At 37.0% G+C, this 56782-nt stretch carries 64 protein-coding genes (1 of these 64 cut by a window edge); 35 read left to right on the forward strand and 29 right to left on the reverse strand.

What is annotated here, in order from left to right; translation table 11 throughout:
• From AC4FQ5_RS17220 to AC4FQ5_RS17255, 8 genes are all read left to right on the forward strand, one after another.
• Window positions 1–211, forward strand: a 211-nt coding sequence (locus tag AC4FQ5_RS17220; protein ID WP_491145299.1) for a hypothetical protein, incomplete at its 5' end; no start/stop codon positions are given.
• 127 nt (window positions 212–338) lie between these two features.
• A complete protein-coding gene (locus AC4FQ5_RS17225) occupies window positions 339–602 on the forward strand; it encodes a hypothetical protein (protein WP_491145301.1) in 264 nt (87 codons plus the stop codon).
• Between the two features lie 113 nt (window positions 603–715).
• Entirely contained in the window at window positions 716–1519 is an 804-nt protein-coding gene (locus tag AC4FQ5_RS17230; RefSeq protein WP_491145303.1) for an SDR family NAD(P)-dependent oxidoreductase, read from the forward strand.
• Window position 1520: 1 nt separating this feature from the next.
• On the forward strand, window positions 1521–1931 hold the full coding sequence (locus AC4FQ5_RS17235; protein WP_491145305.1) for a DUF6766 family protein: 411 nt from the start codon (window positions 1521–1523) through the stop codon (window positions 1929–1931).
• Between the two features lie 121 nt (window positions 1932–2052).
• Window positions 2053–2214, forward strand: coding sequence for a DUF6766 family protein (locus tag AC4FQ5_RS17240; RefSeq protein ID WP_491145307.1), 162 nt, complete (start codon window positions 2053–2055; stop codon window positions 2212–2214).
• 30 nt (window positions 2215–2244) lie between these two features.
• A complete protein-coding gene (locus AC4FQ5_RS17245; RefSeq protein WP_491145308.1) occupies window positions 2245–4380 on the forward strand; it encodes a catalase in 2136 nt (711 codons plus the stop codon).
• Between the two features lie 356 nt (window positions 4381–4736).
• Window positions 4737–5270, forward strand: coding sequence for a zinc-binding dehydrogenase (locus AC4FQ5_RS17250; protein WP_491145310.1), 534 nt, complete (start codon window positions 4737–4739; stop codon window positions 5268–5270).
• A gap of 41 nt (window positions 5271–5311) precedes the next feature.
• Window positions 5312–5566: a hypothetical protein gene (locus tag AC4FQ5_RS17255; protein ID WP_491145312.1), complete on the forward strand. Its 255-nt coding sequence runs from the start codon at window positions 5312–5314 to the stop codon at window positions 5564–5566.
• Window positions 5567–5883: 317 nt separating this feature from the next.
• On the opposite strand, the gene AC4FQ5_RS17260 is transcribed toward AC4FQ5_RS17255, so the two are convergent.
• The 4 genes from AC4FQ5_RS17260 to AC4FQ5_RS17275 form a co-directional block, all read right to left on the reverse strand.
• Window positions 5884–6042 carry a hypothetical protein gene (locus AC4FQ5_RS17260; protein WP_491145313.1) on the reverse strand — a complete coding sequence of 53 codons (159 nt, stop codon included), beginning with the start codon at window positions 6040–6042 and terminating at the stop codon, window positions 5884–5886.
• 712 nt (window positions 6043–6754) lie between these two features.
• A complete protein-coding gene (locus tag AC4FQ5_RS17265; RefSeq protein ID WP_491145315.1) occupies window positions 6755–7021 on the reverse strand; it encodes a hypothetical protein in 267 nt (88 codons plus the stop codon).
• A gap of 395 nt (window positions 7022–7416) precedes the next feature.
• Window positions 7417–8028: a DNA-3-methyladenine glycosylase gene (locus AC4FQ5_RS17270; RefSeq protein ID WP_491145317.1), complete on the reverse strand. Its 612-nt coding sequence runs from the start codon at window positions 8026–8028 to the stop codon at window positions 7417–7419.
• Window positions 8029–8114: 86 nt separating this feature from the next.
• Window positions 8115–8960: a transporter gene (locus tag AC4FQ5_RS17275; RefSeq protein WP_491145318.1), complete on the reverse strand. Its 846-nt coding sequence runs from the start codon at window positions 8958–8960 to the stop codon at window positions 8115–8117.
• 120 nt (window positions 8961–9080) lie between these two features.
• Between AC4FQ5_RS17275 and AC4FQ5_RS17280 the strand changes: the two genes are divergently transcribed.
• On the forward strand, window positions 9081–9635 hold the full coding sequence (locus AC4FQ5_RS17280) for a YciE/YciF ferroxidase family protein (RefSeq protein ID WP_491145320.1): 555 nt from the start codon (window positions 9081–9083) through the stop codon (window positions 9633–9635).
• Window positions 9636–9708: 73 nt separating this feature from the next.
• On the opposite strand, the gene AC4FQ5_RS17285 is transcribed toward AC4FQ5_RS17280, so the two are convergent.
• Both AC4FQ5_RS17285 and AC4FQ5_RS17290 read right to left on the reverse strand, forming a co-directional pair.
• Window positions 9709–10302 carry an NAD(P)/FAD-dependent oxidoreductase gene (locus AC4FQ5_RS17285; RefSeq protein ID WP_491145477.1) on the reverse strand — a complete coding sequence of 198 codons (594 nt, stop codon included), beginning with the start codon at window positions 10300–10302 and terminating at the stop codon, window positions 9709–9711.
• A gap of 12 nt (window positions 10303–10314) precedes the next feature.
• Window positions 10315–10614, reverse strand: coding sequence for a hypothetical protein (locus AC4FQ5_RS17290; protein WP_491145322.1), 300 nt, complete (start codon window positions 10612–10614; stop codon window positions 10315–10317).
• Window positions 10615–10863: 249 nt separating this feature from the next.
• Between AC4FQ5_RS17290 and AC4FQ5_RS17295 the strand changes: the two genes are divergently transcribed.
• The 6 genes from AC4FQ5_RS17295 to AC4FQ5_RS17320 all read left to right on the forward strand — a co-directional run bounded on the left by AC4FQ5_RS17295 (window position 10864) and on the right by AC4FQ5_RS17320 (window position 14527).
• The gene (locus AC4FQ5_RS17295) at window positions 10864–11733 is read left to right on the forward strand and encodes a cyanophycinase (protein ID WP_491145324.1); all 870 of its coding nucleotides are present in this window, start codon (window positions 10864–10866) and stop codon (window positions 11731–11733) included.
• 13 nt (window positions 11734–11746) lie between these two features.
• Window positions 11747–12301, forward strand: a complete 555-nt coding sequence (locus tag AC4FQ5_RS17300) for a CinA family protein (RefSeq protein WP_491145326.1) — start codon at window positions 11747–11749, stop codon at window positions 12299–12301.
• A gap of 48 nt (window positions 12302–12349) precedes the next feature.
• Entirely contained in the window at window positions 12350–12619 is a 270-nt protein-coding gene (locus tag AC4FQ5_RS17305; RefSeq protein WP_491145328.1) for an SDR family NAD(P)-dependent oxidoreductase, read from the forward strand.
• Window positions 12619–12831: an SDR family NAD(P)-dependent oxidoreductase gene (locus AC4FQ5_RS17310; RefSeq protein ID WP_491145329.1), complete on the forward strand. Its 213-nt coding sequence runs from the start codon at window positions 12619–12621 to the stop codon at window positions 12829–12831. Before AC4FQ5_RS17305 ends, AC4FQ5_RS17310 begins: the two co-directional genes overlap by 1 nt.
• 139 nt (window positions 12832–12970) lie before the next feature.
• A complete protein-coding gene (locus AC4FQ5_RS17315) occupies window positions 12971–13093 on the forward strand; it encodes an SDR family oxidoreductase (RefSeq protein WP_491145331.1) in 123 nt (40 codons plus the stop codon).
• 834 nt (window positions 13094–13927) lie between these two features.
• The gene (locus tag AC4FQ5_RS17320) at window positions 13928–14527 is read left to right on the forward strand and encodes a Crp/Fnr family transcriptional regulator (protein WP_491145333.1); all 600 of its coding nucleotides are present in this window, start codon (window positions 13928–13930) and stop codon (window positions 14525–14527) included.
• 638 nt (window positions 14528–15165) lie between these two features.
• On the opposite strand, the gene AC4FQ5_RS17325 is transcribed toward AC4FQ5_RS17320, so the two are convergent.
• Entirely contained in the window at window positions 15166–15528 is a 363-nt protein-coding gene (locus AC4FQ5_RS17325; protein ID WP_491145335.1) for a response regulator, read from the reverse strand.
• Window positions 15529–15820: 292 nt separating this feature from the next.
• The gene (locus tag AC4FQ5_RS17330; RefSeq protein ID WP_491145337.1) at window positions 15821–16192 is read right to left on the reverse strand and encodes a winged helix-turn-helix transcriptional regulator; all 372 of its coding nucleotides are present in this window, start codon (window positions 16190–16192) and stop codon (window positions 15821–15823) included.
• 138 nt (window positions 16193–16330) lie between these two features.
• On the opposite strand from AC4FQ5_RS17330, the gene AC4FQ5_RS17335 reads away from it, so the two are divergent.
• Window positions 16331–16675 (forward strand): EthD domain-containing protein, encoded by a 345-nt coding sequence (locus AC4FQ5_RS17335; RefSeq protein WP_491145339.1) that lies wholly within the window; start codon window positions 16331–16333, stop codon window positions 16673–16675.
• A 385-nt stretch (window positions 16676–17060) separates the two neighbouring features.
• Here the strand turns inward: AC4FQ5_RS17335 and AC4FQ5_RS17340 are convergent, their stop codons facing one another.
• The 3 genes from AC4FQ5_RS17340 to AC4FQ5_RS17350 all read right to left on the reverse strand — a co-directional run bounded on the left by AC4FQ5_RS17340 (window position 17061) and on the right by AC4FQ5_RS17350 (window position 19043).
• The gene (locus tag AC4FQ5_RS17340) at window positions 17061–17660 is read right to left on the reverse strand and encodes a Crp/Fnr family transcriptional regulator (RefSeq protein ID WP_491145341.1); all 600 of its coding nucleotides are present in this window, start codon (window positions 17658–17660) and stop codon (window positions 17061–17063) included.
• 185 nt (window positions 17661–17845) lie between these two features.
• Window positions 17846–18007: a hypothetical protein gene (locus AC4FQ5_RS17345; protein ID WP_491145342.1), complete on the reverse strand. Its 162-nt coding sequence runs from the start codon at window positions 18005–18007 to the stop codon at window positions 17846–17848.
• A 13-nt stretch (window positions 18008–18020) separates the two neighbouring features.
• Window positions 18021–19043: an LLM class flavin-dependent oxidoreductase gene (locus AC4FQ5_RS17350; protein WP_491145344.1), complete on the reverse strand. Its 1023-nt coding sequence runs from the start codon at window positions 19041–19043 to the stop codon at window positions 18021–18023.
• Window positions 19044–19057: 14 nt separating this feature from the next.
• Here AC4FQ5_RS17350 and AC4FQ5_RS17355 point away from each other — a divergent pair, with 14 nt between their 5' ends.
• From AC4FQ5_RS17355 to AC4FQ5_RS17395, 9 genes are all read left to right on the forward strand, one after another.
• On the forward strand, window positions 19058–19558 hold the full coding sequence (locus AC4FQ5_RS17355; RefSeq protein WP_491145346.1) for a YciE/YciF ferroxidase family protein: 501 nt from the start codon (window positions 19058–19060) through the stop codon (window positions 19556–19558).
• Window positions 19559–19923: 365 nt separating this feature from the next.
• Complete coding sequence (locus AC4FQ5_RS17360; RefSeq protein ID WP_491145348.1) at window positions 19924–20217, forward strand: hypothetical protein; 294 nt, start codon at window positions 19924–19926, stop codon at window positions 20215–20217.
• A gap of 217 nt (window positions 20218–20434) precedes the next feature.
• Window positions 20435–20833, forward strand: a complete 399-nt coding sequence (locus tag AC4FQ5_RS17365; RefSeq protein ID WP_491145350.1) for a low affinity iron permease family protein — start codon at window positions 20435–20437, stop codon at window positions 20831–20833.
• A 36-nt stretch (window positions 20834–20869) separates the two neighbouring features.
• On the forward strand, window positions 20870–21433 hold the full coding sequence (locus tag AC4FQ5_RS17370; RefSeq protein ID WP_491145352.1) for a CinA family protein: 564 nt from the start codon (window positions 20870–20872) through the stop codon (window positions 21431–21433).
• Window positions 21434–21463: 30 nt separating this feature from the next.
• Window positions 21464–22216, forward strand: coding sequence for an SDR family oxidoreductase (locus AC4FQ5_RS17375; RefSeq protein ID WP_491145354.1), 753 nt, complete (start codon window positions 21464–21466; stop codon window positions 22214–22216).
• A gap of 8 nt (window positions 22217–22224) precedes the next feature.
• A complete protein-coding gene (locus AC4FQ5_RS17380; RefSeq protein WP_491145355.1) occupies window positions 22225–23700 on the forward strand; it encodes an alpha-amylase in 1476 nt (491 codons plus the stop codon).
• A 43-nt stretch (window positions 23701–23743) separates the two neighbouring features.
• Entirely contained in the window at window positions 23744–24400 is a 657-nt protein-coding gene (locus AC4FQ5_RS17385; RefSeq protein WP_491145357.1) for a DUF6766 family protein, read from the forward strand.
• A gap of 4 nt (window positions 24401–24404) precedes the next feature.
• Entirely contained in the window at window positions 24405–25211 is an 807-nt protein-coding gene (locus AC4FQ5_RS17390) for an inorganic diphosphatase (protein WP_491145359.1), read from the forward strand.
• 615 nt (window positions 25212–25826) lie between these two features.
• Window positions 25827–26504: a PAS domain-containing protein gene (locus tag AC4FQ5_RS17395; RefSeq protein WP_491145361.1), complete on the forward strand. Its 678-nt coding sequence runs from the start codon at window positions 25827–25829 to the stop codon at window positions 26502–26504.
• A 793-nt stretch (window positions 26505–27297) separates the two neighbouring features.
• Here AC4FQ5_RS17395 and AC4FQ5_RS17400 read toward each other — a convergent pair.
• From AC4FQ5_RS17400 to AC4FQ5_RS17410, 3 genes are all read right to left on the reverse strand, one after another.
• Window positions 27298–27825: a hypothetical protein gene (locus AC4FQ5_RS17400; protein ID WP_491145362.1), complete on the reverse strand. Its 528-nt coding sequence runs from the start codon at window positions 27823–27825 to the stop codon at window positions 27298–27300.
• Window positions 27826–27835: 10 nt separating this feature from the next.
• On the reverse strand, window positions 27836–28327 hold the full coding sequence (locus tag AC4FQ5_RS17405) for a hypothetical protein (RefSeq protein ID WP_491145364.1): 492 nt from the start codon (window positions 28325–28327) through the stop codon (window positions 27836–27838).
• A 76-nt stretch (window positions 28328–28403) separates the two neighbouring features.
• Window positions 28404–28772 carry a hypothetical protein gene (locus tag AC4FQ5_RS17410; protein ID WP_491145365.1) on the reverse strand — a complete coding sequence of 123 codons (369 nt, stop codon included), beginning with the start codon at window positions 28770–28772 and terminating at the stop codon, window positions 28404–28406.
• Between the two features lie 1018 nt (window positions 28773–29790).
• Between AC4FQ5_RS17410 and AC4FQ5_RS17415 the strand changes: the two genes are divergently transcribed.
• Window positions 29791–30258 carry an SRPBCC family protein gene (locus AC4FQ5_RS17415; protein ID WP_491145367.1) on the forward strand — a complete coding sequence of 156 codons (468 nt, stop codon included), beginning with the start codon at window positions 29791–29793 and terminating at the stop codon, window positions 30256–30258.
• 181 nt (window positions 30259–30439) lie between these two features.
• On the opposite strand, the gene AC4FQ5_RS17420 is transcribed toward AC4FQ5_RS17415, so the two are convergent.
• Together AC4FQ5_RS17420 and AC4FQ5_RS17425 are read right to left on the reverse strand one after the other, a co-directional pair.
• A complete protein-coding gene (locus tag AC4FQ5_RS17420) occupies window positions 30440–32908 on the reverse strand; it encodes a PAS domain S-box protein (protein WP_491145369.1) in 2469 nt (822 codons plus the stop codon).
• Window positions 32909–33250: 342 nt separating this feature from the next.
• A complete protein-coding gene (locus AC4FQ5_RS17425; protein ID WP_491145371.1) occupies window positions 33251–33607 on the reverse strand; it encodes a response regulator in 357 nt (118 codons plus the stop codon).
• A gap of 643 nt (window positions 33608–34250) precedes the next feature.
• Between AC4FQ5_RS17425 and AC4FQ5_RS17430 the strand changes: the two genes are divergently transcribed.
• Entirely contained in the window at window positions 34251–34808 is a 558-nt protein-coding gene (locus AC4FQ5_RS17430) for a conjugal transfer protein TraD (protein WP_491145372.1), read from the forward strand.
• Window positions 34809–35189: 381 nt separating this feature from the next.
• Window positions 35190–35786, forward strand: coding sequence for a Crp/Fnr family transcriptional regulator (locus AC4FQ5_RS17435; RefSeq protein WP_491145374.1), 597 nt, complete (start codon window positions 35190–35192; stop codon window positions 35784–35786).
• 464 nt (window positions 35787–36250) lie between these two features.
• Here the strand turns inward: AC4FQ5_RS17435 and AC4FQ5_RS17440 are convergent, their stop codons facing one another.
• Complete coding sequence (locus AC4FQ5_RS17440; RefSeq protein WP_491145375.1) at window positions 36251–36817, reverse strand: Crp/Fnr family transcriptional regulator; 567 nt, start codon at window positions 36815–36817, stop codon at window positions 36251–36253.
• Between the two features lie 198 nt (window positions 36818–37015).
• Window positions 37016–40186 carry a bifunctional cytochrome P450/NADPH--P450 reductase gene (locus tag AC4FQ5_RS17445; protein ID WP_491145377.1) on the reverse strand — a complete coding sequence of 1057 codons (3171 nt, stop codon included), beginning with the start codon at window positions 40184–40186 and terminating at the stop codon, window positions 37016–37018.
• A gap of 751 nt (window positions 40187–40937) precedes the next feature.
• On the opposite strand from AC4FQ5_RS17445, the gene AC4FQ5_RS17450 reads away from it, so the two are divergent.
• On the forward strand, window positions 40938–41297 hold the full coding sequence (locus AC4FQ5_RS17450; protein WP_491145379.1) for an alpha-ketoglutarate-dependent dioxygenase AlkB: 360 nt from the start codon (window positions 40938–40940) through the stop codon (window positions 41295–41297).
• Entirely contained in the window at window positions 41222–41398 is a 177-nt protein-coding gene (locus tag AC4FQ5_RS17455) for an alpha-ketoglutarate-dependent dioxygenase AlkB (protein ID WP_491145479.1), read from the forward strand. The genes AC4FQ5_RS17450 and AC4FQ5_RS17455 overlap by 76 nt, the downstream gene beginning before the upstream one ends.
• Before the next feature lie 404 nt (window positions 41399–41802).
• Here AC4FQ5_RS17455 and AC4FQ5_RS17460 read toward each other — a convergent pair whose 3' ends face one another.
• From AC4FQ5_RS17460 to AC4FQ5_RS17485, 6 genes are all read right to left on the reverse strand, one after another.
• Entirely contained in the window at window positions 41803–42762 is a 960-nt protein-coding gene (locus AC4FQ5_RS17460) for an alpha/beta hydrolase family protein (protein ID WP_491145380.1), read from the reverse strand.
• Window positions 42763–43012: 250 nt separating this feature from the next.
• Window positions 43013–43927 carry a helix-turn-helix domain-containing protein gene (locus AC4FQ5_RS17465; protein ID WP_491145382.1) on the reverse strand — a complete coding sequence of 305 codons (915 nt, stop codon included), beginning with the start codon at window positions 43925–43927 and terminating at the stop codon, window positions 43013–43015.
• Between the two features lie 43 nt (window positions 43928–43970).
• On the reverse strand, window positions 43971–44141 hold the full coding sequence (locus AC4FQ5_RS17470; RefSeq protein WP_491145383.1) for a hypothetical protein: 171 nt from the start codon (window positions 44139–44141) through the stop codon (window positions 43971–43973).
• 28 nt (window positions 44142–44169) lie between these two features.
• A complete protein-coding gene (locus tag AC4FQ5_RS17475) occupies window positions 44170–44901 on the reverse strand; it encodes a LytR/AlgR family response regulator transcription factor (RefSeq protein WP_491145385.1) in 732 nt (243 codons plus the stop codon).
• A 50-nt stretch (window positions 44902–44951) separates the two neighbouring features.
• On the reverse strand, window positions 44952–45350 hold the full coding sequence (locus tag AC4FQ5_RS17480; RefSeq protein ID WP_491145387.1) for a hypothetical protein: 399 nt from the start codon (window positions 45348–45350) through the stop codon (window positions 44952–44954).
• 82 nt (window positions 45351–45432) lie between these two features.
• Window positions 45433–46479: a sensor histidine kinase gene (locus tag AC4FQ5_RS17485; RefSeq protein ID WP_491145388.1), complete on the reverse strand. Its 1047-nt coding sequence runs from the start codon at window positions 46477–46479 to the stop codon at window positions 45433–45435.
• 338 nt (window positions 46480–46817) lie between these two features.
• Here AC4FQ5_RS17485 and AC4FQ5_RS17490 point away from each other — a divergent pair, with 338 nt between their 5' ends.
• The 4 genes from AC4FQ5_RS17490 (at window position 46818) to eptA (ending at window position 52754) form a co-directional block, all read left to right on the forward strand.
• Complete coding sequence (locus tag AC4FQ5_RS17490) at window positions 46818–49193, forward strand: TonB-dependent receptor (RefSeq protein WP_491145390.1); 2376 nt, start codon at window positions 46818–46820, stop codon at window positions 49191–49193.
• A gap of 32 nt (window positions 49194–49225) precedes the next feature.
• The gene (locus AC4FQ5_RS17495) at window positions 49226–50050 is read left to right on the forward strand and encodes a DUF4249 domain-containing protein (protein ID WP_491145392.1); all 825 of its coding nucleotides are present in this window, start codon (window positions 49226–49228) and stop codon (window positions 50048–50050) included.
• Window positions 50051–50422: 372 nt separating this feature from the next.
• Window positions 50423–51250 carry a phosphatase PAP2 family protein gene (locus tag AC4FQ5_RS17500; RefSeq protein ID WP_491145394.1) on the forward strand — a complete coding sequence of 276 codons (828 nt, stop codon included), beginning with the start codon at window positions 50423–50425 and terminating at the stop codon, window positions 51248–51250.
• Complete coding sequence (gene eptA, locus AC4FQ5_RS17505; protein WP_491145395.1) at window positions 51237–52754, forward strand: phosphoethanolamine--lipid A transferase EptA; 1518 nt, start codon at window positions 51237–51239, stop codon at window positions 52752–52754. Before AC4FQ5_RS17500 ends, eptA begins: the two co-directional genes overlap by 14 nt.
• A 51-nt stretch (window positions 52755–52805) precedes the next feature.
• Here eptA and AC4FQ5_RS17510 read toward each other — a convergent pair whose 3' ends face one another.
• Entirely contained in the window at window positions 52806–53147 is a 342-nt protein-coding gene (locus AC4FQ5_RS17510) for a hypothetical protein (RefSeq protein ID WP_491145397.1), read from the reverse strand.
• Between the two features lie 340 nt (window positions 53148–53487).
• Between AC4FQ5_RS17510 and AC4FQ5_RS17515 the strand changes: the two genes are divergently transcribed.
• Window positions 53488–53703: a hypothetical protein gene (locus AC4FQ5_RS17515; RefSeq protein WP_491145398.1), complete on the forward strand. Its 216-nt coding sequence runs from the start codon at window positions 53488–53490 to the stop codon at window positions 53701–53703.
• 126 nt (window positions 53704–53829) lie between these two features.
• On the opposite strand, the gene AC4FQ5_RS17520 is transcribed toward AC4FQ5_RS17515, so the two are convergent.
• The 4 genes from AC4FQ5_RS17520 to AC4FQ5_RS17535 all read right to left on the reverse strand — a co-directional run.
• Entirely contained in the window at window positions 53830–54681 is an 852-nt protein-coding gene (locus AC4FQ5_RS17520) for a helix-turn-helix domain-containing protein (RefSeq protein WP_491145400.1), read from the reverse strand.
• 92 nt (window positions 54682–54773) lie between these two features.
• Window positions 54774–55889 (reverse strand): alanine racemase, encoded by a 1116-nt coding sequence (locus AC4FQ5_RS17525; protein WP_491145401.1) that lies wholly within the window; start codon window positions 55887–55889, stop codon window positions 54774–54776.
• A gap of 1 nt (window position 55890) precedes the next feature.
• Window positions 55891–56334, reverse strand: coding sequence for a GNAT family N-acetyltransferase (locus AC4FQ5_RS17530; RefSeq protein WP_491145403.1), 444 nt, complete (start codon window positions 56332–56334; stop codon window positions 55891–55893).
• A 14-nt stretch (window positions 56335–56348) separates the two neighbouring features.
• Window positions 56349–56782 carry the 3' portion of a universal stress protein gene (locus tag AC4FQ5_RS17535; protein ID WP_491145404.1) on the reverse strand. It continues 475 nt past the right edge of the window, so only the last 434 of its 909 coding nucleotides appear in the window; the start codon falls outside the window, past its right edge; the stop codon is at window positions 56349–56351.

The following is a 56782-nucleotide window of genomic DNA, read 5'->3' on the forward strand; positions in this document are numbered from 1 at the left end:
AGCATATATTGAAGGTATCGAGATGATGAAAGAAGTTGATCCTTCGGTAAGAATTTTAATTACCGAACCTTTAGTCAACATTGTTTCAAACGACCAGAGTCAAGCAGCAGCAGTTTTATCTGCAGAAAAGAAACATTTTGAGCAATATCAGGTTGATGATATTCTTTCGGAAGAGATTTGTCCTGAACTCCAGGGTAAACCTGAACTATGACAATCGCATATCATTACTTATGACGGATCATAAAATTAAAATAGTTCTGTTTCTATAGATATGACCTAAGTCATAATATACTTTATGATACTGTAATATCTTTGAAATACACCTAAAAAAAATTATTATGAAAAAAGTTATCACAATGGCTATCATTATTTCTCTCGCAATTGTTAGCTGTAAAAAAGAAGCGTCGACAAACCAGTCGAACAATTCTAATGCTGTATCTGCTTCCGACAATAACAGTATGCCTACCAACAATTCTTCAGGAACACCTACTGACAGTCTGAATACAGAATCGCAAAATGCTGCAATACAGAAAACTTCATCTCAGAATTCTTCGGGTAACCTTCCAAGCGATTCTTCAGGTACAGGAGGAGGATCAAAATAAAACCCAACGTATCAAAGCAGTGATGTTAACGAGGGAATGATATGCTTTAAAAGCAAAACCGGCTTTTAAAACATGTCAATTAGCATGTATATAAATTTAATAAACTTAGCAAGATGACAGGAAAGAATAACGAATATGCCCTGGTGACAGGAGCAACCAGCGGAATAGGTTTTGAGCTGGCAAAGCTTTTAGCTAATGATGGATATAACTTAGTGATTGTCGGGCGCAATCAGGAAACCCTTAATAAGGCAGCCGCTGAGTTAAAGTCGTATAGGGTTAAAATTGCCACTTTTAATAAAAATTTATTTTATCAAGATGATGTGTATTCTTTATATGCTGAATTAAAAGTAAACAATATAAGCCCATCTGTTTTAATCAATGATGCGGGTCAGGGGCTCTACGGGAAATTTCTACATACAGATTTGAACCGAGAACTTGATATGATTAATTTAAATATAGCTGCGGTCATTATATTAACAAAATTATTTTTAAAGGACAGGGTCGATAAAGGCTATGGAAAAGTCTTAAATCTGGCTTCGATTGCCAGCACTTCGCCGGGGCCGTGGCATTCTGTTTATCATGGTACAAAAGCTTTTATATTATCATGGTCTGAAGCAATCCGTGAAGAATTAAAGGATTCCGGTATTACCATTACTGCATTACTGCCAGGACCAACAGCAACAGATTTTTTTAACAAGGCATTGATGAATGACAGTAAGATTATGGAAGATTGGGAAAACTTTTCAACGGCAGAGGACGTAGCCAAAGATGGATTTACTGCGATGATGAGAGGGGATGATAAAATAATCTCCGGATTAAAAAATAAATTGACGGTTGCAATGAGCAATCTTACTACAGAAAGTATGGCTGCTCATAGAATGGGAGAAATGCAAAAGCCCCAATCACAAAAAGATTAAAATGAAAGAGCATTCGTTTTATCGAGATGGATTAATTAAGCATTGTCCTGTTTTTATTGATGCTGGTCTGCTGGGCGGTCAGTTCTTTACAGGTTGGCACACCTTCAATTCTGAATTAATGGAAAACGAAAAGCCTGTGATAACCCTGACTGGTTACCTTTCGAGCGGTCATTTTATTCAGGCAACTTTTGAAAATTGGGATAGTGAGTTTCTGCAGATGATGCTGTATATATTGCTTACAGTATCCCTACGACAGAAAGGATCGGGCGAATTCAAATCATTAGAGGGGAAGGAGGATGTAGATCGCAATCCCATGGCGCATAAAGATGCACCGTGGCCTGTAAAGAAAGGTGGTCTTATCTTGATGATCTATAAAAATTCATTATTCATCGCTTTTTTATTCTGTTTGTAGTTAGTTTTGTTTTTCATTTTTACAGAAGCCTGAAGGAATTTAACAGCGAACGACTGATATAAGATATACCCCTCCTTTCTTGGGAAGCATATATTCAGAGTTCTAGATTTTGGTTCGAATCTTGCAAAACTGGCAAAGCGAATTTTTAGCTGTTGCTTCCATCGTCATTCTGTCGATCTGGCTAAGACAAAAAGGTCCACCGGAGTCAAACCTGTGGATATACCGCATCAAGAAAATCCTTAACCAGCATTGCTTGCCGTTAACAATACACAATTTAAAATAAAATATACGATCAACCACTTATATAATTATTATGAAAAATGAACATTTGAACGAAAAAATTGATCAGCTTCAAAATTCGACCACTGACAATTCGGGTGAACTGCTGACCACGAATCAGGGTTTGAAAATCAACAACAATCAGGATTCACTGAAAGCTGGTGAAAGAGGTCCCTCTCTTCTGGAAGATTTTATTCTGAGAGAAAAGATTACCCACTTTGACCATGAAAGAATTCCTGAAAGAGTAGTGCATGCAAGAGGTTCCGGGGCTCATGGTGTTTTTAAACTAAACAAAAGTCTGGCAGAATACACCAAAGCAAAATTTTTAAATAATGTAGACGAAGAAACTCCGGTATTTGTAAGATTTTCTACGGTGGCCGGAAGCAGGGGAAGTACAGATTTAGCACGCGATGTAAGAGGCTTTTCGGTTAAGTTTTATACCCAAGAAGGAATCTATGATCTGGTAGCCAATAACATTCCTGTCTTTTTTATTCAGGATGCGATTAAGTTTCCGGATCTGGTCCATGCTGTAAAACCTGAGCCTGACAATGAAATTCCACAGGCATCATCTGCGCACAATACTTTTTGGGATTTTATTTCATTAATGCCTGAAAGTACGCATATGATCATGTGGCTGATGAGTGACCGTGCAATACCCCGAAGCTACCGTATGATGGAAGGGTTTGGTGTACATTCGTTTAAGTTTGTAAATGAAGAGGGCAAAGTCCATTTTGTAAAATTCCATTTCAAGCCGAAACTGGGTGTTCATTCTGTTGCATGGCCCGAAGCTCAGAAGATCTCAGGAAACGATCCGGATTTCCACAGAAGAGATCTTTGGGAAGCGATCGAAAACGGAGCGTTTCCTGAATGGGACTTTGGAGTACAGTTAATTCCTGAAGAAAATGAGCATGATTTCGATTTTGATTTGTTAGATCCGACGAAATTGGTTCCTGAAGAGTTGGTTCCGGTTGAATTGGTAGGTACATTGACTTTAAACAGAAATCCGGATAACTTTTTTGCCGAAACGGAGCAGGTAGCATTTCACCCGGGTCATATTGTACCGGGAATCGACTTCAGTAACGATCCTCTTTTACAAGGCAGATTATTCTCTTATACTGATACTCAGTTGACAAGATTAGGTTCGCCGAATTTTCATGAAATTCCTATCAACAGATCAATTACTACTGTTCACAACAATCATCGTGACGGTCATATGCGCCAGCAGATTGCAAAAGGAAAAGTGAGCTATGAACCAAATACTATGGGCGGCGGCTGTCCTTTTCAGGCAATGATGAAAGACGGAGGTTTTGCGTCTCAGAAAGAAAGAGTAGAAGGTCACAAAGTAAGAGCAAGAAGTGCAAGTTTTGTAGATCACTACTCGCAGGCAAAGTTATTCTATAACAGTCAGTCAACATTTGAAAAGACACACCTCCAAAATGCGTTGGTATTTGAACTTTCAAAAGTGACGATTCCTGCGATCAGAGAAAGAATGGTTGGTCAGCTAGCTTTTGTTGATAAAGATTTAGCAAACGATGTGGCTTCCCGATTAGGAGTTGAAGTGAAAATCCTTGATCAGCCCAATCAAAGTATTCCTGCGGATGCAGATCCGGCAAGCCTCCAAAGTGCAGAGATTGAACCTCAGACAAAATCTTCTGCAGCATTGAGTATGGCAAATACCATCAAAGATACTATTGAAAGCCGTATCATTGGTTTTATGATGACCAATGGCTTTGATGCTGCATCTACTGATCGTTTGATAGAAAAACTAGAAGGACAGGGAGCAGTTGTTCAGTATATTGCTGATTCGATCGCTCCTGTACAGTCTTCTGATGGACAGGCATATATTCCGGATCATGCATTATCTACAACATCAAGCGTTTGTTTTGACGCATTATATATCTGTGGAGGTGCAAAATCGGCTGAAGGTTTTGTCAAACCCGGAAATAAAAATATGACGGTAGATTTCATTAATGAAGCATTTCGTCATTGTAAAGCAATTTATTTTGGACCTGAAACCGACGTGTTGAAAAATAAGACTGATATAGCATTGATCAAGCATGAAGATCCGGGAGTAATATCCGCTGATGCTGCTGATGCCAATGATTTATTTGTAGACGCCATAGCCAATCACAGAGTCTGGGAATTTGAAAAAGAAAGAAACGGGATGTAAGGATAGAAATTTTCTTCCGCATGATCATGTAACCAAAACAAATATAGATATATGAAGCAGCAGTTTTTCATGCTCCGGGTAAAATCACCTGTGACATAGTAGATGACCCCATCATCAAAGATCCTAATGACATTATTTTTAAAGTAACCTCAACGGCAATATGTGCAGTGCTCTGCATATGTATACCGGAGGTATTCTACAAGCGCGTCCGATGGTCATAGGACATGAATTTATGGGGATTATTGAAGACGTAGGTGCCTAAATATTACCCACCTGAAAGTTGGTGACCGTGTAGTTGTTACTTTCCCCATTGTATGTAGTGGCTGTTATTTTTGTCAGCATGATCTGCTATCAGGTTGCGAGCATTCCAATCCTCAAAACTATGGTCCCGAAGGGAAGGCGGTATTCTCACAGAGAAAGGCGGTGGAATGTTTGGCTACACAGATTTGTATGGTGGTTATGACGGTGGACAGGTGCAGTACGTTCGCGTACCTTATGCAAACTTTGGTCCGCTAAAAGTTCCTGATTCCTTAACGGATGAGCAGGTTTTGTTTTTAACTGATATTTTCCCTACAGGTTATACCGGAGTAATGTGGGCAGATTTGAAAGGGGACGAAACGGTGGCTATTTTCGGTGCTGGCCCTTTCGGGTCAATGGCAGTTAAAAGTGTGATTTTACATAATGCTAAAAAAGTTATTGTGATCGATACTCAACAGTATCGGTTAGATCAGATTTCAAAACTGACAGGCTGTGAAACCGTTCTTTGGGATGATGCAGAACAAACCGTTGCGCAAATCCGTGATATGACAGATGGCCATGGTGCAGATGTATGCATTGATGCGGTAGGATTTGAACCCGACAGAATCTTGTTGACAGAGCTAAAGCGGTAATTAATTTTGAAAAAGGTTCGGTACAAGTTTTAGAGGCGTGTATGAGAGGTTCAAAAAGAGGTGGTTTTATCAATTCTGGGTGTATATCCTATGATAATTTCACAGTAGGACAATTTTTTGATATAGGCTTAACCATCAAAGCCGGACAAGTGCCCGTTCAACCGATCATTGACAAACTTCTGAATTATGTGGAAACCGGACAGGTTAAGCTGGATGATATTATTACTCATCGTTTAGCATTGGATGATGTGGCTAAAGGATATGAAATATTCCATAAAAAGAAGATGGTTGTGTAAAAGCAGTGATGGATCCATGGAAATAGCATTAGATTATAAATAAGTGTTATATTCTTATTTTGATTATAGACCTCTCTTCGCAGAGGTCTATTTTTTTTTATATCCTAAATTAATACAATAACAATATCTATTACGTTTTTTTAATAAGCCATTGCTCGTTAAATGCTTAACGAGCATATATATGAATTCTATGACTTAGGCCATAGAAGATGACAAGGTATTATAATAGCTTTGAAATATAGCAATTACAGAACGCTATTCTTAGAGAGTAAAAGCAATAAAAAACTGATCGAATAGGTGCTTTAGAATATGTCCAACTAGGTGTGCCATCGGCCCTCAAAACACGGTGTTCCAATTCTATGTTTTTTTTCTCTCGGATACATTCCTCTATTTTGCCAATTCGTTTTGGGTGCATCTGCATCTTTCAAAAAACCTTTTCCGTCGAGTTGACGAATTTCCGTCCAGTCAGGGTTCATTGAGTATACTACATCTGATGTAGCTTAAAAAAGAACATTCAGGCGATTTTCAGTTTCGATAACTCTTTGTTTTTCATAAGTATGTTTGTTCGAAAAGTTTGTCATAAACGTTCAGAGTTTAAAGTAAAAATGAATAAAGAAAGTGTTTATAGTCGTAGGAAGTGTAAAGCTTAGCACTTTTAAAATTGAATTTACGGCAGTGCACGATTAGATCGTATAAAATCGTTGCTTAAAATTTCACAAGAACTCATTACAAAGTTAGTATTACTGTAGAAATAAATAATGCTTTTACTTAAAAAAAGGAAAAGATCAAGATGTAAATTAAATTATTTAAAATGGAAACCGATCTTAGTTCTTTCTCGTATATTATATTGATTAATTTATTAATGTATCGTTTTTTTAAGATTTAAATTATACAAATTCTTATATATTTTAATGGCTAATTTCTCCGGTATTGTTACCGGAGAAATTTTTTCAACAAACATCTTAAGCATATTAAGTTTCTCTGTCAGTACTCAACAGCATCATTGCAGTTTTATTCTCTTATTAGTCAGCAGCTCATCATTTTTAAAAATAAAGGCTGTATAGTGCGAATAAGTGTTTGGTCTAAATCCTTCCAAAATGAGTACAAAATTATATATTTCAGATTATTACAGTGGATATAACGCAGTGGTTGAATGTAATTCAATGACAGTTTTGGAGGCTTTTTCTGTTAAAGATTTACTTCAATCTGACTTTGCAATTCTTTTATTTCTTTAATGAGTCTAGGAATATCCTGTTTTGCATTTGCGATGAAGTCAATGTCGGCAATTGTCGCTCCTGTAAGATGGATGTCAACACCACGATCATCTTCCGAGCCTGTTACTATAAAGCTGGCACCGTTATCATGATCGCGTCCATTGATATTTGCCTTCCATGGTCCTGTTTGACTTTGGTCAACCCGCAATTCTATTTCTTGTAATTCCTTTTCAGCTATCATAATATTTCGATTGAATTAATTTTCTACTGCTATCTATCTACTTTAGCTATTACCTAAAGTTTGTCGTTCTTTAAAAACATCATTAAAAATTGTGCCGAAGTATTTGATAACTTTTGGACACTTTCATTAAATCTTTTTTGTTAGTATAAGGAATATTCCGAATTCTGAAGTAACACACCAAGCAGTTGACTATGGTTTCGTGTGCGAAGTGTGGCATGGTATAAAAAGTTGATTTCTAAAGATTACGGGAAATTTAAATTATCTCTCTTAAATGTACTTCCCTGGCAGAACCATTTTGATGCGAGATTATTGGTAGATTTATTGATCGTTACACATGAGCATATAAGTCAGCATGGAGCGGGCATTCCACTGAATGAAAAATGTGAAACGGATAATTATGGGCCTTCAACACCTTTATTCTTGACATATTCCGAGTCGTTTACAAAAAAACGTAAAGGCAGTAATGCATGTTCCTCAGCATAACCAATTCCTATCCGGGCTGTGTTCGAAATTTGAGATGATTGATATGTTATGCTTTGATCTTCGATCCATATGCGATTTTGGGTCAGATCTTGCCTGTTAAACGACAGGTCTATGCCTAATGCTTTTGTAAGTGATCCGGGTCCTGAGGAAATTACCGGTTTTTTTGCTGGCATTTCTCGTCTTCGTTCCATTTCTGCAAAACCGTAAAAAGGTTCAATACTTCTGATGAGGACACATTTTGGATCACCTTCGATTGAAGTAACGATATTCAAAAGATGATGGATCCCATAACACAAATAAACATAAGCCAAACCACCTTTGTTATACATAACTTCTGTTCTGGGAGTACGGCGGTTCCCATAGGCATGGGATGCTTTATCTTCAATTCCGAAGTACGCTTCTGTTTCCACTATGATTCCTGCTGTAATGCTTTCGTTGATCTTTGTAAAAAGGATTTTACCCAACAGATCTTCTGCCAGAAAGGGAACGTCTGTATTGGTGTAATATTCAGATGGGAGTCTCATTGAATGAAGTTAATGTAGATGGATTATTTATATATTTTATAAAAGCCATTATGTTTTACGATTTGAAACCTGCCGAAGATCAAAAATTACAGTCGATAAGAAGCTCCAACAAAATAGTGTTTGTCTGCAGTGTGCTGCAAACCATGGTTTAATCCTGCGTCGAGTTTAAAATCTTTTATAATTTCAACTTGAATAGCGGCATTAATAAAATTTGAAAATTGATGGGTTTTGAAGTCATAAGTGTAGTAAGTTTCTGCAATACCATCTATTCCTTTTACAATCGGATGACTGATGGTAAGGGTCTGTAAAAACTCAGTATGCATTGTCGGCTGGTCTTCATCTTTTAATCGATCTAATTCTACCTGAAATCCCAACTTCCATTCTTCTGGAAGTTTGTAAGACATGGGTACGATAAATCCCGCTTCAAGGTGGCGGTCATATTCGAATGTTGATATAGGCAACCTAAGGTAGGGAAGTATTGCCAATGCAAAGTCTCCCTTGTTATTTCCGATTAGGTTTTGTTTAATGCGGAGGGTAAGATCTCCGTGTCCCTGATTTATTTCCTTGACGCCGGATTCTATTCCTTTTTCTTTTTTGATTTCATAAGTCTGATAACCAATCTGTATTGCTGTATTTCCGGTAATTCCCAGCTTTAGGTTCATCTGATTAACCAATAAAGTATGCGTTTGTGTTATTTCAGTTAATTTATTTTCCCAACGAACAAGATCAGTCTCTAACTGGAAATGTCCTGCATCAACCGTAATCGGAGACTCGGTAACATCCGGGCGGTCTGTTTCCATCTCACGCATTAGTTCTCTAGGAACTGGATTGAAGATTGAGTAATGATGCTGTTTTTTCTCTTGTGCACTGCAGACAAAAGACAGGCAGACAGTTATTAAGATTGCTGTACAAAGCTTGTATGGGTGATTCATCGTTTTTTTTGGAGACAGTACAAATTTCGTACTACTCATCATAAAATCTGAAAATGTGGTATGGAAAAAATCATTAAAGTATCTTATTTGTATTTCATTATAAATCAAATTACTTATATTATGAAAACAACAGACAACAAAAGTACAGCAGGAAAAGTGAAGGCAAAATCGTCGGCGGCCGATGGACTGCGAGAACTGTTTATTGATGAACTGAAGGACATTATCTATGCGGAAAGAGCTTTATTAAAGGCATTGCCGAAGATGGCTAAAAATGCTACAGAACCAAGATTGATTGCCGCAATCGAAGAACATGTTGTAGCTACCGAAGGCCAGGTGCGGAGACTGGACAAGATTTTTGAAATTCTTGGAGAATCGAACCGTGGCAAGAAATGTGATGCGATGGAGGGCTTTATCAAAGAAGGCGAAAGCATTTTGGAAGATACAGAGGCGGGTCCTGTTAGAGATGCCGGAATTATTTCTGCATCTCAGAAAATTGAACATTATGAAATTGCGTCCTACGGAACTTTAGCCGCTTTTGCAAAAACACTTGGTGAAGATTATGTTGCGTCATTGCTTGAAGAGACCCTTGCAGAAGAAAAAGAAGCTGATGCGCTGCTAAGCGATTCTGCATACAATTCGATTAATTTCGAAGCTTCTCAGAAAGACAACGAATAAATCAATAAAAAATCAGACTGTAATCTGCAGTCTGATTTTTTATTATCAATCTTTTTTCCAAGATAAATTTCTCTTATATAAATGATTCATCTATTAATTCCTGATTGACCATCGCGCCTGCAAGATTTCCGGTGTAAACCGCTTTTGAAATGGAGCGCATCGTAGAAGAATTATCTCCGCAAGCATAAATTCCTGGTACATCGGTCCGTTGATTGTGGTCAATCTTTATCAATCCTTTTTTGGTATAATGTAACTCAAAATGTGCCAATAGTTCAGAGCATTGTTGTTGACAGCCGACAATTGCGTAGACTACCTCAATAGATATTTTGCTCTTATCCTTAAATGCTACATGCGTTACCATTTTGTCTTGGCGAATCAATTTTTCGACCTTGATATCCCATATTGTAACATTGTTCTTTCCTAAAACAGCGAGCTGACTTTCTGTAAATTTTGCTTTCCCATCAGTTAAGATAGATATATCATTTGTTAAGTTCAAAGCGATTCCCACCATATTATATGCCGAATCACCATTTCCGAGTATCGCTGTTTTGTTATTCCTGAATTCATAACCATGACAGTAGGGGCAATGAATAACGGATGAACCCCAAAATTCCTGAAAACCTTCAATATCAGGCAGTATATCCGTGACGCCGGTCGCCAGGATTATTTTTTGAGTGGACTAGATCTTACCGGCTTTGGTATGTATAGTAAAACCCTTTTTGGTTTTTCCTCCACTTACGGCAGAATCTAGTACTGCTCGGACTGTGGAATATTTAAGCACTTTCTCCCAGAGCTTATGGTTTATATTATTTCTGTCATCACCATCGTTTGGCAGAAAATTATGTGAATCATCAGCAAAACGGTTACAGGGCTTGCCGTCATTGATAATTAATATTTTTCGTGCCATCCGTGCAAGGGTTAAAGCGGCTGACAACCCTGAATAGCTTCCGCCAATAATAATTACTTCAAAATTCTCCATGGTGTGCATATCAAGAGTTTAATATTATTTGCTGAAATGATTGATCCAACTACATTGCTGCAATACTACAAATCACACAGCACTTGAAGTGTGATCCATGTCATAAGAAGGTAGTACTAATAAAAAATTCCGAAGATGGTGATTATCATCATATAATTTTGATCTTCGTGTCTGTAGTTTTGTTCATCTGCTTTAAGGGACAGTGTTAAGTGTAGAAAGCGAAATTAATCTAAATATCAAATATCAGGTATGAATGTTAAAGGAAAATTACTGATTATCGGAGGCAAAGAAGACAGAAGCGATAATCATATTGAAATGAAAGAGAGCAATAATAATTTTTCACCTCATGAAATTCTTAAACTTCTGACAGGTTCGAAGAAGGATCGGATTGAAGTGATCACAACCGCAAGTTCTGAGCCGGAGGATTTGCTAAAGACCTATAAGGAAACTTTTTCTTCAATAGGTTTTAGCAACTTTGGCTTCATGCATATCGGTGATGATTCTGAAAATGAGGGTTACATCCAGCGGATACGCGAATCAAAGACCGTATTTTTTACCGGCGGAGACCAGAATAAAATCTGTGAAAAACTTCTGAATTCTCCGATAATAGACGTTTTAAAAGAAAAATATATGAGTGAAGAAGGTTTTATGATTGCAGGGACAAGTGCCGGAGCCATGTGCATGCCGGAAATCATCATCAGTGAAGCTGAAAACGGTGAAGCCGTGATCAGTAACGATATTGAAATGGGCAAGGGTCTTGGTCTTCTTACGAATTCACTGGTTGACACCCATTTTGTTCATAGAGGAAGGTTCGGAAGATTGGCTTATACGGTTTTAAAAAATCAGGAATTGTATGGTCTAGGACTTGGAGAAGATACGGCACTGCTCATTGAAAACGGAAATCACGCTGTTTGCAAGGGCTCAGGAATGGTTATCGTCATCAGCGCAAAAAATATCATTCAGACCAACGTGGAGTCTGCAGATCAAAATTGTCCGATTTATGCTGAAAATTTACAGGTACACCTTTTAACTGACGGCTGTTCCTTTAACTTAAACGATGGCACGATGACTGCAGCGGACTGCTCGGAAAAGGTTGACCGCCAAAATAAAGTTAAATAAAAGCACAGTAGTTATGATGAATTCAGACTTGGCAGAGAGTTCTGCAGAACAACAACCCTTAGTGCAGTCATTTGACGACCACATGATTCAATTGGAACATGTATTTAAAGAAATTGAAAACCGTTTTCTTTCACTCGGCGAAACTGTTTCAACGGCGGAAAGCGTTACGGCGTGCTTTCTCCAGTTTTCTTTTTCACAAATGAAAGACGCGTCGAAATTTTTCGAAGGTGGAATGACCGTATATACATTAAAGGAAAAAGTTAAGCTTCTAAAGGTAGACAAAGAAGAGGCATCGCAATTTGATTGTGTATCAGCTCATATCGCTGAAACCATGGCGCTGAATGTTGCAAAATTGTACGATACGGATTGGTCAATAGCAGTCACTGGCTATGCAGCACCAGTTGAAGAGTCACAAGGGGACTTGTTTGCCTATTATTCCATTTCGTATCAGGGAAAGATCATGGTTAGTGAAAAGATTGGTTTACCTTTAGACACTCAATCTATCGATGCTCAGGTTTCGTACAGTAAATCTATTTTTAAACGTTTCGAACAGGAGCTTAACCGTTGAAAGAACTTACACCACAAAATTACCACAACACTAAATTATTAAATGACTATGAAAAATTTACTGCTACATAATAAATCGGTACTTATGACGGGTGCGAATACAGGAATCGGCAAAGCCGTAGCTTTACTATTTGCTAAAGAAGGGGTAGATGTTTCGTTCATTCATTACATAGACGTTGAAGACGCCAATACAACAAAAGATAAGATCAGAACAATGGGTCGAAGATCAATTTCGTTTGACGGCATATCAGCGACAATCAATTTATTCGGCATATCGTGTCATAAACAGTTGATGAGTTTGGAACTGTCGATATTCTAGTGAACAATGCCGGAACACAGGTTCCTTGTGATAACATGGAAAATATGGATGAAAAAGATATTAGACAGACCTTCGATTCAAATATTATAGGAATGATTTTACTGACCAAAGCTGTATTTCCTTTTTTAAAGCAGGGCTATGCCATCATCAATACCACTTCAGCAACGGCCTATTTAGGGCATGAAGCACTGCTGGACTATTCCGCCTACTAAAGGGGTTATCGTATCCTTTACGCGATCACTCACTTTGCAGGCAAAACCGAAAGGAATCCGTGTCAATGCTGTGCCCCGGGTGAGTACCAACACCACTTACAGAGGAAACCTTCGGAGAGGAAGATGAAGCAAACCGCCCTTGGAACGCAATGCTTCAACGGAAGAAATCGCGGCAAGCTTCCTCTTTCTGGCATCAGAAAATGCATGTCAGGTGACAGGACAGGTCCTGCATCCTAATGGAGGCCTCATTGTTAACGGTTAACCACTTGAATAGAAACGTTTATTAAGCTTCATACAATAATGTATATTAATATCTTTCTTTAAAACTGTTTTTTTTATTAGATAGAAAATCTTAAAAATATAGAAAAGCTCCTTTAAAGTTCAATGATGAGGAAATGTCAATTTGAATCTGAAGTTTATGGTATTCGAGTTTCATTAAAATACCTTTATATGCTGCAGTCTGTATTTCAAACGCAATCTTGGTTGTAATCATAGTCAGTTCCGCTCCATGGGGTTGGTACCGCTTTCTTAATGGGAAATGGATAAAATCCGGCATACGTCTATATTATTTGTATTTTCCATCAAGGAATGCTGATTTGACTACAAACTTTTATAAAAACTTAAATTTTTGTGCCTAAAATTAATATCTATAAGATAATTTAAGCTGCCTACTTAACTTCGAATTCTGTCACATAATGAATATTTATTGGCGTTTATGGCTCCAAATTTGCTGATCAACAGATGTAAATCTTAGCTATATATTTAGATGAATTATTATTTTGCATTTAAATAATAGTTATGATCTAGAACATACCATTGGTTAAATCATTATTATATCTTTGCTCAACAGTGTTGCTAAGGAGTTTAAAATCTCGTCACCAATCCAGTGCAGCAGTCCTAATACAGAAGTCGTCTCGTACATATGATAAAAGAGACAATACGCCTGATCTTCATGACCCGCCTTATATCATCTCTCTAGATTGTTGTCACTAAAATAATTCGGCAACATGCATCATGTAAAGATCTACTTAACATGATGATATTCTTAAATAGATTTCATCTGGCAACATTCTCACACCAACCATAACAAATATTTATGTCTATTAAAGAAGAACTTCTGCACTCTATGGGTGCGACAGAGGAAGATTATAATCCCGGCGATTATATCTTTCGGGAAAACAGCAGTCCGCAATTCTACCATCAGGTAGTGTCAGGCGAGGTAAAACTGAACAATTACAATAGCGAAGGCAAAGAATTTATTCAAAATATTCATACATGCGAAGACGGCATTGCTGAATCCATGCTTTTCACCGATAAGCCATATCCTATGAATGCGATCGCTATGACGAGATGTACCATCATCAAAGTTTGCAAAACATCTGTTCTATCTTATTTAGTTTCAAACCCTGAAATTTATTTAAATATTTGTAGATCCCTTTCAGAGCGCCTTTATCGCAAATTTGTTTTGATGCAGAAAATATCGAGTCACAACGCAGCGGAAAGATTAAAAGAGGTCATTGATTTGATGAAAAGAGAACAAAATCATAATACAAAGCCATTTACTTATGAGGTTCCACTCACAAGGCAGCAGCTGGCATCACTTACGGGACTCTGCCTTGAAACAACCATAAGAACGATTAAAAAGATGGAAAGGGAAAAAACGTTGCGGATTCATAACAGAAAAATTTTTTATTGATAAGATCAGTCTGTGAACACAAGGTAAGGCGTGATATAGGCCGACAACAATATAATAATATTACGAAGTGATATCCAGTTCTTATTAGAAATGAAGGAATTAGTGCTCATGTAAATGTATATGAAGTAAAGTATTTGGAAAAAAGATATACGGAGCATTTATTTATATTGAGAACTTTACAAGAGTAACCCAATATTTAGACACTAACTGTTAGATCAAGTCGTGGCTATTACAATTCAGCTCTAATTTTTTTGTCCTTAAAGATCAAAATCCGGCAATTTTATTTGAGAGTAAAATTTTTCCCTAATAAAGTCATTAATTTATTGACTAAATGTCTACTTAGAAGATCAATTCAAAATCTTCATCCTTATCCTAATAAACTTTGTTAAGTAGATGGTTTCAGGGTTTTTAAAAAAAATTCCGCTATGCTGAAATAATGCAAATGATTCTAATCAGCCAATTCATTTGATACACCCCCCCGCTTTATTATAAATATTGGTGTCTCTTTTTTAAGTGATATTAAAAATCCCCTGTTTAACATAAAACAAAGGGATTTTCATTTAATATGATGATATTGGTGTTTATATGTAGCATTGTTATCATTTAAATCTAAATGAAGAATTGATTTGTCGGAAGAATTATACTAGGTACCTGTTTACGATTCCTTCCATATCCCAGAGATTAAACGGCTTTTTTAGATAATCATTTGCTCCCGAATTCTTTTTGATTTTGACGATGTTTATGCTGGCACTCATCAGGATGATCGGCACCTTTTTGAATTTTTCATTTTTTCGCAGTCTGTTAATCGCTTCTGCACCTCCAATTTCGGGAATAAAATAATCCATTATGATCAAATCTGGCTGAAAACTATTGGCAATTTCCACTACATTATGGGAAATCTGTGAAACCTCCACCTGATAACCGTTCTCGGAAAAGATAATTTTTAATACTTCAAGAACGGCAGCGTCATCATCAAAAATTAATATTCTCTTTTTGTACATAGTTGGCAATTTTTAGATGTTAATTGATAAAACAAGGTTGCATTAACATAAATAAGATCTCAAAGCTATAAAATCTTTCTTGATCTAAGCATGATTTGACCTACCATTTTACAAGTTGTAGTAAGCATTGATAAATTTTTACACTTTTAGGTCTTATGCATAATTTTGATATGAATTAATTAAATCGCTAATCAATTATTGTTAAAATTTGAGCTAATCACTTTGATGCTTGGCATAGAAAAGGTGCTGTATTAAGATAATGATTTTGCATTTTTGAACTGTCAAATCAGAATCAGATAACATTTTCAAATTTTGGGTCTTTTTCCATGGCTTTATTAAGCACCAATCGGTTTTCTTCACCCCATTGTTCAATAGTTAAGATCAATGGTAAGAGTTTTTCTCCAAGTTCTGTGAGTTCATATTCAACTTTAGGAACTTTGGTCTGGAAAGTTTTTTTATTAATGAATCCGTGCAATACTAATTCCTGCAACTGTTTATCCATTACTCTTCTGTCAGCATTTGGAATTTTGCGTTGTAATGCACTTGGACGTTTGAGGTTTTGGGAAATATAATAAACAAGCATCAGTTTCCATTTACCATTCAGAAGTTCTTTGAAAAACTGCAATCCGCAATCAAGCTGAACAGGTGTTTTCTTTTGATACATAAATAATAATTTTGCCGTTGTAAAATTACATGTTTTTTCAACAGGTCAGTGACTGGCAGCATACGCATAAATTTATGCGTAATTGCCCGGTAAAAGAAAGCATTCTACTTTTACACAAAATATAATTATAAACAGACAATGATCAAATTCACGTTTTTAGTACAGAAGCTACCAAGCTTAAGCCTTGAAGAATTTATAGATTATCATAAAAATCAACACGCTCCTTTATTCTGTTCCATCCCTGAGACGGAACTATACGTTAGAAAGTATGTCGTTAACCACCCTATAGCAGCAGAAGGTTTCCCTAAGCCATTATATGATGCTGTAGTAGAAATCTCGTTTGACTCGTTTGAGGATTTCAACACCTTCTTCAATTCAGAAAATTATTTAACCAAGGTTCGTCCCGATGAACCCAATTTTTTTGATAATGAAAATTATATTGCAATGGCAAATAATGAGACAATCATTAAAGCTGGTGTATAAGTAATAACTTATCAATGCCGCACATCTAAACCATTAGTTAGATGTGCGGTACGACCTGAAGATGCAGCTAAAAAATCACCATAAATGCGGGCATTTTTGTGAGATACTTTAAGTTGCCTACTGCTTATAGTATTTGTACGAGATAATCCAAATATCCTTTTTTACTGCCCCTGAGTGGCAGCCTCTCCCTGTCTAAACTATAATAAGGCTTTCTCTTTTGCCTACTTTGAAAAATACCTTTTATGATTTCAAATTTTTCGGAAAACAGGGTATGATAAGACCAGGTGGTGTTCGCAGCGGTGATTAGATTGATAAAACACTGTTCTTTCATCGTACTTTTCACGAAATAAATTGAGGATCATTGGTATAAATTATCAGATAACTGTCAGTAAAGTATTTTACCATTTTTAATTTTTACGATATTATTTCTTTCCATTTTTTTAATTGTGCGGATAACTGTTTCAACTCTTAATGCTGTAAGATTGGCCAGTTCCTGTCTGGTTAAAGGAATCTGAAAGGTGTGTTTTTTTTGCGACATTGAATGAGTTTCTTTAAGATCATCCATCAACATTTTAATTCTGTTTGTAGGATCAGCAGAAGAAAGATTAAATAACTTCAAATAATTTTGATGTAATGTGTTGCTTAAATATTTAAACATATTGATTACAGCATCAGCATTATGATTTATTAGATTCAAAAAATCATCTTTTGGCAATTTGATAATTTTGCATTCTGTTTTAGCATACCCGTTCATAGAATAAGGTTTGTTACTAAATAGAAATGATTCACCAATGCTTTGCCCGTCGGAAAGAATATTTTGAGTAAATTCTTTTCCATCTAAATGGTAGTTATTTAGTTCCACTATCCCGTTTTCAATTTGAAAATAATATTTTGGAGAATCCCCTTCTCTAAATATCAATTGGCTGGATATATAATTCTCTGATTTTGCACCGTGTGCATAGAGCAAACTTTCATCAAATATCATGACTTTGGTTTTTATGATTACACTTGTACTTATCTATTTTTAATTATACAAATTGTAAACCATAATGATATATTTGATTTTCAATAATACACAATTTACTGATATTTAGTTAATTGTGTATTTGGCAAATGCGCATTTTAACAACTTTTGGAACAATCATTCTCCAAAACATAGAGATTATATCTTCAATGATATTGTGTTGTAATCCTGAATATCGGTAAAACGCTCATTCCCGACACCAACAGAGATGATGATTGCCAGTTCCATTTACCGTTAATTACCTCCAGCGCATCCTTTACAGGTTTTACGGTGTTGAGACATTCGTTGTAGGGTTTCTTTTTTGCCATTGTTATTGATGTATTAAATATCCGAAGAACGTTCTGCATTGATTTCATCCATCAACTTAGCAAAAAGCTGTGCCGATTTAATGCGGTCTTCCAGTGCAAAGATATTGGAAACCATAATAATTTCATCAACCTGAGTTTTGTTTAGGAAATCTTCTACCTGCTTTCTAACCGTTTCCTTGCTTCCAACAAACGAATATTTCAGCATTTGATGTAGACTTGGATTTTTCAAAACCTCTTTTAGGTCTTCTGTCATTTCAGTTGGAGATTGGAGCGGTTTTGAATTTCCGGTCAGGACACCAAAAAACATTCTGATGAGTGATGTAAACGAGCGCTCTGCATCTTCATCCGTATCAGCAACGATGATGTTGACGCCGGCGATTGTGTACGGTTTGTTTAAAACTTCCGATGGCTGGAATTCTTCACGATAAATTTCCAAAGCCGTGTGAAGATGGGTAGATGCGAAGTGACTGGCAAAAGCGTAGGGCAATCCTTTCGCTGCAGCCAAATGGGCACTGTCTGTACTTGAACCTAAAATGTAGATAGGCACGTCAACGCCTTCCGCAATCGGAACCCTCACTTTAGAAGTTTTATTTTCTGCTGAAAAATATTCCTCAATTTTTTCCACTTCAGCCGGAAACGAATGCGCGGCCTTCATAAAATCTGAACGGATTGCCTGTGCTGTCGGCATATCAGTTCCGGGAGCTCTTCCCAATCCCAGATCAATTCTGTTGGGATAGAGTTGTGCTAAAGTTCCAAACTGTTCCGAAATCACCAGCGGTGAATGGTTGGGAAGCATAATTCCGCCCGAACCGACTCTTATCTTTTTTGTATTTTCAGCGACATAACCAATTAAAATCGAGGTAGCACTACTTCCCACTGATTCCGAATTGTGATGTTCTGCAAACCAATATCTGGAATAATTATTCTCTTCTGCAACCTTTGCCAATGTAAGCGACTTGTTTAAAGTTTCTTTAAAACTGCTGCCTTCTGAGACAATAGCCAGTTCTAAAATTGAATATGATGTTTTTTTACTCATTATAGTTCTTTATAATGTTTGAATCGTACTTGAAAAAATTAACAGCACAAAGTTACAAAATACAAAGACCTTTACTGGGCGGAAAAGCATTTATCGAAAGCATTGATGAAATGGAGAAAAATGCTACCTCCTCAAAATTGCAGGATGCAATCAATAATCACAAATCTGAGACTGATGTACATATTACTCGTCTTGAAGAAGTTTTTGAAATTTTAGGAGAAAAAGCTAAGGCAGAGAAATGTGATGCAATGGATGGTCTGATAAAAGAAGGTGAGGGCATAATGGAGGAAACAGAAGCTGGTTTTGTTCGTGATGCAGCCATCATTGCAGCTGCGCAAAAGGTTGAACATTATGAAATTGCTTCATATGGTTCTTTAGTATCATACTGCCAATTATTGCAAGAGGAGGAGGCAATGAAAATACTACGGCAGACATTGGATGAAGAAAAATCTTGTGACTCATTATTGACAGACCTGGCAATTTCTGAAATTAATCTTGAAGCTGCTGACGCATAATAAAGTCCAAGTTTAAAAAAAAACAATCTTTTAAGGTTGCTTTTTTATTTTACTGGAAGCTTTTTATGTGATTGACCAGAGCCAGAATTAAATTTCTTAGGATCAACCATTGGGCAACTATCATGAAATAATATTCACAGATTTTAAACTTTTTGATTATACCCTCTTAGAGCTAAATGGTAAATTAGAGCTTGTGAAATATTGTAGCAGACATTATACCTCTATGAAAGGCCACGTGTGATTTACCTCATAAAATTTCTACGTCTTGTGGTGTATGGTTGAAAATCATCTATATTGGAATTAACAATAATATAACCATGAATTTTAGCCAAATGAAACTCTCAAACTATTAGTAACATCGAAAAATGACCGAAGTTATTACTGCGGCGAGTTCAGAACCGGAAAGCATGCATGATACCTACCAAAAAACATTTGCTGGGATAGGCTATACAAATTTCGGTTTTTACATTACTATTGATGACTCGATGCCTGTCGACCTTTATTTAGAACGAATATCAAAATCAAAAACAGTATTCTTTATAGGCGGTGATCAGAATAGGATACGCAGACATCTGGAGAACTCAGCGATTCGCAGTTTACTTAAACAAAAATATCAGAAGGACAAAAGTTTTATCATAGCTGGCACCAGTTCCGGGTGATGTGCATGCCTGAAATTATTACTTGCGAGGCAGAGAACGGAGAGACAATACTAGTGAATGATATAAAACTTGTTTAATGCCAAATTGTATAATAATTTGCGATTTTAATATTAATTGATTTAAATCATAAATATTAAAATTTTTAATTCCTTTTTTTATATAAAATTTTAGCACTCATAAGTAGCTATAGTTATCCGCGAACCAAATTACAATCGATATGAAAAAAAACTTTTTTGAAAGGTTTTCAGACCGTGCTGTATGCTTTACCGGCAGCCCTTCAGCATTTATTATTGCCGCTTTGATGGTTATTATTTGGGCTGTTACCGGACCAGTCTTCAAATTTTCCGAAACCTGGCAATTGGTGATTAACACCGGAACTACCATTGTTACATTCCTGATGGTTTTTCTTATTCAGAAAACACAAAATAAAGATTCAAAAGCAATCCAGATTAAATTGAACGAGCTTATTGCGTCCAGCGAAAAAGCAAGTAACCGTTTGGTTGATATTGAGGATCTAACAGAAGAAGAGTTGGATGAGCTGCACCGATTTTATGAGAAGCTGTCTAAACTCCCGAAGAAAGAAGCGGAGATGGTACGTTCGATCGATGAAAAATAATCTTTTATTTTATTTTTATTTACTAAATATTCTGATATGGCAGAATCCCGAAAAAATAATAGTATCCCGGAGTTATCATTAATAGGCTACAAAAATTTAATAACTGATCTTGAAAATACGGTTAATGAGATCGGTAAAACTCTCATGGATCATAAAGAATCGGTTTCAGTTGCTGAAAGTGTTAGCGCCGGCTTGTTGCAACTGGTGTTTTCACAAGCAAATGATGCATCGGATTTCTTTCAGGGAGGAATCACAGTATACACACTGAAACAGAAAGTAATGCACCTGAATGTTGACGAAAATGAAGCTATGAAATTTGATTGTGTCTCGCCTCATATAGCAGAAACAATGGCATTGAATGTGTCAAAGATGTTTCAGACCCAATGGTCGGTTGCAGTAACAGGATACGCAACTCCTGTTCCTGAATCGGAGCAAAAACTGTTTGCTTTCTTTTCCATAGCATATAATGGGAAAGTCATACGCACAGAAAAGCTTGATCTGCATCCCAGAACGAAGCCATTGAACGCACAACTTTACTATAGCGAATTTATACTCCTAAGCTTGAAAAATGAGATTGATAAGAAACAAGAAAAACCATAAAAATAATATTACTTTCAAACGAAAATCATTATGAAAAATTTACAGCTGAAAAATAAGTCTGTACTCATCACAGGAGCAGACAGTGGGATTGGAAAAGCCATTGCCCTGCTTTTTGCCAGGGAAGGTGCTAATATTTCTTTCATTCACTACAACGATGACGAAGATGCAAAGAAGACTGAACAGGAAATTAAAGATTTAGAAGTACGCGCTCTATCTTTTGGCGGCGACATTAATGACAATAATTTCTGTGAAGATGTTGTATCAAAGACGGCTTCTGAGTTTGGAGGAATTGATATTGTCGTAAATAATGCCGGGACACAAATTCCGGCAGAAAATATCTCAGACCTTAAGGAAGAAGATATCAGGAAAACATTTAACTCTAATATTATCGGGATGATTCTCCTCACCAAAGCGGCGTTTCCATATTTGAAACAAGGCAGCTCGATCATCAATACAACTTCTGCCGTAGCCTATCAGGGACATGAAGAATTGCTTGACTATTCTGCCACAAAAGGAGCGATCGTTTCCTTTACCCGCTCGCTGGCATTACAGGCAAAGCAAAAAGGAATCAGGGTAAACGCTGTTGCTCCGGGTCCTGTTGCGACACCTCTTACCGAGAAAACGTTTGGAGAAGAGAAAGAAGATAAAAGTAAACCACCATTGGAAAGGAATGCAACAACAGAGGAAATTGCCACAAGCTATTTGTTTTTAGCTACCGATGCTGCTGCACAAATTACAGGACAGGTTCTGCATCCTAACGGAGGTTTAATTGTTAATGGGTAATAGATACTATGAACGGAGTCATTATACAATTCTTTCATTGGTACCATCCGGGAAATCTTTGGAATGAATTTATAGAAAAAGCAGAATACTTAAAGGATTTGGGATTTACGGCTGTTTGGTTTCCGCCTGCGGTTAAATGTGAACTGGGAACAGAAGGAAGAGGATATGATGTCTATGATCTGTACGATCTTGGCGAGTTTGACCAGAAGGGAACAGTTGCGACAAGATATGGAACAAAGCAGGAATATTTGAATGCAGTTAAAAAAGCACACGACCATGGGCTGCATGTGTATGCTGATGTCGTCCTAAATCATAGAATGGGACCGGACGAAACAGAAAAAATCACCGTACAGCAGGTAAGTGGGGAAGACCGGAATGAGTACATTGGTGAACCTTTTGAAGCAGAAGCCGGAACAAAATTTACCTACCCGGGAAGGGCTGGCAAATATTCTGAATTCATCTGGGATCACCAGTGCTTCAGCGGAATCGATTGCGTCAAGAAAAACAACGAGGACCTAAAAGGTATTTTTAAGATCCACAACGAAAGCGGGATCGGCTGGAATGACGCAGTCAGCCATCAGTTTGGAAATTATGACTATTTGATGGGAGCAGATGTGGAATTCCGAAATCCGCACGTTGTACAGGAACTGAAAAACTGGATCAAATGGTACATCGATACGACTAAAGTTGATGGTTTGCGTTTAGATGCACTCAAACATATCTCCAGCGATTTTCTTAAGGAATTCATAGATTATATCCGAGAGGAGATAGATGATGATTTCTTTTGCGTTGGTGAGTTCTGGAAAGATAAAGTTGAGAAAATTTACAGTTTTTCAGAAAAGATGAATCACATTTTATCCTCCTTCGATGTTCCACTACACTATAACTTTTTTCGCGCCTCAACTGAAGGAAATAGTTTTGACTTAAGTAAAATACTGCAAGGGAGTTTTCTGGAACAAAATCCTGTGTCGTCAGTTTGCTTCGTCGGAAACCACGACACACAAAAGTTGCAGGCTTTGGAATCTACAGTCGAAGATTGGTTCAGGCCAATTGCCTATACAATCATCCTTCTTTCTGAAAACGGTTATCCATGCGTTTTCTATCCGGATCTTTTTGGTGCGGAATATACAGACAAAAACGAAAATGACGAGGAAGTGAAGATTATAATGCCGAGAATCGAGATTCTTCTAAAATTGCTCGAAGCCAGACAGAAGTTTGCATACGGAGAACAGATCAATTATTTTGATCATCCCAATTGTATTGCCTGGATCAGAAAAGGCAATGAAGAAAAGCAGGGATGCGTTGTGGTTATTTCCAACAGTGAAGAGGGTTATAAAGAAATTGATCTTGGCAAGGAAAGTGCAGGGTTAAGATTTATAGATTTTCTGGAGCTGCGTGAAGATAAAGTTGTTTTAGACGAAAATGGAAAAGGTACATTTTGGGTAAATCCAGGTTCTGCAAGTGTATGGGTCAAATCCGAATAAACTGATTGATTTGAATATTCTTTTAATATAAATTCTACTTATAATGAAAAAGCAAACCTTTTTTTACCAAAACAGTCTGAGTATTGTACTATTAATATTCATGGTGATCTTTCTCATCGGCCAGTTTTTCACAGGCTGGAAAACTGAAAATAAGGAACTGATTGAAGAAGGGCAGGCGGGCCTCGATTTCGGTCAGTACATCCAAAGCGGGCATTTTATCCAGGCCACTTTTGAGAATTGGGAAAGTGAGTTCTTACAAATGATGCTTTATATTCTGCTTACGGTCTCACTGAGGCAGAAAGGCTCAAGTGAATCCAAATCTTTGGAAGGGGAGGAAGATGTAGATAGAGAGCCTGTTGCACATGCCAACTCACCATGGCCGGTGAAAAAAGGAGGGGTTTGGTTAGCGATTTATAAGCATTCGCTCTCTATTGCCTTTGGGATTTTGTTTTTACTGAGTTTCGGGCTGCATTTTTACGGCAGCTGGCAAGATTATAATGTTGACGAACTGATTAAAGGACATCCGGCAATTACTGCAGGCGAATATATTTTTGAATCAAGGTTCTGGTTTGAGTCTTTTCAGAATTGGCAGAGTGAATTTTTAGCTGTTTTTTCTATCGTGGTCTTGTCAATCTGGCTAAGGCAAAAGGGATCGCCGGAATCCAAGCCTGTTGATATGGCAAATGATGAAACTCCATAATATAATGATGAAAAGCATACATTGTACAGTAGAAACTCCAAAAGGTTCCAATGCCAAATATGATTATGACCCTGAACTTGGTGGCTATCTTCTCACGAAATATCTTCCTCTTGGATTTGCTTTCCCTTACGATTTTGGGTTTATTCAAGGAACATTAGGAGAAGATGGTGATCCGTTGGATGTAATTATTATCTCCGAACAAGGATCATTTTCAGGATGTTTAATGGAGTGCCGAATCATTGGTGCTATCAAGGCTCTACAAAAGGAACGAACCGGTAAGCAAGTGGAAAACGACCGTTGTTTGGCAGTACCTGAAGTTTCCGTCGTCTTTAAAAATATTCTTGAGGCAAAACAATTGCCGGATTCTGTTTTGGAAGAGCTTAAAAACTTTTTCATCGGCTATAACAGGCAGGCGGGGAAGAGCTTCAGGCCTTTTAAAATGATCAATTCAAAACAAGCACTCAAAACAATAGAAAAATCATTAAAGGATGCCGATCACTTAAAGAAGATAGAGATTTTCGTTCCGATATTTGACAGCAAAGGAAATCGGTTTTCGGAAGAAATATATAGAAAGATCAAGAAGAAATTAACTGACGATTTCGGAGGAGTGACTGCTTACACCCAAATGCCGGCAGACGGCATCTGGAAGGATAAAAAAGAGAGGGAAATCAAAGATCAGATTATCATTTACGAAGTAATGGTCTCTAAAATAGATAAATCTTACTGGAAAACATATAAGCAAAAACTACAGGAGCAATATCAGCAAAAAGATTTAATTATCAGACAGAGTGATATAGGTTTGCTCGCGTAGTATCCCGCTTTATGTTGTTTGCTGTCCTATATAGTATAAGTTACGTCAATTTATAGTAATATTTAATATTCTAACAAGGTTTTTATGCGTGAAGGAATATTTCTATCTTTTTCTTGAAATTTCATCTAATAACGTGGATATTATGGACGATAAGGAGAAACTGAAGATGAACAACTGAGACAAAGAGTTGATGAGCTTTCGGACTTTATTGAAAATGGTTCAGTACCGTTACATTGGTAATGGTAAAGGTATCATTATTTGGGTCAATCAGGCAGAACTCGACCTATTAGGATACAGTAGAGAGGATATAGGTTTTCTAATTAGCAATTTTTCATAAGGATGCTGATGTCATTCAGGAAATTCTACATCGGTTGACAAGTAACGAAACGCTGCGAGACTTACCTGCCATACTTAAATGCAAAGACGGTTCTGTCAAATATGTTACCATAAATTCCAATGCATGGTTAGGGATCAGACATTTGTGTATTCACGATGCTTCACAAAGGATATTAAACCCTTAGTTGAGGAAGAAAATAGGAAAAATAAACTAATGCGTTTATTAGAAGAGAGCGAAGAGCGTTTAAGGCTTGCTATTGAGGCAACTAACCTTGGAACTTGGACTGGGATTACGAAGAAGGAAAAATGTTTTTTTCTGATCACTCGATGAAGATCCTGCATCTTATTTCAGACCAACTTAATTATAGCGCTGTTTTGGAACTGATTCATCCGGATGATCAGGATTATGCCAATCAAACCATCCGGAATATACGGGAAGGTAAACCTGATAGACATTTCGATCTTGAATGCCGTCTGAGACGATCCGATATCACGACAACACGGGTAAAGATTCAAGGTTCAACATATTTTAGTGAGGAGGGAAGGCTTCGCAGGATCATTGGTTCGATGATCGATATAACTGATATTAAAAAAGCGGAAGCAAAAAATGCAGAACTGGTGACCATCGTTAACTCTTCCCATGATGCTATTGTAGGCAAAGCGCTTAAAGGGAAAATTACAAGCTGGAATTTTGCAGCCGAGGAAATGTTTGGATATACGGCAGATGAAATAATGGGACAGTCAATTTTACAACTTATTCCCGAAGATCGGAAAAAAGAAGAGGATTTCATTATAGAACGATTACAAGCGGGAGAGTCCATAACGTATTTTGAAACTAAACGCCTTACCAAAGCAGGCAATCTGACTGATGTCTCTCTGACTATTTCCTCCATAAGAAAGGATGCTGGCTTAATTTTCGTTATTTCAAAAATTGCCAGAGATATTACCGGTTATTGAGAATGATGAGGCACGTAAAATTCTACAAATTGGAATAGGTACGCCTGCGACCAGAGCATCGATCATTGAAACATTGCCAGAGATTATGTGAAAAGAGATAAAAATCCTTAATACCCACCAAAAAGGTTTGCAGGTTTATGAGCTGGTCTAGGATAAAAAGATTGCTGATGCGGTGATGACGGCGGAATGGGAACTGGCGATGCAAAAGATTGAAAATGGTGAATCGAGTTCCTCAACATTTTAAAAAGAGATGGAGAATTATGCAAAAGAAATAACTCAGGAATTGCTGAATGCTTCAGTTCACCGTGAATACTTACCTGAACTATTTTGTCCCAAATGCAGAAATCACCTGATTCGTGATAATATCGTTAAATGTCCGGATGAGAGATGTGGCTGGCTACAATATCGTAATGTGTGTGGCGTACAATTGAGCATTTCGGACCTAGAAAGCCTATTGGTTAAGGGAAAGACGCCGCTTATCGAAGGAATGTAGAGTAGGTCGGGAAAGATTTTTAATGCTTTTATCATTCTGAATGAACAGGCGGAAACCAGTTTTGCATTTGAGCCGGATACACCAAAAAAGCAGAGATAGTTGCAATTGATGCATCAATACCACAATTAAATATCTTACTATGATGAGTTTTTATAGAAGTATATTGAGTTATGATATATTTACCCGTTGTGCATATTAAATTAAATTTGGTCTATAGCATCTACTCATTTCAAACAATGAATGACTTTTTCTCTTTAATCAAAATGCACAACGCGTAATATTAAAAAATATCTTTTGCCATTAAAAGATATTAATATAGGTATAAGCAGTTCCTCCAGAACTGATTGTAAACCACTCAGCTTCAGAAGCAGATCCTACTTGGTAAGTTGGATAGGTGGCGCCACAACTTGAGATGCCTATCTGGAAACTGTCATAAACAGTATTAGGGCTTGCATTATCTCTTACATCAAATGCAAAGAATCTCCAGTCCGTCGTAGGGGAAATACTTATTACATTGGGATGATTGTAAGGTAAAACTGCAGCAGGAGTAGTAGCAGACATTCGCACAAGAAAGTCATTGACAGCGGGACTTGCGGCATTGGCTGTGTAATATTTCTCATAGGTAGCAGTTGTAGTCGGTGGAATCGTAAAATTTCCACTTGATAAAGTGTTACCCATGTACAGTTCGGGTACACAGTTGGTAACATGATTAGCTCTAAGTCTTCCTGTCAATTTATAAATCGTGTAGTTATTGATTACTAATGTACTTTGCTGCGCAAAAGCAGAGACACTTAAGAATAAACCAAAGATTGGAAATATTTTTTTCATGTGACTTATTTTAAAAGATGTTAATGTAGCTGTATGTTATTCCTCCTGATGAAATTTTAAAAAATTCCGCATCTCCATAGGTGGTTGAGATATAACTGTCCCCTAACCAACAACTGTTTGTTCCATCCCCTAAGTTTCCATTATAATAGGTTTCAGGTACACTTGTTCCTCCGGATGAAACAGGTACACTCGTTCCTGCGAAATACATTTGGAATTTAGTATGTCTCCAGTCAGTCATTGTCGCAATAGCACCAGACGGTATTAGTGTAGGATGACTGGGCACTCTTGGAGTTGCAGGATTAGTAGCACTGGTTTGCACAAGGAAGGATGTTATACCGGTCGCAGAGGCATAGGACGACAATCCATATACAGTCCCTGCAGGAACAACCAGCTCAGTCGGTACTGCAGGTGCGGAAATACTCACCATCGGGTAACATGTACCTAATGGAGTAGCTAGTAAAATTCCGTGAAAATCATACGCTGAATAGTTGCTTACAGTCAACTTGCTTTGCTGGGAACTTAGCAATCCTGAACTGCCAATAAATAAAGCTAAAATTATTCTTTTCATAGCAGATTGGTTATAGTTTTACATTATTTCTTATCTGTGCAGATTTTTTCTCGTTGATCTGAATTGCCCAAACGAGTATCGCTGAAATATCACCATTTGTTTTTCTCTGAATTTCATCTTTGGAGACACCCGTTGACTGTATTAATTCTATTGCAGAAGGCAAAAGTATTTTCTTTCTTCTATCGCTCAATTCCGCTGAACCAGAACGTTTCTCTTCTTCTGTAGGCCTGTTAGCCGGATCTCCAAGACTTTTCATTGCTCGGTCAAAGTTTTGCATTTCTGTCGTTTTCATAGATTCGACTGTATTAACTGCAGTACTCTCGTTCGTACAGGATAATAAAGTTATTGATACAATAACTGTAAAAAATAGTTTTTTCATAAGTAAATAAGATTTGATTGTTATAAAGATTTTATGTTTTTGAGCTAGAGCCATGTTGGATTCGTATTGTTTAGACATTAAAGGCATAACGGTAATTTACTATTTCTACAATGTTCCATATATTATTACTCGTGTATTATGTGAATTATTATATGATGCAATTTACTTTATTTAGATGTATGTAATGAATTAATATATGTACCATGTGGGAATTATTTATAAATTTTTACCTAAAAAATATATTTTTTCAATGAATTTAATGATGGAGCCTTTCATGGAAAAATCATTAAAGCATTTTAGAGACAGGGAAAATAAAGGTGTATTTCACTAATGAAAAAGTGAATTATTTTGATGCAAATATTTGAAAAATTGATGCGTAATTTTTTATAAAACCCAATTTCCATGTAGGAATTGATAAATTATTACGTCCGTAATTTTAATAAACACTTTAACTCTATGGTAAATTATAAGCTGGTTTATTATTATAAATCTACTTATTGGAGTTGCTAACTTTGTTAGGACACAATTCTTATACTTTTTAACTTTAAGATTATAAGAAAGATCAGAAAAAATTGCAGTTTAGAAATGCAGTTTAGAAATCGAAGATTCGACGAAGTCAATTTAAGATCCAAGCAGTATCTAGCGAGGCAATGTATCCTTGGTGGCAAGAATTGGGAATTTACAAAGAAAAATTTCATTACTGTGGACAACGTAAATTCCTGCCATTCTTAAAACACCCATTTCTTGTTTACAAAGCAGAAACACAGGAAAAATTATAGCGGGTATTCCTGCGTTCCAAAGACCGTGAACTTGCAATCGATATTTACACAAACTACTTTTTGATACACGTTCGGGCGAAGAAAATATTTTGGAAATAGCAAAGCATACTACAGGTGATTTAGATTTGGTAGGCTTTATCGTTATGGCGAAAACAAAAAAGTAGATAAAGCATTGGATGAATTAAAGCTTCACGATTAAATATCTGACCCCAAGATAGGTATGAGAAAATAAAATAGAGTTGAAACAGGGAGTAATAGAGTTGATTATTTATCTTCGTAATATGAATGACTCTTTTAAATTAGAAGTAGCCTACAATATTTCCATTTCAAATGTTTGGCAGGCAATGACTGAGGTTGAACTGTTGAAAAAATGGTATTTTCCACAGATTATACATTTTGAGCCAAAGGTCGGAGCGGCTTTCCTGTTTTCCGATGACGGCTCACACTATCAGAAAGAATGGAGAATTTCAAAGATTGAAAATAACCGTTTACTGGCCCACAGCTGGTCCTATAAAGGATTTCAGGAAAGTTCAGAAGTCATTTTTGAATTGTTTAAGCATAATGAAATGACTATTTTACGATTGACACATACGGGGTTGGCTAGCTTTCCGGTCGATCCGCATTTTGCCTATCAGCGATTTGAGCAGGGTTGGGAAATGATACTTGGGCGAAATCTACATCGTTGCCTGGAATATCAGTCAGAATAACGCTTACTGAATATATCAGCCAACATCATATATTTATAGATATTCAGGAGTAAGATCTTTATCACCAGACCCGCAAGTGATTTCGAAATACACATCGCATAGGGAAAAAGTTATCAGCGTTTTCCAGACAACCTAGGTAAGACTTTAGCATCAGTTAATCCAATAATGCAAGAGCTAGATGTTAAGTCTCGTACGGCAGGGTAAACCAAAATGTGCTCCCTTCACCCTCAATACTTTCAGCGCCAATCTGCCCGCCATGGCGGGCTATAATGTCGGCACTGATGTACAGTCCTAGTCCGAGTCCAGAAGCCTGTACACCTTTTGAATCGACTCTGTAGTAACGCTCAAAAAGGTGGGGTAACTTATCTGCCGGAATACCCGGACCTGTGTCCCTAAGTGAAATCTTTACGGAATCAGATCTTTGTTCAATCGTCAGGAATATTTGTTTGCTGTTGGGGGCGTATTTAATGGCATTGCTTATGAAATTAATGAGGACCTGCTGTATCCGGTTCTCATCCGCCACAATTTCAAGGTTTGTCCCGCCTTCAATCAATAATTCATGAGTGTCCGCCTGCAAAACATGTGCACAGCATTCGTTCACCATATGTAGTACATTAAACTTGCTTTTGTTTATCATTACCATGCCTTCATTAACCCGTGTGACATTCAGCAGTTCTTCTACCAGTACGGAGATCCTATCCATGCTTTTATTGCATTGTTCTATGAGTCTGGGAAATAATGCTGTTGGACTGGTCTTCATCCGGTCCAGGAGCTGTAAAGCAGCTTTTAAACTGGTAAGAGGTGTTTTCAGCTCATGGCTTGCAATCGAAAGGAAGTCGTCCTTTTGCTGTTGAAGTTCTTTATAAGCAGTGATGTCAGTGGCCGTACCCAACAGCTTTTTTCGGTTGCCATTGCTATCATAATGCACGTTCCCCTGCAGACGTACCCATCGTACAGAGCCATCTGCAAGCAAAATACGGGTTTCATAAAACAGTTTTCCTGTTTCCTTAGCGATAGCATGGGCTTCATTGCTAAGATGAGTATCCAACGGATGAAAGGTGGCCAGAACCTGCGCTCTGGAAACCGGACTGGTAACTGCGAAGATCTCATCAAAACGTTTCGAGCTTTTTAAAGTCTGGTCTGCGTAGTTTAATTCATAAGTTCCTATTTCAGCTGCTTCAATAGCAAGGCGGCTACGTTCCTCAATAATTTCAATCTCATTTCTTGCGATCACTTTATCCGTCACATCATTGCCTACGACCATAATGGATGTTACTGCACCTCTTAAATCCGTTACCGGTTCATAAACGAAATCGACAAACACAGTTTCATCCGTTCCATTTCGGTGCAAAAAGAGCTCGTGCTCTCTTCCATGGAATGCAATTCCGGTGGCAATCACTTGCTGCATGACTGGCGAATAGATCTCAGCTGCTTCGGCAACACCCTCCCAGATCACCCGCTGTTCCAATTGTTCCCGGGTCTTACCGACCAGTTCCAGATAGCCGTCGTTCACTTCAGTAACCATCAGATCCTCGGTCCGAATTACGCATATGGCAACGGGTGCCTGTCGGATCAGATTACGGAAGCGTGCTTCGCTAAGCAATAACTCATTATTGGATTCTGCCAGTTCTTCATTGGTTGTCACCAGCTCTTCGTTAAGTGCTGCCAATTCCTCATTTACTTCCTGGAGCTGCTGTTCAACAAGTTTTAGCTGGCTGATGTCAACACAGGAGCTGATATATCCGGCAAAAGTCCCGTCAGAAAGAAACCTCGGTGTACCCTTTTTCAGCAGCCAATGGTAAATTCCGTCAGCTCCGAGCAGTCTCATCTCAACACTGTAGGAAACCTTTTGGGCATAAGCCTGATAATGAATATCAAGGAAATTCTGCTTGTCTGACTGATGAATAAGGTCATGCCATCCCATTCGTATCAGCTTTTCTGCAGTTCTGCCGGTGAGCTGTGACCAGACCTTATTGAAATAAATCAGCTGTTCTTCCTGATCACGTACGGCTATCAGCACATCCGTATTATCAGCCATAGATCTGAAACGCTCCTCACTTTCGGTTAGTTCTTTCACACGGTCTTCCACGATGGATTCCAGCTCAAGGTTTATGCGGGAAAGTTCTTCTCTGCCAGCGTGGAGCTCTTCATTGATCGATGCCAGCTCCTCGTTCGATGCGGCAAGCTCTTCATTGAGGGATTGCTCACGGATAAGCAATTCCTTATTCAGGGCCGCCTCTTCAAGCATGCGTCTGTTTAGGTAGCGCTCGGTTACGTCAGTAGCAGTATGCAGTATAGCCATTACCAGACCGTTATCGTCCTTTATAGCACGGTACTCAAAATCAAAATAATACGTGTCCAGTACTTCGTTTACTATTATTTCTGCGGGAGTATCCTTTCCTGAAATGGTTAGACCTTCGCGCCATGCCTTTGCAAACATTTCCGGAAACGGCTGATCAGTAAGTTCAGGCATTGCCTCTATAAGACCTTTGCCTATAACCTCAGGACCGCGCCCCCAAATATTTAACATAGCCTGATTTGCAAATGCAATTTTCGCATCTTCTCCGACATGTACTGCAGTGGCTGCATTGCCAGCAGAAAGCACGGTGATTATCTGTTCAAAGTTTAAGATTTTCACTTGATCAATCATAATGACAGTTCGGGTTGAGAATTTAAAATATGCAAATAGGGGAAATTATACCTATTTTCAGTGTCAGTTAATGTTTCAATTATTGTTCCATTAAGTGCCATCTCATAAAAATCTTTAATAATCGTGGTATTTAAAATAAGACCATTGTCTCAATACGATTATTCTTTTAACTTGTCGATGAGGATTCAATGTGAATAAAATTCGCCTTTTCTGCGATGAAGCCGTTTAAGTTAGGAGAGTAGTTTTACAGGCAGGATTTTTGAGGAAATAATTAAAACTTCTATGTATCATTTGCAGTTACATAAAAATTGCAGATTAATACTGCACAGTGCGTTTCGAAGTTTAGGTATTTTTTTTAACGACATCTACCAGATGATCAATATCAAAGGGTTTTTCAATATAGTCGTCAGCTTTGCATTGCTCAGCCTTTTTAGATAATTCAGGAGAAGTGGACGTTAATACGGCTGATACGTCTTCTGTTTCGGGATCGGACTTTAATTCTTCAATTACCTCAGTTCCTCTTTTATCTCCTTTAATATATTCATCCACAATAACTACATCAGGATTGATCTCGTCAATCTCGTCAATCGGCTCTGTGGTTAATGACGGAATCACCCCGTACCCTTCAGTAGTCAGGATGTGATCCATAAGCTCTAATGTCTGTTCATCATCCTGAATAATCACTACTTTTTTCTCCATATGTCATTAATTTTTTTGTAAATGTATGAAAAAAATGATCGCAAGTAACGGCCTAGCTTACATCTGTCGAATCATAAAATGGATTTTAGAGTTTAAGCCCTGAACAACAAATCGTAGACTGACGGTATGCAGTCTTTTAAACGGACATAATCAACCGTATCCGTTTATCCAAAGTTGATACGCATCAGAAGTTTTTACTATGGAAGGCTCTGGTACAATTTAGATAAACAATAAGTAATTTGGAAATTTAGATAGTTTAAAGTTAAAATAGCATTCTTATCAATAGCTCCAATATTAGTAGATTTGTTCCTATAAATTATTATACATTTTTTTATCTGCCGTTTTCCGATCTGATAACACTCAGCGTCTGTTGAGTAATACCGAGATAAGATGCGATGTCCTAAAGGCACTCGCAGAAGAATACCGGGCTAATTCTGAAGTAAAATTTCATACCTCTCCTGCGCTGTCTGGAATTTTATTGAGTACCGTTGATGTGATATCTGTTTAATAGCGGATACCGCTAGAATGCGTGATAAGCGCTGAAGGAGCGGATTTGTGTCGACATAATCTTCAAGCAAAGTAAAATCAATGCTTCTAATGATGCTGTCTTCCAATAAGACCAGATTATAAGGGTAGTATTCATTTGAAAAAACGTTCTGCCGATATTATTGGTCATTCAAAGCGTCAACAAAGACACATCGTTCCAAACACTACTTCCGAAAGCCAACATACAAGATCAACGGAGGAAGTGAATAATTTTGATGAAGAAATCAAGGAGGACGATTTCAAAAAACAAATTCCGCAGGAAGAGCTGGATGAAATTTTCAGTACCGTTAAAGTTGATCTTCAGGAAGAGGAAGAAGAATGTAACAGGTACGAAGTTGCTGATGGCGATGCCGGTTTTGCACAGGGGGTTACCTTTGAAGAACTTGGAATCGTGGGGATGGTACTCAGACAAGAGACTGAAGATCCTTCCTTGCAAAAAGAAGCGGCAGACACAGTTCACAAAATGAAGGGAACCGAACTCTACAGCCTTTTGGAAAATTCGACTGAAGACGCTTCACGGCAAATCGCCGAGCTTCTGGACAAGAGGCTGTCACTAGAAGTAGATTCCGGTTCTTCCGTTTGGCGGAAAAAAAAGATCTCAATGATTTTGATATTGGGGAATTCGTTTGACACAGTTCTCCTTTACAATACATAAGCAAAAATATTTTATTCCTCTCTGCAGAAACCAGCAGTAAACTTTTAAAGTAAATTGGTCTATAGTCGCATCACAAGGATGAATTCTTCATTAGGATCACTAAGCTTAAAGTAATGATTAAAGAGAATCTGGAAAAGCAATGACCAGAAATGCTAAAACGACATGTGCAATTGCACCGAAGCGCAGCAAGAAAGAGGTGAAAGGTATTATAGCAGTAATACAGTGTGGTTAATGCGTATTGTAATAATTTTATTTATTGACGTATATTTTTGAAATATATTATAAAATATGTTGTTTATTATATTAAAATAACAAAAATAATAATAAATTTTTGTGGTAAAGTTATTTCGCGTGGTTTGATATTTGCATACATAATTAATAATGACAATTAACAATGATCTACTAATATCTTACGGTGCTACATTTGATGATTATAGAATTAATCACACTATTTTTTACGAGGGTACTATAGCTAAATTCTATTTCCAAATTGTAGATGGTACCGTATCACTCAATAATTACCATGAAGATGGAAAGGAATTCACACAGAATATTATATCGGACGGACAAAGTTTTGGTGAATCTCTACTTTTTAGCGAACTACCTTATCCAATGAGCGCAATTGTAAGAACAAATTCCACTATAATTAAGTTGCCTAAGACTAAATTATATAATTTACTAAGTCAAAATATTGAAGCAAACTTTAGTATGCTTAAATGTCTATCCGATAGGTTGTATTATAAATATAAAATGCAGCTGGGTATTTCTTCCAGTAGTTCACTATTTAAATTACAAACATTGTTAGACTACTTTAAAGACTTTAGTAATAATACTGCATCATTCTCTTATCTAGTTCCACATACCAGGCAGCAATTGGCTAATTTAACAGGCATGCGAGTGGAAACAGTAATCAGAACCGTTAAGAATATGGAAAAGGAAGGGCTACTTAGGCTAATAAATGGGAAAATATACTATTAAATAATCATTTTAAAGACTAAAGAACAACTTTAATAAACACATCATTATATATATATTAGACATCAGAATTTTATAGTTCTGATGTTTTTTTATGCCTTAATATTACTAACCTAAGCTAATCCAAAGAATTCCAAGAGACTGTAGCTGTGTAAAAAGGCAGACGTCTCTTTTCAGTATTTGTTCATTAACAACAATGAAACGGCATCATTTCTATCTAAAACTCGTGCTTTTTATGTCAAAAAACAGAAGTGTAAGACCATTAAGCGCTAAGAAATTCCATTGAATGTCAATTGATTAGTGCCGGTTGATAGCCCCGATACATTTGTTTCCAAGCCTACACAAAGCAGGTAATAATTAAAAATTAGTCTGTTTTAATTATGGAAAAACAAAGAAAAAAGCTGGTACTCACCTCAATGGTATTATTGGCTGGTATAAGTTTTGATGTTCGTAGATATGCTGATATGCTATTTTCCGTTTTCTGCCCTGATGACACTAAGTGTCTGCTGGGTAATCCCGAGATAGGATGCAATATGCCCTAGCGGGACGCGCAAGAGGATTCCCGGATAGTTTTGAAGCAGAATATTATACCGTTCCTGAGCGGTTTGAAATTTTATTGAATGGAGCTGATCTGAAAGCTGCTTGATAGCGGACACGGCCAGAAAACGTGACAAGCGCTGAAGTTTTGGGTCTGTGTCCACATATTGTTCAATCAGGGCATAATCAACCGTTCTAATAACACTGTTCTCGAGAAGCATCAAGTTGTAAGGGTAGTATTGGTTTAGAAAAACATTTTCAATAGGCGTATAAATTGAGCACTCCTGAAGAAAATGATGGGTAATATCTTTACCGTCTTTCAGATAATATAACCGCATCAAACCACTTTCAAGATAGAAAAATTTCTTTGAGTTAGTTCCCTCGGCGAGCAGCTCATGACCTTTCGGCAAATCCTCTGTTTCAAAAAGATGATCTAGCAATGTGATCAGATCATTGGGTAACCCAACGTTTTTTTTAAGATAGTCAATCAGTTTCATCTGTTTTTTATTTACTATTTGAAAATACGGTGATTGAAAAATATAAACCCTGCGTCTGATCCTGCAGGACCTATATTCACAATGTACCGAAGCAATAATCTGTTCCGCTAAGGTAATATATTTCATAATATCTCCTCAACTTATAGTTCAGCTGCAGTCAGGTTTTAAAGAAATAAATCGTTAAGGCATCCATTCTGTTTACTCAAAAATGTCAGTTACAAAGCGGTTGTTTTTCTCAACATGTTCTTCCCAATGTTTTAATGAAGTTTCGAAATCTGAGTCGATTATCTCCTGATAAATTTTAATCAGTGTCTCCCGGACTGCCGGAGCCATATATTTGCCATCGCCACAGAGATAAATAGTTGCCCCGTTTTGAAATAGCCGCTTTACCTCTTCCTTGTGTTTCCAGACACTGTGCTGTACATATGGCGTATCGATGTCAGGTATCGTCGAAAAAGCAGGAAGGACACGGACTACATTTTCTCTTTCCCAGTTTCGCAATTGGTCCTTATAAAGGAAATCTATATTTTCTGCACGGCATCCAAAAAAGAGCAGCATTTCTCCTACGGGTTCCCCGTTTGCTTTTTGAATAGCCCGCTCCTGGATAAACCCTCTGAAAGGCGCTATACCGCTGCCTGCACCAATCATAACTAAAGGCTGGGAAATATCCTCAGGAAGATGAAATGCTTCTGGCGATGGCTGTACTTTCACAGTAATTCCCGATCCAACGGGTAGCTCAGCCAAATAACCGGATGTTGTACCTTTATAATTTCCCAAACCGGAAAATGCTGGCGCATTTGTTACTGCTACCGTTAAAGTACAATGGTTTTTGTTCCATAAAGGAGATGAAGAAATAGAATAACGGCGCGGCTTCATTGCAGGCAACATTTCTAAAAATACCTCAAACGGCACTTCGCAGGCAGGATTGAGCTGCAAAAGATCCGTAAGGCTAAGTCTTTTGTTTAATACCTCACTTTTATAGGTCTCATCGCTGGCATATTGGGCTAATCTTATTCTCTCCGGCGGGCATAGTGTATACGCGGTTAGCTTATCAATCTGCTTTTGAGTAGCTACTTGGTTCAGCTCAACGTACTGGCTGATCAGATCGCCTGCTTTTACGGGATAACCTTTAGGGAGTGGTGTGTTTATATTGTCCGTCTTGACAATAACCTGTGTATCATAATCTAAATGAAATCTTTTCAATAAGGCTGTAACTTTATCTTCCGGATTTAGCGGCAATACAGACAGATAGTCACCACTTCGATAGGTCATACCGTCTGGTAATGCGATCTCCAGATGTCGCTTTGAACGTGCATTTGGTATGTTCATTTCAACCAGTTCTTCATTAACGATCACAATGCCACGTTTCATGTCCGGTTCATTTAAAATACTTGACCTTACATCGTTTACAACCTCTATTACATAGCTGCCTGCCTCTTTTATTGTATTTACCTGTAAAGAAAAATGATTAGCAAGATCCGGCCAAAGCGATTCGTACCATCTGTCAAAGTCTCCAAACAGATCATGCTTTGCATCCGCTTCGCCACGGGACAGTAACCGGTTTGCTCCCAACTCATTTAAACGATGGTCTATGTAAGTCGGTATTGCCTGGTACGTTTTATTCCAATCTGTATTTCCACACCCAAATACAGCATACTGAACGCCTTGTAAACTATTATCCTGCTTGGATTTCAGCCAGCTGACAAATTTTTTGGCATTATCCGGTGGCAGACCTTCATAAGATGCGGTTACAATAATCACTGCTCCGGTTGTTGGAAGATTTTCCGTAAAGCTGTCCAAAGTAGCCATTTTTGCATCATAGCCTTGTGTGGTTCCATCTTTTGTGATTCGGTAGGCAAAATCCTGACACGTTCCGCTATTGGAGCCAAATAAAACCAATAATGGTGTCTGATGCGCCTGAAAGTTTGCTGTTACTTCAGGTGCTGCTACAGTATGCTTGGAATCAGTACAAATAGCAGCAGGATCAATACCTTTTTCATTACGTTTTACAGCTTTTATAAAAAAGCCATTGGGTTTCAGTGTTAGGGACTCCTTTATCTTTAGCTGGTAGCCGGGATCGGTTTCATGTAAGTCAAAACGCTGAAGGATCATTGCCAGTACAAGGGTAGCCTCTTGCATCGCAAACGGACGACCGATGCAGGCACGTTGACCATTTCCAAAAGGTTTATAACTTCCGGGTGACATCTTGTTGGTATTTTCAGTATCAAACCTTTCAGGTTCAAAAGCTTCTACATCGCCTTTCCAGGATTTACTGCTTCGGTGCAGAGAAGGCAAAAGGACCAGAATTGCGTCTTCTTTTTTAATTTCATACTTGCCTCCGATTATAGTGTCTTCGTAAGGACAAAGTCCGAATAGGGGAGCGGTCGGCCATAACCGAAGACTCTCTTTTAGAACCTGATCTATATATTCGAGCTGGCTAAGATGCTCAAAACGAGGTGTGTTATTTCCCAGTACTTTATCTACTTCTGCCTGCGTTTTTTTTAGCTTATCAGGATTTTTCAATAATAGATGAATGGCAAACGATAGCATACCGCTGGTTGTCTCATGTCCTGCAATAAGGAAGGTCAACATCTGATACGTGATGTTCCGGTCATCGAGACCTTCTCCTGATAAAGGATCTTTACCTCGCAGCATCAAGGATAGAAGGTCATCAGGCCATTGTTCTGGGGGTAACTTCCTGCGCTCGGCAATAATATCAGTTGCTACGGTATTCAACAGGTTGATTTCCTGTTCGTAATTCCTCCTTGTAATAAGCAGTAGCCTGTTGATGATGGGCAAACGTCTGACGTAATGACTTGCTTCCTGTAGTGCATGAATCATAGCACCTACAAAAGGATGCATCTCTTCATTGTAAAAACTGTTGAAACGGAAATCAAATGCACAAAGCGCTATGGTATCCAGAGTAAGCCTGGTCATATTATCCGGCACATCCAATGATGTTTCCGGCCCTAATCTTTCCCATTTAAGCAGCAATTGCTCCGCTATATCAAGCATTTGCGGAAACATGGTTTTAATTGCGCCCGGACCGAATGCCGGAACGAGAATCCGGTGTGCTTTTCCCCAGTTGCTTTCTTCTGTATAAGCTGTAAACAGTCCATCACCTCCAAAGTCTCTTATTTTTTCAAGGGGCTTATGGACTTTCTTGTCAAACCGTGATTCGTCACAGACTTCGGTTACCAGGTCCGGATCCGAAATTACTACTGCTGTCTGATCTCCAACCTGGAATTTAAATATGCTGCCATAGGTATCAGCCAGCCGCATTAAACTTTGCACAGGTGCATCCGCATCTAAAGCCAGAACATTTTTTATAATAGGGTATACTTTGGGCTGAGGTATTTGCTCGATCATCGTTTTCTTTTTATCTTACATAAAGATGAGGACATAAAAGGACTTATTTTTTAAGATATCTTAAAAAATAATAGAGCTATTGGGTTAATCTGCTCAAAATTGTTTCTTAAAATAATGAGAATTGAAAGAGATCACAGCCTCTCGAAAAAAGGAATTGAATACATACTAAGGAGCTCTTGACGTTGAATCTGTACTTTCTGTTTTAGGAAATGTACTGCTAAGAGTGTCAAAATACAACACTCAGAGAAGGCATTGACTTCGTCGAATCTTCGATTTCGGCTTTAGTAAATTTAACCATAAGAGAGTATCAAAATTTAATGTCTAATCAATTTAAAAATGTAGCATAAGGAGTGTCTAAATTTTGTCTCAAAAATAGTTGCAAGTTCACCTGATGATTACCAATATTATTTACCTGATCATGCCCATCTCAAAAATCTGGTCGATGAAGCGAGACGCAGCATCAGCAATCTCGAGAATGGAATTCTTAAGTTCAATCGATAAAAAAACTTCCCCGAAGGGAAGCTAAAAACACAAATGATGAAAAAATTATCCTATTGAATAGGATGTTATAAAGATAACTATTTTTTAAATAAATCACAATGGGCCAGCTAAGTTTATTCGATGTGGAAGAATTTTATGAATTTCCAAAAGACCTTTTGGAATACAAGGAGAATTTTCTGAGCAGGGAAGAGGCGATGGATTAAAAGACCATCTGCTTCAAACCGCTCCATGGGAACAGCGTACTCAGAAAATGTATGATAAGACCGTCTTAACACCGCGACTAACGGCCTGGTATGGCGATAAGAACAAATTATACGAATCGGCTGATAATAATACATCAGGTACCAATCCCTGGATCCCGGAGCTGTTATCCTTGAAAGAGCGAATTGAACAAGAATTTGGTTATAGGTTCAATAGGGTACTATTAAACCTCTATCGTGACCACAATGATTCAGTAGCCTGGCACAGGGACAAAGAAAGCAGGTATGGAGGCGTCCTGTTATTGCATCCATCAGCCTTGGACAAACCAGAAGCATCGATTTCAGAAAGAAAGACCATCATCAAAGCAAATATAACCTGCCACTCCCAAATGGTTCCTTACTCATTATGAAAGGGGATCTTCAGGAAAATTGGGAACACCGGATTGCTAAATCTACCGTGCCAATGAAGGAACGGATTAATCTTACATGCCGATTGATCAGTGAAGCATAACGAGCTGAAAAAATCTCTAACATTTTAGAGCAGACCGATATTTCTTTCATAACCGACTAAGGTAGCATGTCAATGCGCTAATGTGAATAATACTATGAATTTAAGAGTTCGAATCTAATAAAAGCGACCAATATGCTCAAATCATGGGAAGTTGAAAAGGTAGTATCAGTTTTGAAAATTTCAAGATTACTTCAATTGCTATTTCACATGTTGCTATTTAATTTCTAAATCAATAAAATTATTTGTTCATCGAGTTTAGATAAGGATTACATTTTTTGTGCGTTCAAATCCTTATATTATATAAGTATTTTGTACGGGAATCTCAACAAATATGGTAGGCCGCTAATTGCGTAGCATACCCATATTTGTTAAGTCCTTTAAAGAGCAGAGCTCCGTGATATTACTTATGATTTAATATCAATATGAGCTTTTGCATTGGGATCTTTTTGAAAATCTTTTTGTAATTGTTCCCAACTGTTATCATTGGGATCCATTGCAGAATGGATGTAGGCCAAAATAGATTCGCAGACAAAAGCAACACGCTCCGGATTTTCATCAGATGTTTCAGCAACATCCCATCCGGAAATACCGCCGTAGATATGTTCCGCACCAAATACAGTCAATAAACTTTTACTTCCGGGACTTTCATAATAGGCATCCGCACGCCAATTTTCAACGTCGGAAAAATTGAGGTTGATATCTTTGTCACCGTATATGACAAGTGTAGGAAGAGACATCTTTTTGTAGTTGATCCCTTTTAAGATAGGATAATTGGTTAAGGCAAAATCTCCGTTAAGACCTTCCGGACTTCCAGGTGCGCCGATCATTACTCTGGCTTTTAATCTTGGATCGGGCAGACTTATTGTCTCTCCGGTACTATTGTCCGTGACTTCAGCACCTGCGAGCATTCCTACGGTAAGCGCACCAAGTGAGTGGCCGATAGCAGATACCTGAGATTTATCGGCACGGTTTTCCAAACCCGGAACCGTGGTTAAGATTTGGTCAAGATTGTCAAGAATAAAATGAATGTCTTTTGCTCTTGATTTCAAAAATAAACGTCCTTCAGGACCAGTATGATCAAGACCTAAGAGTTTGGAATCAGGATGCGTTGGCTGAATTACAATGAAGCCTTTTGAAGAGAAGAACTCGGTCAAAGGTGCTAATCCTCTTAAGGAAGAAAGATAGGTTGAAGGACCGTGACCATGTGAGAAAATTACGATAGGAAGATGATCTCCATTGACAGGCGCAGATATCTTAAGGTGCATCTCCGCAGGTCTGTCGGAAACAGGTATTACTAGAGGACTGTAAGTCATAACAGGATTTGTATTGAATCCAATAATTGAAGTTTGATTTTGATTTTGCATCGTGTAAATATTTTAGTTTAACAATACACAAAGGTTGGTATATTTAGGCATTCTCACGTAGCTTAAATGAGGATTTGCGTAGCCAGAATGAGAATGGTATTTTATACTATTTAAACTGATTTCCAAAATAAAAGAGAAACAATTCCGCCTATTTTTGGAATTTATTTCTCTTTAATCAAAACTATCGGTGTTAAATATTGTACTGAAGATTGTGACGTCATTTATTAATTATAGTTGTAAGTCTTGACAATTAAGTAAATGAATGTCTGAAATCTACCGGAGATATTTGGGTCTTTGTTTTAAACAGTTTGCTAAACGACTGAGGATGCTCGAAACCCAAATGATAGGCGATTTCTGAGATTGTGAGATCGGTTGTAGACAAGAGCTCTTTCGCTTTTTCAATCATTTTATGGTGTATGTGTTGTTGCGCATTTTGTCCGGTTAACGAACGTAACATATCGCTGAGGTAACTTGGTGACAAGTTTACAAGTTCGGCGCAATACTGTACAGTAGGAATACCGTGAGTAGAAGTCTTCTCATGATTAAAATAGTCATCCAGTATCATTTCCAATTTTTCGAGTAGACCATTGTTTACCACTTTTCTTGTAATGAACTGGCGTTTGTAGAAACGACTACAGTAATTCAATAATAATTCGATTTGTGAAATAATGACATCTTGACTGAAATCGTCAATGCGGCTGTTTAATTCATCAAGAATAATATCAAATACAGAGAGGATAGTGCTTTTTTCTTTATCAGATAAATGCAATGCTTCATGAGTAGAATATGAAAAATAACCGTACTCTTTTATCTTTTTTGCCAAAGGGTATGATAACAGAAAGTCAGGATGAATCAGCAGGACATAACCGGATTTTTTAATTTCATCCGGGCTTTCAAACAATTGGTTTGGGGCAGTAAAAATTAAGCCGCCCTCGCTAAAGTCATAATGATTTTGACCATATTTAACTATGGATGACATACTTGTCTTGTACGCTACTTTATAGTAATTGAGAACCATCATATTAGGAAGTTCATCCGAGACTATATTGACGTCATCAAGATTGATCATGCTTATCATTGGGTGCAATGGCTTTGGTAGCCCTAAAGCCCTATGGAAGTCATTTAACGAATCAAATTTTCGGTGGGTTGGTTCTTCCTTTTTCATCGTTTAAATTTAATAAAATTAATTAATAGTTTGTTCTATCGAGCTATTCCTTCTCTAACCATTTTTTAAATAGTTGAATATACATTGGCATTATTACATAAGTCATCAATAGAACCAAAACCACTGATAATATGAGGGTACGTATGAGCAGTGGAATTTGCATCAATAGACCATCAAAAAAATAAGACAATGGTGGAAATATCGAAAATATCACATGATTCTTAAGAGTATAAATGATTTTTTTATTGCTTATTCAAAAGCTTCTTTGTTATAAATTCATTAAAAAAGAAATCCCTATAAATATTTCCAATTGGTATTTCATTTATACCTATGTATACAGTATTATTATCTACAGAATCTATTTTGTTTACATTAATTACATAAGATTTGCTAACCCTGACAAAGAAACTTTTTGGAAGTAGATCATGAATAGTTTTAATATTCATCAGAGTAATCACTTTTTGATTATCTAAACAGATAACCACATAATCTTTTAAACCTTCAATAAATAGAATATCACGGAAATATAGTTTAAACATCCTACGTTCTGCTTTAACAAATAAGTAATCATCTGTTCCTGCTTCTATATTGGAGGTTCCATTTTTCGTCTCAAAAAGTTGAGAATAGCTTTTAGCTTTTTCAACAGCCTTTTGGAAACGTTCCAATCTTACTGGTTTTATGAGATAATCCACAGCGTCAACTTCATAGCTGTCTGCTGCAAATTCTGAAAAAGCAGTGGTGAAAATGATAAGGGTTTTTTTAGGAATTGTTTTAGAAAATTCAATCCCATTTGTGCCGGGCATTTGAATATCCAAGAATACCAAATCTACCGTATTAGGATTGTTTTTTAAAAATCCGCCTGCTGATTCTGCTCCGTTGAAGGTCTGCAACAATTCCAAATTATCAGTTTTTTCAATCAACATCTGTATGGCCTCTCTCGCCAAAGGTTCATCATCTACAATTATGCATTTCATTTTTTTTCTAAAATTTTCACATTATCAATTTACAATTTCTCCATCAACTTCTAAATAACAAAATAATCGTCCGAAATACTTGTATTTTCTTTCTGTATTAGCTCTAAGAAGACACGTGCTTCGTCCACTCCTTTTTTAAATCTTTTATAAATTACAGATTCCGATAGATACTCAGTATCTTTTTTATAAGCTGTATTGGCAAAAGGAGAAAATTCAGGAATATAAATTACGAAGGTATTTTCCGGAATATTTTGTATAAAATCCAAATTATTGATATCATACATCTGGATGTCAAAAAAAACAACATCGATTTTGATACTTTTCAAAAACACATGCGCTTCGAAAGTTGTGTTAAATGCTGATACAAACTCGATATCATCTGTTTGCACAATTAGTTTTTCGATGGTGTTTTTCATCGAAGTGTCGTCGTTTACAATAATACATTTCATAAGTAGAAATTTATTTGTTTTTAATAGATCGTATGCAATCGCTTCACATTTTTTGAATTGAGTCCTTATCAATTCTTCGATTTCATAGTTTGATAGTTAAATAAACAGTAAAAGTCTCTACATCGTCAACAATTTTTAAAGTATGATTTGATGGAAATAATAGTTCTAATCTTCGTTTTGTATTGGTAAGTCCGAGTCCTCCAGAAATCGCAACTGCCTTCTGCAAAGGTTTTGAATTGACACATTGAAAGTTAAGCTTATGATCTCTTACCTCAAAAAAAACATTGACGTAGGATGACCTTGCAGAATCATTGTTATGTTTTACTGCATTTTCCACAAACGAAATAAATAATAGAGGAGGAATTTGTATGCTGCTGAGATTTCCTTCTTTGGAAATAAGAAAACTGAAGTTATCGCGTCGTATTTTTTCCAGGTTCAGAAAATCTTCCAGAAAACGAATATCCGATGTCAGTAGAACTTTTTCTCTTGCACTGTCATATAATTGATAGCGTAACAAATCGCTCAGGCTCACTAAAACTAGCGAAGCTTTCTCAGGGTCTTTTTGGGTAAGAACATTAGCATTATTCAGCATATTAAATAAAAAATGCGGATTGATTTGGTTTTTCAGTTGTTCCAACTCAGTTTGAGCGTTGGTTCTTTCCAATTCGTTTATAAGTTTTGCATCCGTTATCCATTGCTGAAATAATTTTACCGATGCCGATGCAATAATAAGTACCATGACCATAAATGAAAAGGTGAAAAAGTTAATATCATCATCCTGGTAAGGCAGTAAATTAGGTTTAAAATAATATGAAGCAATCTCATGTATAAAAAACGATAAGATCATGCCTGAAAGCACATAAAGACTATAGCTCAAGTATTTTTTTCTAAACAAAAATTTAGGTACAAAAAGATACATATTACTATAGGCTAGTAAAATTATCTGAAAAAAAATAACGATCCGATTATAGCTTTCAAAGGGTTCTATATAGTCCGGCGGACTGTAATATAAAACAAGAATACTAAATGCAATTAATAATGAGTGGCGGCCAAGTCGGTATTTTCCTAAAATGAAAAAATCGACCATCCAATTGGTATCCAAAGTTTTTTTGTGTATAGTTTTATTCATAAATCTATTTTAGATTTCAAGCAAATGTAACAATACGAAAGAAATAAAAATTTTTTCTATACAAAAGCACATTATTAATATACCAAAATAAGATTTTAACATAGCAAATCTTTAAAGAGTTTAAATAATAATACAGTCAGGAAAAAATATTTTCAATGATAATTTTTGTTCTAGAAATCTAGTTTCTTTTTATGAAATCTACGGGTGCAATTTTTTTTACTAGATGAAAAAACTGCTTTAATATATTAATTAACGCATTTTGTATATATAAAATATTCGAGGTAAACAAAGAGATACTTTAGCTGAAAATTATAACATTTAATTCTAAATTCTAATAAATGAAAAGCAGGATCAGACTCTTTCTATTAATCTTTTTTGCATTTGTAATCCACACATATTCGCAGGAAAAAGTGACACTTAGCGGTACAATAGCCAATAAGTCCAGTACCGAAACATTAATTGGTGTGAATATTTACATTCCAGAAGCCAAAGTAGGCATAATTACCAATTCTTACGGGTTTTATACCACAACTTTGCCAAAAGGGACTTACACAATTATCATAAGCTACATGGGTTTTGATAATATGACAGAAACTATCACACTGGTCGAAAACACCAAAAGGAATTTTGGGATGGCAGAAAGCATTAAAACAATTGATGAAGTTGTTATTCATAATAATTCAACAAAAGCAAATATCCGAAAACCGGAAATGAGCACAAATAAATTGTCTATTGCAACGATAAAAAAAATGCCGGCCATTTTGGGTGAAGTGGATGTCTTGAAATCGATATTACAGCTTCCAGGAGTTACAAACGCTCAGGAAGGGGCATCGGGATTTAACGTGAGAGGTGGTTCCGTTGATGGAAATCTGGTATTGCTTGATGAAGCCATTGTTTACAATACCTCGCATTTATTCGGATTCTTTTCTGTTTTTAACTCCGATATAATCAAAGATCTAAAACTGTACAAAGGAGGGATTCCCGCTAATTTTGGAGGACGGATATCCTCAGTTCTGGATATTTATCAAAAGGAAGGAAATAACAAGGAGTATCATGTTAATGGAGGTATAGGATTAGTCTCAAGCCGGCTGCTTGTTGAAGGTCCTATTGTTAAAGATAAAAGCTCTTTTGTGGTTGCAGGGAGAGGGTCTTACGCACATCTTTTTTTGAAAATGGCAGATGAACCAAATTCAGCCTATTTCTACGACTTAAACACCAAGTTCAATTACAAATTCAATGATAGGAATAATGTTTTCGTATCAGGTTATTTTGGTAACGACAACTTAAATTTTAATAACAGCTTTATAAACGTCTATGGTAATAAGCTTTTTAATCTAAGATGGAACCATATATTCTCAAATAAGATTTTCTCTAATGCATCAGCCATTTACAGTGATTATGATTATCGGATTAAAGTGAAAACCATTGGTCTTGACTGGAAATCAGATATAAAAAATTACAATTTCAAATATGATTTTAAACACTATTTTTCAAATGACCTGACTTTAAATTACGGTATAAATTCAATTTACTACAGTTTCAATCCTGGAACAATCTGGCCATATGGAGATGCTTCAGCGATCAATCCGGACCAACTGGCCAAAAAATATGCTTTTGAGAATGCGGTATACATCAGTGCCGAACAAAACCTTTCTAAAAAATTATCACTGAATTATGGACTTCGCTACAGTAATTTTCAAAGATTAGGCCAGCAGGAAGTGTACACTTATTCCAATAATCAGCCCCTTGTTTTCAATCAGCAGTTTCAGATCTATGAAGAGGCTGATCCAACGGGAACGATAAACTACAAGAAAAACAAAAAGATCGCAAGTTTTGACAACCTAGAGCCCAGACTTGCCATTTCTTATTCCCTGAACAATGACCAATCCATCAAGGCCAGCTACATTAGAATGAGCCAATATGTTCATTTAATTTCCAATACAGCCTCTGCAACTCCGCTCGATATATGGGCACCTACTGACCAATACCTCAGACCGGAAATTTTAGATCAGATAGCAGTAGGATACTTTCACAATTTTAAAGATAATAAATATTCCTTGGAAGCTGAAACCTTCTACAAAAAAGTAAAAAACAAAGCAGATTATATTGACGGCGCAGATTTACTTGGGATTGATGCTGTAGAAAGAGTGCTTTTAAACGGCGAAGCAAGATCGTACGGTCTGGAATTGATGTTCAAAAAAAATACAGGAAAGCTGACAGGTTGGGTATCCTACACTATTTCTAAAGCAGAACAAAGAACACCAGGCCGAAATGCAGAAGAGCCGGGTATAAATAATGGGGAATGGTACAGGGCAAATTATGACAAACTGCATAATTTATCTATTACTGGCGCTTATGCGTTAAATCCGAAATGGTCATTTGGGGGTATTTTTACTTTCCAGAGTGGGAAAGCGGCAACATTTCCTAATGGAAAATATCAATATCAGGGTATTACCGTTTCGAATTACGGAAAAAGAAATGGTAATTCTTTATCTGCATACCACCATTTGGACATATCTGCAACTTACACTCCTAAACCCGATAAGAAAAAAGGATGGAGGGGTGAATGGAATTTCAGTATTTACAATCTTTACAGCAGAAGCAATGCGGCATCTTACAGTTTTAGACAGAATGAAGATACGGGGATAAGTGAGACCAGGAGAACATCCATTTTTGGTATTGTTCCGAGTGTAAGCTACAACTTCAAATTTTAAAAAATAATTAACAGACTTTTAAATATAATAAAATGAAACTATTACAAAAAATCATCATACTACTATCCGTTGGACTGCTTTTGACGGGGTGCGAAGAAGTCATTACTGCTGATCTTGATACAGCAGCGCCAAGGCTGGTTATAGACGCTTCTATAGACTGGGTAAAAAATACGGCCGGCAATGAACAAAAGATTATATTGTCGACAACGACCGGTTATTACAGCCCCGAATTCCCAACCGTCTCCGGAGCCGTAGTTACTGTAACAAACCCGTCAAATACGGTCTTTAATTTTGTAGAAATCCCAGAAACAGGGCAATATGTCTGTAGCAATTTCCTTCCTGTTATCGGACAGACTTATAACTTAAAAATTGTTTTGAATGGGCAGACCTATACTGCTTCAGAAACATTGACAGCTGTTCCTGAAATTGAAGATAATATTGACCAGAACAACAACGGTGGTGATACCGGTGATGAAATCGAAATAACATTTTACTACAAGGATGAGACAAGTCAGACAAATGCTTATCTGACCAGTATTACCCACCCGCATACGCCATTCCCCGAACTTGAAGTTGAAGATGACGAGAACACTAATGGCAATTTAATGCAGGAATCTTATTCTTCTGAAGATTTAAAGGCTGGAGATCAGATAGACATAAGACTGTACGGAATTTCAAAAAACTATTACAATTATATGTTCAAATTAATAAAAGCTTCTGGAAATGATGGCAGCCCTTTCCCAACCATACCAAGTGCAGTCCGCGGTAATATTGTCAATCAGACCGATAGCAAAATTTACGCTTTTGGATATTTCAAATTGGCGGAAATGGATCTTAAAAGCTATACCGTTAAATAATTAAGTTATTGTGAATGCGGTAAAATACATTTTTTTATCGCATTTTAACCTTCATAAATCATTTAAAAAACTGGACTTAATCTACTTAATTAGATGTCAAAATCTTTTGTCATTTATATTTCACAGGCTGAAAAGCTTGTCATTGCTTTGTGCTCATAAAATTAAACAGATAACAAGAAGAATCTGATTAAAAAGATGCTATAAGAGCTTATTACTCCTCTTTTCTTTATCACCAATATGCAAAGGTCTTCCACAGGTCTTCTCTCACAATACTGAATAAAGTTAAAGGAATTGAAGGCAACGCAAATAACGGGCAACATAGTACAGATAAAATCTATACAGGAACGATGAGTCCAGAAATAATAAAAATAAATGAATGAAACCGCTATCTCGAACTTTAACAAAGTTAAGTTCTCTTATTTTATTTTGCCCCTACTGTTGTTGGCTGTTGTCGCTACCTATCTGTATGCCCAGGATGCATGGTCATCCGGTAAATATATAAGCATACAAAAAGAAGCTTTTATTTACTTTAATCAGCGATTATCCAAATTTCCTGTACTGATGTCTAACTTCACTCAGCTTGGAGATGCGCTGATTATCCTTTCTTTATGCACTATCCTTATCTTTTATGCTCCGCAGATTTGGGAAGCTTTAATTTCAGCATCACTAATCTCAGCCCTTTTATGCTGTCTTTTTAAATGGCTTTTCAACATACCCCGGCCGGCGGCAGTACTCGAGAAAGACAGCTTTGTTATTATAGGCAAGGCTTATTTTGGGAATAACAGTCTGCCTTCCGGACACGCCATCACGGTCTTTACCGTACTTACCGTACTACTTTTGGCATTAGTGCCAAAAAATAGTACTGCGAAAATAATATGGATCACTCTGATTATCGGTATGGGAATCTTATTTTCGTTATCTAGGGTTGGTGTAGGAGCACATTATTTACTTGATGTAGTGGTAGGAAGTATTATGGGATATATTTCAGGAATATCAGGCATTGTCGTAAACCGATACTATAAAATATGGAGTTGGGTTGGAATAAAGCAATATTATTCTTTGTTGCTTATAGTATTCATAGTCTGCAGTATCGTGTTGATAAAGAAGATACTATCCGATAATTTAGTTATCTTTTACTTGTCATTGCTAAGCTTATTTATTACAACTTATATCCTAATCAAGAATTATGTTAAAAAATAGTTTTAAGTTTTATTTCTATATTTTAGGAATCAGTGTGCTGAATCTGGTACTATTCCACCTTCCGTTCTTCAAATTTGTTATAGATAACATCGACTACATGACATTTAATGGCGGCTTCTTGGTGTTTAGTCTGTTCCTAATGACCATTGTTGCCAATTTATTTGCTTTTTATATGCTGCTTTTCTGTTCGGGAATTGTGGGTCGAATTTTAGTAAGCATTTTTTTTCTGATCAATGCAGTCGCTCTTTATTTCATTAATACATATGGTGTGATCATTGATGAAAGCATGATTGGAAATGTTTTAGATACCAATTATAGCGAATCAAGCAGTTTCTTTTCCTACAAGCTATTATGTTATATTACTTTTCTTGGACTTGTCCCGGGCTATTTTATTCTTACCATCCGTGTTGTTAAAGAATCAATAAAGAAATGTTTATTAACTATGTTCAGCAGCATTGTATTTATTCTTTTATTTGTTTTTGCCAACAGCAGCAACTGGCTTTGGATTGATAAAAACTCCAAAACGCTGGGCGGATTGGTGATGCCTTGGTCTTACACGGTCAATACAGCGCTTTTTTACATGCATCAGCATCAATCCAATGAAAAAGAAATACTATTGCCGGCAGCAAGGATGATCGATAACGATAAAGCAGTTGTTGTACTGGTTATTGGAGAATCTGCGAGGCGGGAAAACTTCTCACTCTACGGATATGGAAAAAAGACCAATCCGTTACTTTCCAAAATCAATAACCTCCATACGTTCCAGGCAAATTCCTGCGCTACTTATACGACAGCCGGGGTGAAATGTATTCTGCAGCATGAGGATACGGATGATCTTTATGAAATACTTCCCAACTATCTCTACCGTAATAACGTCGACATCTTATGGAGAACGACAAACTGGGGAGAACCACCGGTACATGTGAATGATTATCAAAATCACGAAATACTGCAGTCCGGATGTAAGGGCGAAAATTGCGGCTATGATGAAATACTTGTCTCCGGATTGAAAGAAAGGATACGATCAAGTAATAAGCTTAAAATACTGATTATTTTACATACCAGTACCAGCCATGGTCCCATTTACAGTAAAAAATATCCTAAACAGTTTGAAGTTTTCAGCCCAGTTTGTAATAGTGTGGAATTGAGTAAGTGCTCTCATAAGGAACTCATAAATGCCTATGACAATACGATAATATATACAGATTATATATTATCCCGTGTGATCAGTGAGTTGAAGGAATTGAAAGGTTATCGCAGCTCAATGATTTATGTTTCAGATCACGGAGAGTCCTTAGGTGAGAAAAACTTATATATGCATGGGTTACCGGTAAACCTTGCGCCTAAACAACAATATGAAATTCCTTTTATCGTTTGGTCTTCAGGAGGTCCGCCAATAAAAAACGACCAATTCGTGTCTCAGAATTACGTTTTTCATAGTGTTTTAAGATTTCTGGGCATACAAAGTCCAGTTTATAATGAGAAAATGAGTGTTTTTAAATAGATAGTTTTGACTTTTTGGGTTCATTTGAGCATTTTACGGAAGGCACCTGCATCAAGGTGAAACTGCCATTTTCTGACTGAGGATAAAACTTTGTCTCAAATTTCTATCAGCTTTGGCAACACTGATTTTTTTCAAAGGATTTCCTTTAAATTTTTCATAAACATAATTGTTACCCCTGAAATAAATCTTCTCAACGGAAAAAATTTCCTTTGGAATATTGGCTCCAAACCACAATTCGTCAGACTTTTGCTTCCAGGTCACTTCATAGAGTATTGTGCCTTCAGGATAATTAGAATCTGAATGTAGCTTAGCATAATGAAAAGCGATTTCATTTCCATACAAAGTTGACATTGTGCTATCGTTAGGCTGGATTGATGAAGTGATGGGACTCATCAACAGAGGATTTTCCTCCAATCAATCCATCACTTCGCTGGGCAGATGCTCTGATATTTACTGTCTCTTTTGCTTTTTGTCGCAAGAGATCATTAATATTAATGTGAAAAATAGAACTATTTTTTTCATTATTTCTTAATTTTTTTAAGTTGGGAAATTAAATATAAGGGTGAAGTAAAATTGTTTCTTTTAAAACGAAAGGCTCCGTGAAAATTTTTATGGAGGATCAGGTCTTGCCTGCTTTCACAGAATTAAAGGAAGAATTTTTATTAAACGGAATTGCTGTTGAGATCAATCACATAACGGAGATTTAAAGATCCATTAAGAGATCCGTCACGATGTGGTCAATAATTTCATCTATGGAGTGGTGGGGCAGAAAAGAATTGTTTCCGAATACATGGTGGATGATGACAACTTTCCAGACCTGGATAGCAATGTTACTTATTTCCCTAAAACCTATTTTAGAGATTCACGGGAAGGATACGATGTTCAGTACTTTACCAAAAATGAATTGATCAGTGATGTTTTAAAACACTATGACCGATTCTTAAGATAGTTGCTGAAGAGTCAAACGAAATGTTTATAAGCAGTGATAATAATGCGCAGACAGAATGATAATATAATGCTTTCCAAAACTATATTCCTAGAAACAGATATAGGATGCGATTTAATTCAGAATCTGTTATTTTAATTGGACTATGCGGAAATTATTTGGAGATACACCCCTGACAGATTTAAAATATTTTCCGAAATGAGAATTATCATTGAAACCCAATTCATAGGATATCTCGGTGATCGAAAGTGACGTATGAAGCAATAATCTATCTGCTTCCAGTATAATTCGGTTTTTGATGACCTGCCCTGCTGTTATGTCAAGGATTTCTTTTACCAACGTATTAAGATAGCTGGAATTTATATTTAATTTCTCGGCATATTTTGAAGTGGTTTTCAATTCCTTGTAATGCAGGTTTACAAGATCATTGAAATCATCTACCAGTTTCTTCTTATGATCTACATAACGATTGATCAGGTCTTTTTTGGATGAATTTCTAATATACTTCAGCACAAAAACTTTCAGAAGCAGGCATAGAATTTCTTTTCTCGATTGTCGGTGAGATTGATATTCACTTCTAAGTTCCTTAAATGTCTGCTTAATATCTGATAAGTTTTCAGATTTTAATGAAATAAATGGGGAAACGTTATGAAGTGCAGTGTCGCTTTTGATCATATTATTACCTGTATAGACGTGGTTGTAAAATGATTTGGTAAATAAAATGACTTCACCTTCAATAGATTCGTGGTCTTTGAAGTAGTAGACCTGATTATAGTTAATGAAAAATAAAGTATGTGATTTCAACTCAAATTCCCGATCATCGATGATGATGGAACCATCTGCATTTTCGAAAAGCAAGACCGCATAAAATTTATTTTTATAATGCAACCCTGACTGTAATTTACCATTAAAAGCAGAAAAAGGCATCATCAGAAATTCGTTCCTCGTTGCTGAACGTAGGTCGAGCCTACCTAATGTCAAAGAAAGTATATTTGGAATCAGATTCTTTTATTTATAATCAAATATATGGATATTAATTCAATTGCGATTTTTTGGGCAAGAATAGATAAAAGTTAGTTTGTATTTTCTAAAATTTTAGACTCTGCAGAATGGATTTCGTGATCAATCAACTTATCAACATATTCAGAATTCATCGCACGCAAAACAGCCAGATAACACATGCTAAAGTCTACAGTGTCACCCACTTTCAAATTATTTGGGTTATCCGAGAGATCCAGAATCATCATATCCGAACTCGCACCTATGATCTTGACATCCTGCGTAATTGGTTCAATCTGTTTGTGGTCAATATCCAGCACACCCACGTCAACAATAGCTCTCACAGATGTTTTTCCTTTTTTTGATACATCGTGCTGCGGTGTTTCGCCATTAAGGTTTGTTCCGGCGTCACCTGCAGGTATCATTGGCTTTTGTGCAATTTCAATGATCTCGGCGGTGAGTTTGAAAACATCCTGATACATACCGCTGATGGTGGAATCATTGTAGACATCTGTTCCGAAAAATAAAGACTCTCCAATTCTGAAATGATTGATTCCGGAATGGATCTTATTCTGAAATATCAAAGGAATGGTGACCGATGATCCTGCGGAGATGAAAGGTATTCTTGTTTGATGTGATTCTTCGATGATCTCTTTAAAACTATGGAGTTTCATCAACTTTTTCTCATCCGGTAAAATACCATTTAGGCAATTAAGATTGGTTCCGATCCCTACAATATTGATGTTTGGGAATTTTTTCACTTTACCGAAAAAACGGGAGAGATCCCTAACCATAATGCCTTCCCGCAATTCTCCCATCTCTACCATGATGACGATCTTGTGTATCTTGTTTTGCAACACGGCTTCTTTCGAAAGAGCTTTTACGGTTTCAATTTCACTGTTGAAACTGACGTCGGCATATTTTACAATGCTTTTTGCCAATCGTTTGGCCGGCGGTTTTATGTAGACCGTTTGTGTTTTGGGTGATAATTTTTTGATGTGCTTCAGGTTCGTCAGCCTGGAGTCACAGATCTCTTTATCAGAAAATTCGAGAAGACATTCCAGAAATTTCTCGTTTCCACACAATAGTTTTGCCACTACCGCCCATTCAATGTGGTGTCCTGCGAAAAGCTGATCCAGATAGTGGTAATTATATTTTAGTTTATTTGAATTTAGAGTGATGTATGACATTTTATTTTTTTAATCGCATTTCAAGGTACTTGTTTGTGAAACCTAGCTTTTTGTAAAGATGCATGGCAGGATTATCAGGTTCACAATGGAGTGCGATGTCGCCCTCACAAGAGTCAATGGCGTTTTGCATGAGAAGTTTGCCAATTCCCTGTCCGCGTACTTTCTTATCAGTTGCGATGTAGACAAGTATGTTTTCAGGGATATAACCGCCCATTCCGGTTTTGTTCACAACCGCAGCTCCTACAAGTTTGTGACTACTTTGGTCAGTAGCGGTGACGATGATTCCGCCTGGCTTGTTCTGATGTCCTAAAGAATAGTCTATTGCATCAGCAATGTCGGCTTCTGGATCGCCAAATTGCTCCAAATGTTCATAGAGAAACTCAATAATTTCTTGTTTCTGCTTTTCTTCTATTTTATCTTTTTCTGAATATTTTTGTATGATCATTATATATAAAAATTTTATCCCGGGTGCGGAAGCGTGATATCATAACCGGCATTGGCATTTGACGAGGTTTGCTTCTTTTCATATTTATTCTTTAGAAAAAATAAAGGAATATCCGTGTTGTTGATTATTTGTTTGAAGAAGTTTTCCAGAAAAAATGATTTCCAGCTGTTTTCATCCCGGTAATTGAGAATGATAATGTCTGCTTCGTCATCCTTGGAATGTTCTGAGATCTGTATTGCCTTTTCGCCGGTCATAACAAACTGAGATCTGTATTCCTGCGAACTTTCTTCAAGTGTTCTTTTTACTTCCAGATAGGCACTTTTAATTTTACTGATATCTTCCTGATCACTGATTCCTAAAAGATTAATGACGCCTTTATTCTTTTCGGCAATGGTTACCGAAAGATCTATCTTATCTGAAAGATCGTCCAGTACCCTTACCGGAACAA

The sequence above is a fragment of the Chryseobacterium sp. DT-167 genome (genome assembly GCF_058310155.1).

Excerpts from the sequence above, each read along its gene's own strand:
- AC4FQ5_RS17225 (WP_491145301.1), top strand. The coding sequence starts at position 339 with ATGAAAAAAGTTATCACAATGGCTATCATTATTTCTCTCGCAATTGTT.
- AC4FQ5_RS17230 (WP_491145303.1), top strand. The coding sequence starts at position 716 with ATGACAGGAAAGAATAACGAATATGCCCTGGTGACAGGAGCAACCAGC.
- AC4FQ5_RS17235 (WP_491145305.1), top strand. The coding sequence starts at position 1,521 with ATGAAAGAGCATTCGTTTTATCGAGATGGATTAATTAAGCATTGTCCT.
- AC4FQ5_RS17245 (WP_491145308.1), top strand. The coding sequence starts at position 2,245 with ATGAAAAATGAACATTTGAACGAAAAAATTGATCAGCTTCAAAATTCG.
- AC4FQ5_RS17255 (WP_491145312.1), top strand. The coding sequence starts at position 5,312 with ATGAGAGGTTCAAAAAGAGGTGGTTTTATCAATTCTGGGTGTATATCC.
- AC4FQ5_RS17260 (WP_491145313.1), bottom strand. The coding sequence starts at position 6,042 with ATGAACCCTGACTGGACGGAAATTCGTCAACTCGACGGAAAAGGTTTT.
- AC4FQ5_RS17265 (WP_491145315.1), bottom strand. The coding sequence starts at position 7,021 with ATGATAGCTGAAAAGGAATTACAAGAAATAGAATTGCGGGTTGACCAA.
- AC4FQ5_RS17270 (WP_491145317.1), bottom strand. The coding sequence starts at position 8,028 with ATGAGACTCCCATCTGAATATTACACCAATACAGACGTTCCCTTTCTG.
- AC4FQ5_RS17275 (WP_491145318.1), bottom strand. The coding sequence starts at position 8,960 with ATGAATCACCCATACAAGCTTTGTACAGCAATCTTAATAACTGTCTGC.
- AC4FQ5_RS17280 (WP_491145320.1), top strand. The coding sequence starts at position 9,081 with ATGAAAACAACAGACAACAAAAGTACAGCAGGAAAAGTGAAGGCAAAA.
- AC4FQ5_RS17290 (WP_491145322.1), bottom strand. The coding sequence starts at position 10,614 with ATGGAGAATTTTGAAGTAATTATTATTGGCGGAAGCTATTCAGGGTTG.
- AC4FQ5_RS17295 (WP_491145324.1), top strand. The coding sequence starts at position 10,864 with ATGAATGTTAAAGGAAAATTACTGATTATCGGAGGCAAAGAAGACAGA.
- AC4FQ5_RS17300 (WP_491145326.1), top strand. The coding sequence starts at position 11,747 with ATGATGAATTCAGACTTGGCAGAGAGTTCTGCAGAACAACAACCCTTA.
- AC4FQ5_RS17305 (WP_491145328.1), top strand. The coding sequence starts at position 12,350 with ATGAAAAATTTACTGCTACATAATAAATCGGTACTTATGACGGGTGCG.
- AC4FQ5_RS17320 (WP_491145333.1), top strand. The coding sequence starts at position 13,928 with ATGTCTATTAAAGAAGAACTTCTGCACTCTATGGGTGCGACAGAGGAA.
- AC4FQ5_RS17325 (WP_491145335.1), bottom strand. The coding sequence starts at position 15,528 with ATGTACAAAAAGAGAATATTAATTTTTGATGATGACGCTGCCGTTCTT.
- AC4FQ5_RS17330 (WP_491145337.1), bottom strand. The coding sequence starts at position 16,192 with ATGTATCAAAAGAAAACACCTGTTCAGCTTGATTGCGGATTGCAGTTT.
- AC4FQ5_RS17335 (WP_491145339.1), top strand. The coding sequence starts at position 16,331 with ATGATCAAATTCACGTTTTTAGTACAGAAGCTACCAAGCTTAAGCCTT.
- AC4FQ5_RS17340 (WP_491145341.1), bottom strand. The coding sequence starts at position 17,660 with ATGATATTTGATGAAAGTTTGCTCTATGCACACGGTGCAAAATCAGAG.
- AC4FQ5_RS17345 (WP_491145342.1), bottom strand. The coding sequence starts at position 18,007 with ATGGCAAAAAAGAAACCCTACAACGAATGTCTCAACACCGTAAAACCT.
- AC4FQ5_RS17350 (WP_491145344.1), bottom strand. The coding sequence starts at position 19,043 with ATGAGTAAAAAAACATCATATTCAATTTTAGAACTGGCTATTGTCTCA.
- AC4FQ5_RS17355 (WP_491145346.1), top strand. The coding sequence starts at position 19,058 with ATGTTTGAATCGTACTTGAAAAAATTAACAGCACAAAGTTACAAAATA.
- AC4FQ5_RS17360 (WP_491145348.1), top strand. The coding sequence starts at position 19,924 with ATGACCGAAGTTATTACTGCGGCGAGTTCAGAACCGGAAAGCATGCAT.
- AC4FQ5_RS17365 (WP_491145350.1), top strand. The coding sequence starts at position 20,435 with ATGAAAAAAAACTTTTTTGAAAGGTTTTCAGACCGTGCTGTATGCTTT.
- AC4FQ5_RS17370 (WP_491145352.1), top strand. The coding sequence starts at position 20,870 with ATGGCAGAATCCCGAAAAAATAATAGTATCCCGGAGTTATCATTAATA.
- AC4FQ5_RS17375 (WP_491145354.1), top strand. The coding sequence starts at position 21,464 with ATGAAAAATTTACAGCTGAAAAATAAGTCTGTACTCATCACAGGAGCA.
- AC4FQ5_RS17380 (WP_491145355.1), top strand. The coding sequence starts at position 22,225 with ATGAACGGAGTCATTATACAATTCTTTCATTGGTACCATCCGGGAAAT.
- AC4FQ5_RS17385 (WP_491145357.1), top strand. The coding sequence starts at position 23,744 with ATGAAAAAGCAAACCTTTTTTTACCAAAACAGTCTGAGTATTGTACTA.
- AC4FQ5_RS17390 (WP_491145359.1), top strand. The coding sequence starts at position 24,405 with ATGATGAAAAGCATACATTGTACAGTAGAAACTCCAAAAGGTTCCAAT.
- AC4FQ5_RS17400 (WP_491145362.1), bottom strand. The coding sequence starts at position 27,825 with ATGAAAAAAATATTTCCAATCTTTGGTTTATTCTTAAGTGTCTCTGCT.
- AC4FQ5_RS17410 (WP_491145365.1), bottom strand. The coding sequence starts at position 28,772 with ATGAAAAAACTATTTTTTACAGTTATTGTATCAATAACTTTATTATCC.
- AC4FQ5_RS17420 (WP_491145369.1), bottom strand. The coding sequence starts at position 32,908 with ATGATTGATCAAGTGAAAATCTTAAACTTTGAACAGATAATCACCGTG.
- AC4FQ5_RS17425 (WP_491145371.1), bottom strand. The coding sequence starts at position 33,607 with ATGGAGAAAAAAGTAGTGATTATTCAGGATGATGAACAGACATTAGAG.
- AC4FQ5_RS17435 (WP_491145374.1), top strand. The coding sequence starts at position 35,190 with ATGACAATTAACAATGATCTACTAATATCTTACGGTGCTACATTTGAT.
- AC4FQ5_RS17440 (WP_491145375.1), bottom strand. The coding sequence starts at position 36,817 with ATGAAACTGATTGACTATCTTAAAAAAAACGTTGGGTTACCCAATGAT.
- AC4FQ5_RS17445 (WP_491145377.1), bottom strand. The coding sequence starts at position 40,186 with ATGATCGAGCAAATACCTCAGCCCAAAGTATACCCTATTATAAAAAAT.
- AC4FQ5_RS17450 (WP_491145379.1), top strand. The coding sequence starts at position 40,938 with ATGTATGATAAGACCGTCTTAACACCGCGACTAACGGCCTGGTATGGC.
- AC4FQ5_RS17460 (WP_491145380.1), bottom strand. The coding sequence starts at position 42,762 with ATGCAAAATCAAAATCAAACTTCAATTATTGGATTCAATACAAATCCT.
- AC4FQ5_RS17465 (WP_491145382.1), bottom strand. The coding sequence starts at position 43,927 with ATGAAAAAGGAAGAACCAACCCACCGAAAATTTGATTCGTTAAATGAC.
- AC4FQ5_RS17475 (WP_491145385.1), bottom strand. The coding sequence starts at position 44,901 with ATGAAATGCATAATTGTAGATGATGAACCTTTGGCGAGAGAGGCCATA.
- AC4FQ5_RS17480 (WP_491145387.1), bottom strand. The coding sequence starts at position 45,350 with ATGAAATGTATTATTGTAAACGACGACACTTCGATGAAAAACACCATC.
- AC4FQ5_RS17485 (WP_491145388.1), bottom strand. The coding sequence starts at position 46,479 with ATGAATAAAACTATACACAAAAAAACTTTGGATACCAATTGGATGGTC.
- AC4FQ5_RS17490 (WP_491145390.1), top strand. The coding sequence starts at position 46,818 with ATGAAAAGCAGGATCAGACTCTTTCTATTAATCTTTTTTGCATTTGTA.
- AC4FQ5_RS17495 (WP_491145392.1), top strand. The coding sequence starts at position 49,226 with ATGAAACTATTACAAAAAATCATCATACTACTATCCGTTGGACTGCTT.
- AC4FQ5_RS17500 (WP_491145394.1), top strand. The coding sequence starts at position 50,423 with ATGAATGAAACCGCTATCTCGAACTTTAACAAAGTTAAGTTCTCTTAT.
- eptA (WP_491145395.1), top strand. The coding sequence starts at position 51,237 with ATGTTAAAAAATAGTTTTAAGTTTTATTTCTATATTTTAGGAATCAGT.
- AC4FQ5_RS17510 (WP_491145397.1), bottom strand. The coding sequence starts at position 53,147 with ATGAGTCCCATCACTTCATCAATCCAGCCTAACGATAGCACAATGTCA.
- AC4FQ5_RS17525 (WP_491145401.1), bottom strand. The coding sequence starts at position 55,889 with ATGTCATACATCACTCTAAATTCAAATAAACTAAAATATAATTACCAC.
- AC4FQ5_RS17530 (WP_491145403.1), bottom strand. The coding sequence starts at position 56,334 with ATGATCATACAAAAATATTCAGAAAAAGATAAAATAGAAGAAAAGCAG.